48 protein-coding genes and 1 riboswitch (1 of these 49 running past the window's edge) are annotated in these 57671 nt (G+C 57.6%); of the genes, 31 read left to right on the forward strand and 17 right to left on the reverse strand.

Annotation, left to right across the window (positions count from 1 at the left end; translation table 11 throughout):
• The 3 genes from U9R25_17560 to U9R25_17570 form a co-directional block, all read left to right on the forward strand.
• A partial coding sequence (locus U9R25_17560; protein ID MEA3337705.1) for a hypothetical protein occupies positions 1-217 on the forward strand: 217 nt, incomplete at its 5' end.
• A 215-nt stretch (positions 218-432) separates the two neighbouring features.
• Entirely contained in the window at positions 433-1173 is a 741-nt protein-coding gene (locus tag U9R25_17565) for a ThuA domain-containing protein (protein MEA3337706.1), read from the forward strand.
• Positions 1174-1359: 186 nt separating this feature from the next.
• The gene (locus U9R25_17570) at positions 1360-2385 is read left to right on the forward strand and encodes a zinc-binding alcohol dehydrogenase (GenBank protein MEA3337707.1); all 1026 of its coding nucleotides are present in this window, start codon (positions 1360-1362) and stop codon (positions 2383-2385) included.
• A 290-nt stretch (positions 2386-2675) separates the two neighbouring features.
• Here the strand turns inward: U9R25_17570 and U9R25_17575 are convergent, their stop codons facing one another.
• Positions 2676-3602 carry a class I SAM-dependent methyltransferase gene (locus U9R25_17575; protein MEA3337708.1) on the reverse strand — a complete coding sequence of 309 codons (927 nt, stop codon included), beginning with the start codon at positions 3600-3602 and terminating at the stop codon, positions 2676-2678.
• 239 nt (positions 3603-3841) lie between these two features.
• On the opposite strand from U9R25_17575, the gene U9R25_17580 reads away from it, so the two are divergent.
• From U9R25_17580 to recJ, 7 genes are all read left to right on the forward strand, one after another.
• Positions 3842-4795 (forward strand): MoxR family ATPase, encoded by a 954-nt coding sequence (locus tag U9R25_17580; protein MEA3337709.1) that lies wholly within the window; start codon positions 3842-3844, stop codon positions 4793-4795.
• Positions 4796-4797: 2 nt separating this feature from the next.
• Positions 4798-6063, forward strand: coding sequence for a DUF58 domain-containing protein (locus U9R25_17585; protein MEA3337710.1), 1266 nt, complete (start codon positions 4798-4800; stop codon positions 6061-6063).
• Positions 6060-7736, forward strand: a complete 1677-nt coding sequence (locus U9R25_17590; GenBank protein ID MEA3337711.1) for a DUF4129 domain-containing protein — start codon at positions 6060-6062, stop codon at positions 7734-7736. Before U9R25_17585 ends, U9R25_17590 begins: the two co-directional genes overlap by 4 nt.
• Positions 7736-9853 (forward strand): hypothetical protein, encoded by a 2118-nt coding sequence (locus tag U9R25_17595; protein ID MEA3337712.1) that lies wholly within the window; start codon positions 7736-7738, stop codon positions 9851-9853. The genes U9R25_17590 and U9R25_17595 overlap by 1 nt, the downstream gene beginning before the upstream one ends.
• A gap of 102 nt (positions 9854-9955) precedes the next feature.
• Positions 9956-12193 carry an ATP-dependent helicase gene (locus tag U9R25_17600; GenBank protein ID MEA3337713.1) on the forward strand — a complete coding sequence of 746 codons (2238 nt, stop codon included), beginning with the start codon at positions 9956-9958 and terminating at the stop codon, positions 12191-12193.
• The gene (locus tag U9R25_17605; GenBank protein ID MEA3337714.1) at positions 12177-13052 is read left to right on the forward strand and encodes a PD-(D/E)XK nuclease family protein; all 876 of its coding nucleotides are present in this window, start codon (positions 12177-12179) and stop codon (positions 13050-13052) included. Before U9R25_17600 ends, U9R25_17605 begins: the two co-directional genes overlap by 17 nt.
• 24 nt (positions 13053-13076) lie before the next feature.
• The gene (gene recJ, locus U9R25_17610) at positions 13077-15371 is read left to right on the forward strand and encodes a single-stranded-DNA-specific exonuclease RecJ (protein MEA3337715.1); all 2295 of its coding nucleotides are present in this window, start codon (positions 13077-13079) and stop codon (positions 15369-15371) included.
• Between the two features lie 93 nt (positions 15372-15464).
• On the opposite strand, the gene U9R25_17615 is transcribed toward recJ, so the two are convergent.
• Positions 15465-16388, reverse strand: a complete 924-nt coding sequence (locus tag U9R25_17615; protein ID MEA3337716.1) for a hypothetical protein — start codon at positions 16386-16388, stop codon at positions 15465-15467.
• A gap of 170 nt (positions 16389-16558) precedes the next feature.
• Here U9R25_17615 and obgE point away from each other — a divergent pair, with 170 nt between their 5' ends.
• The 11 genes from obgE (at position 16559) to U9R25_17670 (ending at position 30023) form a co-directional block, all read left to right on the forward strand.
• Positions 16559-17845: a GTPase ObgE gene (gene obgE / locus U9R25_17620; GenBank protein ID MEA3337717.1), complete on the forward strand. Its 1287-nt coding sequence runs from the start codon at positions 16559-16561 to the stop codon at positions 17843-17845.
• A gap of 32 nt (positions 17846-17877) precedes the next feature.
• Entirely contained in the window at positions 17878-18531 is a 654-nt protein-coding gene (gene nadD, locus U9R25_17625) for a nicotinate-nucleotide adenylyltransferase (GenBank protein ID MEA3337718.1), read from the forward strand.
• 64 nt (positions 18532-18595) lie between these two features.
• Entirely contained in the window at positions 18596-19168 is a 573-nt protein-coding gene (locus U9R25_17630) for a cob(I)yrinic acid a,c-diamide adenosyltransferase (protein MEA3337719.1), read from the forward strand.
• A complete protein-coding gene (locus U9R25_17635; GenBank protein MEA3337720.1) occupies positions 19165-20016 on the forward strand; it encodes a deoxyribonuclease IV in 852 nt (283 codons plus the stop codon). Before U9R25_17630 ends, U9R25_17635 begins: the two co-directional genes overlap by 4 nt.
• A gap of 79 nt (positions 20017-20095) precedes the next feature.
• Positions 20096-21502: a dihydrolipoyl dehydrogenase gene (gene lpdA / locus U9R25_17640; GenBank protein MEA3337721.1), complete on the forward strand. Its 1407-nt coding sequence runs from the start codon at positions 20096-20098 to the stop codon at positions 21500-21502.
• 4 nt (positions 21503-21506) lie between these two features.
• Positions 21507-22427, forward strand: coding sequence for a lipoyl synthase (gene lipA, locus U9R25_17645; GenBank protein ID MEA3337722.1), 921 nt, complete (start codon positions 21507-21509; stop codon positions 22425-22427).
• 152 nt (positions 22428-22579) lie between these two features.
• Entirely contained in the window at positions 22580-22924 is a 345-nt protein-coding gene (gene trxA / locus U9R25_17650) for a thioredoxin (protein MEA3337723.1), read from the forward strand.
• Between the two features lie 158 nt (positions 22925-23082).
• Entirely contained in the window at positions 23083-23406 is a 324-nt protein-coding gene (gene trxA, locus U9R25_17655; GenBank protein ID MEA3337724.1) for a thioredoxin, read from the forward strand.
• Between the two features lie 382 nt (positions 23407-23788).
• Positions 23789-25558 carry a formate--tetrahydrofolate ligase gene (locus U9R25_17660; GenBank protein ID MEA3337725.1) on the forward strand — a complete coding sequence of 590 codons (1770 nt, stop codon included), beginning with the start codon at positions 23789-23791 and terminating at the stop codon, positions 25556-25558.
• A gap of 409 nt (positions 25559-25967) precedes the next feature.
• Positions 25968-28055 (forward strand): LysM peptidoglycan-binding domain-containing protein, encoded by a 2088-nt coding sequence (locus U9R25_17665; protein MEA3337726.1) that lies wholly within the window; start codon positions 25968-25970, stop codon positions 28053-28055.
• Positions 28056-28307: 252 nt separating this feature from the next.
• Positions 28308-30023 (forward strand): SpaA isopeptide-forming pilin-related protein, encoded by a 1716-nt coding sequence (locus U9R25_17670; GenBank protein ID MEA3337727.1) that lies wholly within the window; start codon positions 28308-28310, stop codon positions 30021-30023.
• A 247-nt stretch (positions 30024-30270) separates the two neighbouring features.
• On the opposite strand, the gene U9R25_17675 is transcribed toward U9R25_17670, so the two are convergent.
• The 7 genes from U9R25_17675 to U9R25_17705 form a co-directional block, all read right to left on the reverse strand.
• Positions 30271-30705, reverse strand: coding sequence for a thioredoxin domain-containing protein (locus U9R25_17675; GenBank protein ID MEA3337728.1), 435 nt, complete (start codon positions 30703-30705; stop codon positions 30271-30273).
• Positions 30706-30723: 18 nt separating this feature from the next.
• Positions 30724-31137, reverse strand: a complete 414-nt coding sequence (locus U9R25_17680) for a hypothetical protein (GenBank protein ID MEA3337729.1) — start codon at positions 31135-31137, stop codon at positions 30724-30726.
• A 137-nt stretch (positions 31138-31274) separates the two neighbouring features.
• The gene (locus U9R25_17685) at positions 31275-32417 is read right to left on the reverse strand and encodes an acyl-CoA dehydrogenase family protein (protein ID MEA3337730.1); all 1143 of its coding nucleotides are present in this window, start codon (positions 32415-32417) and stop codon (positions 31275-31277) included.
• Positions 32418-32553: 136 nt separating this feature from the next.
• The gene (locus U9R25_17690; GenBank protein ID MEA3337731.1) at positions 32554-33393 is read right to left on the reverse strand and encodes an aminotransferase class IV; all 840 of its coding nucleotides are present in this window, start codon (positions 33391-33393) and stop codon (positions 32554-32556) included.
• Between the two features lie 7 nt (positions 33394-33400).
• Positions 33401-34135 (reverse strand): hypothetical protein, encoded by a 735-nt coding sequence (locus tag U9R25_17695; GenBank protein ID MEA3337732.1) that lies wholly within the window; start codon positions 34133-34135, stop codon positions 33401-33403.
• Between the two features lie 113 nt (positions 34136-34248).
• On the reverse strand, positions 34249-35490 hold the full coding sequence (locus tag U9R25_17700; GenBank protein ID MEA3337733.1) for a hypothetical protein: 1242 nt from the start codon (positions 35488-35490) through the stop codon (positions 34249-34251).
• Positions 35491-35511: 21 nt separating this feature from the next.
• A complete protein-coding gene (locus tag U9R25_17705) occupies positions 35512-36624 on the reverse strand; it encodes an alanine--glyoxylate aminotransferase family protein (GenBank protein ID MEA3337734.1) in 1113 nt (370 codons plus the stop codon).
• 313 nt (positions 36625-36937) lie between these two features.
• Here U9R25_17705 and U9R25_17710 point away from each other — a divergent pair, with 313 nt between their 5' ends.
• From U9R25_17710 to U9R25_17755, 10 genes are all read left to right on the forward strand, one after another.
• A complete protein-coding gene (locus tag U9R25_17710; protein MEA3337735.1) occupies positions 36938-38299 on the forward strand; it encodes an 8-oxoguanine deaminase in 1362 nt (453 codons plus the stop codon).
• A gap of 22 nt (positions 38300-38321) precedes the next feature.
• A complete protein-coding gene (locus U9R25_17715; GenBank protein ID MEA3337736.1) occupies positions 38322-39086 on the forward strand; it encodes an NAD-dependent deacylase in 765 nt (254 codons plus the stop codon).
• Positions 39083-40744 carry an amidohydrolase family protein gene (locus U9R25_17720; GenBank protein MEA3337737.1) on the forward strand — a complete coding sequence of 554 codons (1662 nt, stop codon included), beginning with the start codon at positions 39083-39085 and terminating at the stop codon, positions 40742-40744. The genes U9R25_17715 and U9R25_17720 overlap by 4 nt, the downstream gene beginning before the upstream one ends.
• Before the next feature lie 94 nt (positions 40745-40838).
• Complete coding sequence (locus tag U9R25_17725; protein ID MEA3337738.1) at positions 40839-41606, forward strand: MerR family transcriptional regulator; 768 nt, start codon at positions 40839-40841, stop codon at positions 41604-41606.
• Positions 41607-41943: 337 nt separating this feature from the next.
• Positions 41944-42903, forward strand: coding sequence for an amidohydrolase family protein (locus U9R25_17730; protein MEA3337739.1), 960 nt, complete (start codon positions 41944-41946; stop codon positions 42901-42903).
• A gap of 173 nt (positions 42904-43076) precedes the next feature.
• The gene (locus U9R25_17735) at positions 43077-44444 is read left to right on the forward strand and encodes an extracellular solute-binding protein (protein MEA3337740.1); all 1368 of its coding nucleotides are present in this window, start codon (positions 43077-43079) and stop codon (positions 44442-44444) included.
• 552 nt (positions 44445-44996) lie between these two features.
• A complete protein-coding gene (locus U9R25_17740) occupies positions 44997-45905 on the forward strand; it encodes a sugar ABC transporter permease (GenBank protein MEA3337741.1) in 909 nt (302 codons plus the stop codon).
• 3 nt (positions 45906-45908) lie between these two features.
• On the forward strand, positions 45909-46796 hold the full coding sequence (locus U9R25_17745; GenBank protein MEA3337742.1) for a carbohydrate ABC transporter permease: 888 nt from the start codon (positions 45909-45911) through the stop codon (positions 46794-46796).
• A gap of 3 nt (positions 46797-46799) precedes the next feature.
• Entirely contained in the window at positions 46800-48281 is a 1482-nt protein-coding gene (argH, locus tag U9R25_17750; GenBank protein ID MEA3337743.1) for an argininosuccinate lyase, read from the forward strand.
• A 6-nt stretch (positions 48282-48287) separates the two neighbouring features.
• Complete coding sequence (locus U9R25_17755) at positions 48288-49460, forward strand: FAD-dependent oxidoreductase (protein MEA3337744.1); 1173 nt, start codon at positions 48288-48290, stop codon at positions 49458-49460.
• A 180-nt stretch (positions 49461-49640) separates the two neighbouring features.
• Here the strand turns inward: U9R25_17755 and U9R25_17760 are convergent, their stop codons facing one another.
• The 8 genes from U9R25_17760 to U9R25_17795 all read right to left on the reverse strand — a co-directional run.
• Positions 49641-50732, reverse strand: a complete 1092-nt coding sequence (locus tag U9R25_17760; GenBank protein MEA3337745.1) for an ABC transporter ATP-binding protein — start codon at positions 50730-50732, stop codon at positions 49641-49643.
• Positions 50732-52417 (reverse strand): iron ABC transporter permease, encoded by a 1686-nt coding sequence (locus U9R25_17765; protein ID MEA3337746.1) that lies wholly within the window; start codon positions 52415-52417, stop codon positions 50732-50734. The genes U9R25_17760 and U9R25_17765 overlap by 1 nt, the downstream gene beginning before the upstream one ends.
• A 71-nt stretch (positions 52418-52488) precedes the next feature.
• A complete protein-coding gene (locus U9R25_17770; GenBank protein ID MEA3337747.1) occupies positions 52489-53577 on the reverse strand; it encodes a thiamine ABC transporter substrate-binding protein in 1089 nt (362 codons plus the stop codon).
• Positions 53578-53600: 23 nt separating this feature from the next.
• Positions 53601-54260 carry a thiamine diphosphokinase gene (locus U9R25_17775; protein ID MEA3337748.1) on the reverse strand — a complete coding sequence of 220 codons (660 nt, stop codon included), beginning with the start codon at positions 54258-54260 and terminating at the stop codon, positions 53601-53603.
• An 84-nt stretch (positions 54261-54344) separates the two neighbouring features.
• A riboswitch (TPP riboswitch) is annotated at positions 54345-54457 on the reverse strand.
• A gap of 67 nt (positions 54458-54524) precedes the next feature.
• Complete coding sequence (locus U9R25_17780) at positions 54525-54929, reverse strand: hypothetical protein (protein ID MEA3337749.1); 405 nt, start codon at positions 54927-54929, stop codon at positions 54525-54527.
• A 592-nt stretch (positions 54930-55521) separates the two neighbouring features.
• A complete protein-coding gene (locus U9R25_17785; protein ID MEA3337750.1) occupies positions 55522-56421 on the reverse strand; it encodes a helix-turn-helix domain-containing protein in 900 nt (299 codons plus the stop codon).
• A gap of 305 nt (positions 56422-56726) precedes the next feature.
• The gene (locus U9R25_17790) at positions 56727-57533 is read right to left on the reverse strand and encodes a glucose 1-dehydrogenase (GenBank protein ID MEA3337751.1); all 807 of its coding nucleotides are present in this window, start codon (positions 57531-57533) and stop codon (positions 56727-56729) included.
• A 21-nt stretch (positions 57534-57554) separates the two neighbouring features.
• On the reverse strand, positions 57555-57671 hold the 3' portion of the coding sequence (locus tag U9R25_17795) for a zinc-binding dehydrogenase (protein MEA3337752.1). Its footprint extends 921 nt past the window's final position; the window shows 117 of its 1038 coding nt (coding positions 922-1038); its start codon lies off the right edge, out of view; the stop codon is at positions 57555-57557.

A 57671-nucleotide genomic window follows, 5' to 3' on the forward strand; every position in this document is an offset into this window, starting at 1 on the left:
GCTGGTTTCGTTGATCAGGCGGTTTGTCTGTTTTTGGGTGTCTGGTGTGCTCAAGATAGGCTCCATGGAAACGGGAAGTGGGGATTTTGAGTACGAACTTCATCAAAATATATCGTATTATAGCATAGGAAAGGTATTTGGTGGCGTTGCCCTCTGGTATGAACAATCGACTATTCACCGATTCACAATTGACAGTCAGCTGAATCCTGCCTTGTGAGAAAACGGTCAATTGTGGCACGAGAACTTGCCCTCTGTTGCATGCTGTGGCAAACTGACTCTTGCGGAAATTTCTTTCGGACTATCTGTATTGACCACCGGTGAACGCAGAGAGGCACTGGTTTGCGTTCCATTTCGAGCCCGCCAGAGAAAACGCAAACTCAGTGGCGGGAAAGGCTTTCCGAAAACCATCCCCATTCATCAAGGAGTGCTGCGATGACCATCAATCTGACCATTTGGAACGAGTTTCTTCACGAAAACGAGGCCCCGGCCGCTGGCAACATCTATCCAGATGGCATTCACGAGGCAATTGCGGCTCATATGCGCCAACAGTCCACTATCAGCGTTCGTACGGCGACCCTTGAGGAAGCAGAACATGGCCTTCCTGACGCTGTTCTAAACGACACCGATGTTCTGATCTGGTGGGGCCATCGAGCGCACGACCGAGTAGCGGACGAGGTCGTCGACCGGGTCCACCAGCGGGTGCTGCAAGGGATGGGCTTGATCGTGCTGCATTCCGGTCATTATTCCAAGATATTCAAACGCCTTATGGGCACCAGTTGCGGCCTGTGCTGGCGAGAGATCGGTGAGAAGGAACGGCTCTGGGTGGTCAATTCCTATCATCCCATCACCGCAGGTCTCAATCGTTACATCGAATTGCCCCAGACTGAGATGTATGGCGAGGAGTTCGATATTCCCGAGCCCGATGAACTGATCTTTATCAGCTGGTTCGAGGGTGGCGAAGTCTTTCGCAGTGGCGCTACCTGGCACCGCGGCCGGGGGCGCGTCTTCTACTTCCGGCCCGGCCATGAGACCTTTCCGATCTATTACGATGAGTCTGTGTTACAGGTGTTGACCAATGCCGTGCACTGGGCCAGGTTCCAGGGCACCACCCGGACCAGGGGGGTCGGTGAAGCACCGAATATGCGCGAGCCGATCGAGCCACTGGCGCGGTAATGGACCGGTCAAAAAAGATCGGCGGAAATCTGCGGTGAAATCAGAAACAATCACAACCGCAGACCTGTCCTGAGCGATGTCCCGAGCTTGTCGAGGGGCGCAGCCGAAGGGTACTCGCTGATCAGACATCAGAGAAGAACGGCGACCATCTGCACAGTTTTGAGGAAAGGACGGGAGCGAGGCAACATGCGCGGCAAAGAGTTAGTTTTTCCCGAACCATTTCGGGCAGAGTGGCAGGATGTGCCGGTTGGGGAGCCAGGTCCTGGCCAGGTGCTGATCCATACCCGTAAGACTTTGATCAGTACCGGCACCGAGCTGACAGCCTATACGGGTGATTTCCCCGCCGACTCTGGCTGGTCCAGGTATATCTCCTATCCCTGGCGACTGGCTGGCTATTCCAACGTCGGTAACATCGTTGCCTTGGGTCCCGATGTTCAGGATCTGGCCATTGGGGATCGGGTGGCCAACTGGGGCCATCATGCCGAATACAACATACAATCCCTGGCGGGGCGCTATAGTGGCGTGCAAATCGTGCCTGAAGATGTGAGCGATGACCAGGCGGCCTTTTGGCAACTGGGAAAGACGGTGATGAACGGTGTGCGTCTGGCGCGCATTGCCCTCGGCGAGGCGGTAGTGACCGTGGGGGCCGGTATTCTGGGACAGCTTGCCATCCAATACATCCATTTGAGCGGTGCTTTCCCCCTCATCGCCGTCGATCTGTCGGAACGACGCCTCGAGTTGGCGGCCGACAGTGGCGCAACGTATACCTTGCCTGGTGACCGGCAGGATCTAATCGACGAACTCCGCCGAATAACCCACGGTCGCATGGCTGATGTCGTCTTTGAAATTACCGGCAATCAGCAGGTGATCCCCATAGCCTTGCGCATGGCCCGGCCCCAGGGGCGGATTATTATCCTGGGATCACCCAGAGGGCCGGTTGAGATCGATTTCCATAACGAGGTGCATTCGTTGGGACTGCAGGTCATCGGCGCCCATGTGTCAACGCATCCCGATACCGCGACGCCCTGCAATCCCTGGACAGCGCAGAGAAATGGGGAACTCTTTTTTGACCTGGTACAGGCAGGTCGCCTTCAGGTGGATGGTCTGATCTCCCACCGTTTTTCGTGGCAGGAGGCACCCTCCGCCTATACGATGTTGGCCGAGGATCGAACCCAAGCGATGGGTGTGGTGCTGGAGGGATGGCAGGATTGATCTAAGGTTATGTAAACTTTTTTGCCGTGGTCGGTGGAGGCGGGATCGAGCGCTGTCATCCCGGCGCCGGTTTGCAGTGATTCCCTCCCTCGTCGACGCCCCACCGAAACCTTAAAAGCGAACATGTGTTCTTGAATTAAACAATCCTGAACCTTAAAAAGGCTTAGCTGAGAATGTCATCATGTCACAGGGTCCCGGAGCGAAGCGGAGTGGATGAATTCCGCATCTTGACATCTCGACATATTGACATCAGAATGTCACGAAGTCCTGTAGCGGAGTGCAATTGACAATCAGCAGGGCTCTTTGAAGTCGTACAGGCCATCGTGAACTGCCCAGCGGGCATGGCAGCCCGTGCAGTCCAGCGATTGGTCTCCTTCCGCCAGGGCGCCATGGCATTGGGGACAGACGAAGAGTGTTTCCGGCAGCGTGGCTGGTGATTGTCCGGGTACAGCGCACTGCACGAACACCGAAGGAGTCAGCTTCCATCGGGCGCCGATTTCCTGCACGGCTCCGTCGGCAGCCGCCAGATAACGGGCTGGCACCAGTTTTTTCAGCGCGGGCAGGCGAAAATGGGAGACCGCCAACTCCTTTTCGACCAAAAAACCGGCGTTTTGCAGTTGCTGGGTCATCCACGAGGGGTGAAAATCGAAGTTGAGGTGCACAAATTCAAAGGGTTGCTGATCAAAGGGATTCCAGCTTTGCCGGCGCGCCAGGTAGCGGGCAATTGATTTCAAGTGGCGCTTGCTGGCGAATTCGGCGACGAAGTGTCCACCGGGAGCAATGGTGTGGCGAATTTGGGCCAGGGCGGCGGGGACATCGGCCAGATGATGCATGACCCGTATCATGACCGCTGCGTCCACACTTGCGGGTCGCAGCGGCAGGCTATAAAGGTTGGCAGCAACGTAGATGTAACGTTGGCCGATTCCGAGCCTGGACTGCGCTTCCCGAAGCAAGGAACGGGAATAGTCGAGCAAAATCACCTGGTCGAAGGCGCTATAGAGGTCCACCATGCGACCGAAGCCGGCGCCGAATTCAATCAAACGCCTGCCCGAGGCGGGTAAAAGCTTGCGCAGAGCGATTCTCTCGGCCAGATCCTCGTACTGGCGCTCCTCGCCCCCCCAGAAGCGCTCCTGGTAGTCGGAACCCTCGTAATCCATCACCGCCGCTTCGTTTCGCGGCTCATCTTGTGCGTATTTGTTCTGGTTGAGTGAATTCATGTTTCACGTGAAACACGTTTATGGTAAATTGATAATGTCCAAACTGATCGCCCACGGCGACGCAATGGCCGATGGCTTGTACCGCCATCGCCAGGTCGGGAGAGATTATACCATCGAATGGGTTTAGCTCACAACGATTCTTTTCACTGCCTTGCCAACAGCCCAGTGGGTGGGGTAGAATAGCAGGGGCCCTCTTTTCACAGGTGTTGCCCATTATCCTGCTCTGTGAGATCCTTTCTATGGAATCAATCCAGTCCTTTGCCCGCAAGGTTAGCGAAAACGTTGAACGAGTCATCGTGGGAAAGCAGGATGTCATCGAGTTGTTATTGGTGGCACTGTTCTGTGATGGTCACGTCTTGTTGGAGGATGTGCCCGGTGTGGGAAAAACCATGCTGGCCCGTGCGCTGGCTGCAAGTCTGGGAATCACCTTCAAACGCTTGCAGTGCACGCCTGACCTGTTGCCCAACGACGTCACTGGTGTTTCGGTTTTCAACCAGCAGACCCGTCAGTTTGAATTCATGGAGGGCCCGACATTCGCCAATGTTCTTTTGGCGGACGAGATCAACAGGGCCACACCCCGAACCCAATCGGCCCTCCTCGAGGCCATGGGAGAGCGCCAGGTGACTGTGGATGGTGTGACACGGCCACTGGCGCGCCCCTTTTTGGTGCTTGCTACCCAGAATCCGGTGGAATACGAGGGCACATTTCCGCTGCCGGAGGCGCAGCTCGACCGTTTTTTGCTTAAATTGAGCCTGGGTTATCTGGATGCGGCCGGCGAAAACGAGCTGTTGCTTCACCTTCGACGCCATCATCCCATCGAAACCGTGGGGGCAGTGGTGGATGGCGGGGAAATCCCTGAGTTGGCTGAACAGGTGTGGGACGTTCATGTCGATGACACGGTACGTGACTATATCGTGCGCCTGGTACAGGCGACCAGGGGACATCCGGACCTGCTGCTGGGTGCCAGTCCGCGGGGATCCCTGGCGCTTTATAAGACCGGCCAGGCTCTGGCGGCGTTGCAGAATCGTAACTACGTGCTGCCCGACGACGTTAAGCGGCTGGCGCCGCTTACTCTGGCCCATCGCTGTATTGTGCATCCGGAAAGTGCGCTGCGCGGTCGCACCGCGGAGGGGGTTATCGGGGAACTTCTTGATAAGGTCGCGCTCAACCTTGGCGATGATGCGGGTGGGTAGCTGTGAGCGCGCTGCCATTCCTGATTCTGTTGCTACTTGTCCTGGCTGTTTTGATGCGCCTGGATTTTGTCTATTATCTCATCTATGTGTGTGGGGGTATCTGGCTTCTCTCGCGATGGGCCACGCCTCGCAGCCTGTCGGCATTGCGCGTGGGTCGCAAGTTTGTGGACCATGCCTTTCTGGGAGAAACCATTCCGGTGAGCCTGGAATTGGTCAATTCAACCTGGCTGCCCATGCCCTGGGTACGTGTCAACGAGACTCTGCCACTGGACCTGTCGGCATCCCGGCAGATCCGCAGGGTGTTCACCTTGCGACCGCGCGAGCACACCAGCATTCATTATGACCTTCATTGCTCTCGCCGGGGCTTTTACCCGATTGGACCAATGCAATTGACCAGCGGGGATTTGTTTGGCTTTTCAGATGTCAGGGCGCGGGATGAAGGCCAGCAGTTTCTGACCGTCTATCCCCGCATTATTCCATTGGCGAATCTGGCAGTGCCCTCCCGGCTGCCATTCGGCACCCTTTCCAGCACCCGCCGGATGTTCGAGGATCCGGCGCGCCCGCGCGGTGTGCGGGAATACCAATCGGGGGATTCCCTTCGACGCATCAACTGGAAGGCCAGCGCCCATGCTGAGAATCTGCTGGTGAAACAGTTTTCACCGGCCATTTCTCTGGAGAGTATGGTGTTCCTGAACCTTAACGCCGCCGAATACAGCCGGCAACGCCGCTATGGCGCAAGCGAGTGGGCGATCGTCGTGGCCGCATCGGTGGCGAGCTATCTTGAGCGAGCCAGGCAATCGGTGGGCCTGGCAACCAATGGCAGCGATCCGCTGATAACGCTTGGCATGCAAACCGTTGCCAACAGCCTGGACCTGGCAGAATCGGTCAGCCCCGCGGCCATCCCCGCCAGGCCAGGGCGGCAACACTTGATGAAAGTATTGGAGATCCTGGCCAGGGTTGAGGTTATGGAAAGTAAGCAACCCTTCGCTGTCTGGGCCCAGCGAGCCGCCATTCCCTTGTCCTGGGGTACCACCGTTATCGCCATCACCCCAAACGCCGATGAGGCTGCCTGCCGGGGATTGCACGCTCTGGTTCGGGCTGGTCTGAACGTGGTCATGTTAGCTGTTGAACCCTACGGGCAATTTGGCCTGATTCGTGAGCGGGCTCGCCGCCTGGGTTTCGTGGCCTGTCGGGTGGCAACAGAGCAGGATTTGGAGACCCTCCAGGTAATCGGTGGGCCATCCTCTTTCCGGAGGATGGGGCGATGACCACTGACGCTGTGGAAATCCAGCCCGGCGAGAAAATGGAACCCGGTATCCAGGATCCCAACTGGCAAAGCCTGATCGTCAGACCACTGCTTATCGCTGTTATGACAACTTGCCTGGTGGCGGGACCTGTGGCAGTCGCCCAGGTGGTCTCGTCGGACTATCGTTATCAAGTGGTTATGCCACTGGCCCTGCTGGCTTCCCTGATTGGAGTTTACATAACACACTGGTTGGTCCTGCCCGATCAACGTCTGACTCAAAAAACTGCCTTCCGCGGAGCGGAGTTGCTCATTCTTCTGGTGGCCCTGCGTTTGATCACATGGATAATCGGCGGGGATTTTCCCGATTTGCAGGATGTGCGAGGCTGGATTCTTCAGCCATTAAGCTTCTTCGATATGTTTTTTGTCGTTTCTGCATTGCTGGTGGCATTCGCTTGGCATCGAGCCACGGTGATTGCCACCATCTTTCAGAGGTTAGGGTTAAATGAGTCGGAGGTGGCCTGGTTGCAGGAGAAACGTTCAGGAGGGGGTTGGCGTCGGGCCTTTCCGTTGGAGCGGGCCCGTACCTCGCGTCCCGAGTTAGTGGAGAGTTTTGTCAATCAGTGGTTGGCCGGCGGCATGATCCTTGTGATCTGTATTGGCCTGACCCAGGTGAGGACGGGAGGCAGATTGGGTTTTCACTTGCTGAATCAGGGAATTTCTCCCCAATTGGTATTGGCCGCCGTCGCCTATTTCCTCATTGGTTTGGTGCTGGCAAGTCATGCGCGATTGGCGATGCTACGGGCCCAATGGCTTTTTGACGGGGTGGATACGACTGAATCCCTGCCTGCGCGCTGGCAACGTTACAGTATGTTTATCATTCTGGCTGTTGGGCTGGTGGCGGCTTTTCTTCCTCTTGGGTCGACCTGGCGGGCCGGTCATATACTCAACCTAATCGTGGCTGCGATCACTCAGATCGTGATGTTGGTTGTTTTTCTCTTCTTTGCCCTGTTCGCTGCGCTGCTGGCGCTGTTCGGCGTCGCGATGGAGACCCCGGAGATCGCCAAGAATCCTCCCGCTCTTATGCCAGACGATCTTGCCGAACCCCAGATCGTCGAGGGACTACCCGCCTGGCTGGGAGGAGCGGGTTTTTGGCTGGTGGCCGTGATCCTCGTGCTCGTGGCGCTCTGGTTCATCCTGGGAAAACAGGGAATCAACTTGACCCGGGAGAGTCTGGGGCGGGCATGGGACCGGCTGATGGCGAGGATCAAGGACTGGTGGTTCGGTGTGCGCCATTTGGTAAACAGTATTCAAATTGGACCTCGCAAGGGGGACGAGGGAATAGAGGGTGCGACAGCAGGGAGAAGGCCGTGGCGCTTTATCCGGGTCGGAGGACTGCCCGCTCGTGAAAAGATTCGCTATTTTTACCTCAGTACCGTCAGGCGAGCGGGAGAACGAGGGGTGAGCAGACAGCCCAGCCAGACTCCCCTTGAATTCATTCAAGATATGGAAGCTGCCTGGCCTGATGCGGAAATCGACCTTGATTCCCTGACGGAGGCTTTTGTGGCTGCTCGCTATGATGCAACACCGATCACCCCTGGGGAGGCCAGGGAAGTTCAAACAGTTTGGCAGCGCATCAAGAAGGCCCTGCGAGCTGGAACGGTGGAGGCACTCAAGGAATCGGAGGGTGGTGAGTAATGGCGCTAACTCTTTCCCCCGGGCAAAGAGACCTGGTGACCCTTGCGGCAGCGAATAAGGTGCTTCTTCAGGGGCCGGCCGGTACCGGCAAGACTACCGCAGGCGTCCACCGGCTGATTGACCTGCTCAGGTCGGGTGAAACAAGCAGTTCTGTTCTGGTTATGGTGCCTCAGCGAACGCTGGCCGTGCCCTATTCCGATGCGTTACGCAGCCCGGTCGGGCGCCCGGGCGGGATTCCCACCATCGTTACCGCTGGTGGCCTGGCCCGGCGTATGGTCGAGTTATTCTGGCCACTGGTCGCCGAGCAGGCCGGGTTTTCTCAGCCGGATCAACCGCCCACGTTTCTGACCCTGGAAACAGCCCAGTATTTCATGGCTCGATTGGTACGGCCTCTGTTGGCGGAAGGATACTTCGAGTCTATTTCGATCCAGCCCAACCGCCTTTATAGCCAGGTTATCGACAATCTCAACAAGGCAGCGGTAGTTGGTTTCCCTTATTCTGAGATCGGGCAACGATTGAGATCGGCCTGGATGGGTGAACCCGGGCAAGCGCGCGTCTACGCCGATGCTCAACAGTGCGCGAACCTTTTCCGGGAGTACTGTCTGGCCCACAACCTGTTGGATTTCTCCTTGCAGGTGGAGGTGTTTCGGCAATACCTGTGGCCCAATCAGGTGTGTCGCGATCATTTGAAGAGCACCTTTCGCCATATCATTGCCGACAATATTGAGGAGGATACGCCCTTCGCGCACGATTTACTGCGTGACTGGCTGCCCGATCTCAAGTCCGCCCTTTTGATCTATGACGAGGATGGCGGGTATCGCCAGTTTCTGGGTGCCGATCCTCAGCATGCCTACACCTTAAAAGACCTGTGTGATCGCCGCGAGCGATTTGATCAATCCTGGGTCACATCGACACCTCTGCAAGCCCTGGGTGATCAGTTAAGCTATACCTTAAGCCGCTCACAGGATCTGCCGCCAGACGCCGTGGCCCCCGAAACGATTCGGGACACCCTGGTCTATGATTCCCAGCTTCATCGATACTATCCCGAGATGCTGGATTGGGTCGCCGAGCAGATTGCAGGCCTGGTAGCCAGTGGCGTTTCGCCTGGCGAAATCGTCGTCATTATGCCTTTTCTGTCTGATGCCCTGCGCTACTCGCTGATGAACCGCCTGGGACGCTTCGGCGTTCCGGCTCGCTCCCATCGGCCGTCGCGTGCTCTGCGGGATGAGCCTGCGGCCCAGTGCCTGTTGACTCTTGCGGCCCTGGCCCATCCCCACTGGGGATTTTGCCCCAGCAAGTATGATGTGGCCTACGCGCTGGTGCAGGCCATCGACGAGCTGGATTTGGTGCGGGCTCAACTATTGGCTGACATCGTTTACCGGCCCCGGGGCGGCAGACCAGCATTATCCTCCTTTGAGCAGATCAATCCGGAGATGCACGAGCGGATCACCTATCTTCTTGGAGGGCGCTATGATGCACTGCGGGTCTGGTTGACCGACTATCAACAAGGGGAAGAGGTGCCGTTGGATCATTTTCTGAGCCGTCTGTTCGGTGAGTTGCTGTCGCAGCCAGGATATGGGTTTCATCGGGATTACGACGCAGCCCGGGTTGCCGCCAACCTGGTGGAATCGGTGCAGAAGTTCCGTCGCTCGATCGGCGATGAGGTAGGCCAGGGTCTGGGCCAGGAGTACCTGGAGATGGTCCGGGATGGTGTATTGGCGGCTCAGTATATCCGAAACTGGCAAGAGGCTGACGACGACAGTGTACTCCTGGCCCCTGCACACACATTTCTGATGAGCAACCGGCCCGTAGACTACCAGTTCTGGCTCGATCTGGGCAGTGGCGGTTGGCACGAGCGTCTCTATCAGCCATTGACCCAACCCTACGTGCTCAGCCGGCATTGGAACCCCTCGCGGACCTGGACGGACGCCGACGAGTTCGAGACCGGTCAGGAACGATTGAATCGCCTGGTTTTGGGCCTGATTGGGCGCTGCCGAAAACAGATCTACCTGGGTTTCAGCGAGCTGGGCGAGCGGGGCTTCGAGCATCGCGGTCCCCTGCTAGGGGCCATCAACCAGGTGCTGTACCGCCTGTCTCGGCAGGAGCAAGTCGAATGAGGTGTGCACCAGGGTGGCCGCCCTGCTTTTCGGCCCCCATCCAAGACATCGATGTTTGGAATTGTTCAAATAAATGACCTGGGTCATATTTAATCTAAGATCATGTTCAAACCTCGCGTAAAACAACAGGAAGTTCTCGACTACACCGGCGGAAAAATGGGCGTGGCCGCCGTGCCCGGTAGCGGCAAGACGGAAACGCTGGCTCGTCTGGCTGCCAAGATCATCACCAGTGGCTGGTTGGACAGCTATCAGGAGGTGTTGGTTGTCACGCTGGTCAACTCGGCTGTCGACAACTTCTACCGCAGGGTGAGTGGCCTGGTAAAGCAGCGCGGTATGTTGCCCCATGTAGGGTACCGGGTCCGGACTCTTCACGGGCTCTCCCATGAAATCGTGCGGGAGCGCCCTGCTCTGCTCGGCCTTGATTCTGAATTTTCCATTCTTGATGAGCGGGTGGCTACAGAGATTCGACAGGATGCCGCGAAAGCGTGGCTGCGCAGCCATCCGGACGCCTTGGACGGCTATTTAAGCCTGGATGTTGACGAGAACAAGCGGGATTGGATCCGGCGTACTCCCTTGCCGGCACTTATCGATGAAACCGCCCTGGCCTTCATACGCCTTGCCAAGGATCGAGAGGTTTCGCCTGAGGACCTGCGGGAGCGCCTTGATGACCTGGTGATACCACTGCCACTGGCTGAGATGGGCTGGGCCATTTATGCCGATTACCAGCGTGCCCTGGCCTATCGAGGCTCAGTTGACTTTGACGACCTGATTCGGTTGGCACTGAAAGCGCTTAATCTGGATGAGGGCATGTTGGCACGACTTCGGGACCGCTGGCCCTATGTGCTGGAGGATGAAGCACAGGACAGCAGCCGCTTGCAGGAGGAGATTCTCCGGCTTCTGGTTGGCGAGCAAGGCAACTGGGTGCGGGTAGGTGATCCCAATCAGGCCATCTATGAAACCTTTACCACCGCCAGCCCCGAGTATCTGCGCCGATTTCTGGCGGAACCGGGCGTCCAGTCCAAGGAGCTGCCAGACTCGGGACGTTCTGCCGGGAGCATCATCGATCTCGCCAACTATCTGGTTGACTGGACCAGGGAAAGCCACTCTGAACCTGCGGTACGCGATGCCCTGACCTTGCCCTACATTCTGCCGACCGCCCCGGGGGACTCCCAGCCCAATCCGCCAGACGCTCCGGGAGAGATTCACTTGATGGCGCGCAAGTACAGCCCGGCGGCGGAAATCAAAGCTGTGGCGGATTCCCTGGCCCGTTGGGTACCCGAGCACGCCGCTGAAACGGTAGCGGTGCTTGTTCCCCGAAACACCCGAGGCTTCGAACTGGTCGACCTGCTTCGGCAGCGGGGAATCGAGGTCGTCGACAGCCTGTTGCGCAGCACCGCCTCTACCCGGGAGGCGGCCGGTTCCCTGTCACACCTGTTGCGCTATCTGGCTGAGCCAGTATCCTCGGTTAAACTGGCTACCGCATTTAAGGTTTGGCGGCGGGATGACAAAGAAGATCAAGAAGCATGGGCCCATGTCAATGAGACCGCCCGGATACTGCGAAAGTGTCCGAGGGTCGAGGACTATCTCTGGCCGCGGGCGGGCCGGGACTGGCTGGCCAGCCTTGATCTGGATGGCGACCGGCACGATCAACTGCTTGTTTTCAGAGAGTTGGTCCAGCGCTGGCAAGGCTTGATCCTGCTGCCGGTCGATCAGGTGATTCTTTCCCTGGCCCAGGACCTCTTTAGCGAACAGACCGATCTGGCCATTGCCCACAAGCTGGCCCTCCTCCTGCGCCAGGCCAGCATGGACCATCCCGAGTGGCGGCTTCCTGAATTGGCAGAGGAATTGGCAGTCATTGCCCGCAACGAACGCCGGTTTATCGGTTTTAGCGACGATGATATAGGCTTCGATCCCGACCGGCACAAGGGAAAGGTCGTGGTGTCGACCATGCACAAGGCCAAAGGGCTGGAGTGGGACCGGGTCTATCTGATGTCGGTAAATAGCTACGATTTCCCGTCGGCGCAGCCCTACGATCAATATATCGCCGAAAAGTGGTTCGTTCGCGACCAGCTGAATCTGAGCGCGGAAGCCCTTGCCCAGCTGAATATGCTCACCGCCAACGGTGATACACGCGTCTATCGTGAGGGCTCGGCGACCCAGGATGCCCGGCTTGAATATGTCCGCGAACGCTTGCGTTTGTTCTATGTGGGCGTCACCAGGGCCAAAAGATCCCTGATAATCACCTGGAATTCGGGGCGAAAGGGTGATTTAACCCAGGCCTTGCCCTTCGTTGCGCTGCAAACACATTGGGAGGACCAGCTTCGTGACTCTGCCTCATGATTTCCAGTTCAACCAGGGCAATCTGCAGGATTTTGTAGATTGCCAGCGGCGATTTCAACTGCGACACCTGGAGCGATTGGCCTGGCCCGCCATGGAAGCCGAGCCTGCCAGGGACAATGAACGGCGTCTGCAGCAAGGTGCGCTCTTTCATCGCCTGGTCCACCAGTATTTCCTGGGCATATCTGCCGACCGATTATCGCGCATGGATCTCGACGATGAGGTGGCCGCCTGGTGGGGTAATTTCCTGGCCCACGGTCCGGCTCTCTCCGGTGTACAGCATCCGGAGATAACGCTCTCGGCGCCTCTTGCCGATGCCGCTGGCGGCATCGGTTATGTCGAAGCTGCCGAGAGACATCTGATCGCAAAATATGACCTGGTTGTGCGGGCTGAAGATGGCCGGTTCTCTATCTTCGATTGGAAAACCTCTCATCGACCTCCGTCCCGATCCTGGCTCCAGCAACGACTACAGTCCCGCGTCTATCCCTACCTGCTGGTGCGGGCAGGCGCCGCCCTTAACGAAGGGCAGCCGATTGCCCCCGATCAGATTGAAATGGTTTACTGGTTCGCAAAGAGACCGGACCATCCAGAGCGTTTCCGATACAGTCAGCAGAAATTCAACGAGGATCAGGCTTACATCCATCGTCTGGTGGAACAAATCGCTACTGCTAGCCTGAACGATCAGCCGTTCCCCCTTGTGGTTGGCGACAAAGCATGTCGCTTCTGTATCTACCGCTCCCATTGTGACCGGGGTCAGGTGGCGGCAGACCTGGCCGATTTCGATATGGATGATCCCGATGGCCCATCCGACAGCCTCGATTTAAGTTTTGATTTCGAAAACATCGCCGAAATCGACTATTGAGTTTCCCAATGTCGCTTTTGCCCAATGAAAACCTGGATTGAGCCCCAGTCAAGCCCCCTACCCGAAACATTGCCCGCCCTGACGGGCGGAAGTTTCCTGGTGGCGCAGATTCTGGCCCGACGGGGCTTCAGCGATCCCCATGCTGCCCGCGCTTTTATCGATCCCGGCTATTACGAACCGGCCCCTGCTGCCGACCTGCCAGATATGGATCGGGCAGTTGAGCGGTTGGAGCGGGCGCTGGCCAATCAGGAGAAGATCTGCGTCTGGGGCGATTTCGATGTGGATGGTCAGACGGCCACATCGTTATTGGTCTCTTTGCTCCGTAGCCTGGGTGCGGACCCTGCCTATCATATCCCCCTTCGGTCGCAGGGACATGGCGTGCATACAGATCAACTGGCACAGCTGATCGATGAGGGCATAGATGTCCTGTTGACCTGCGACACTGGAGTGGCAGCCCACGACGCGATTGCCTATGCCAACCAGCATGGCGTCGATGTGGTGGTCACCGATCACCACGACCTGCCTCAGACACTGCCCGACGCCTACGCGATTGTCAACCCCAAACGCTTGTCGGCCGGACACCCGCTGGCCAGCCTTCCCGGCGTGGGAGTGGCCTACAAACTGGCTGAGGCGCTGTTGGATCGTTTTGGCCACCCTGGCGAGGCAGAACAATTTCTCGACCTGGTTGCTCTTGGGATCGTTGCCGATGTGGCGTTACAGGTGGATGACACCCGTTTCCTGCTTCAGCAAGGCTTAGAAAGCCTGCGAGGCACCCGGCGAATCGGCTTGCAGGTGCTGATGGAGAAAGCAGACCTCAACCCGGCAGGCCTCTCCGAGCAGCATATCGGCTTCGCGATCGGGCCACGCTTGAATGCACTGGGCCGGCTGGATGATGCCAATCTGGCAGTTGACTTTCTGCTCACGGAGGATCAAGGGAAAGCGACCCTGTTGGCCACGCGGTTGGAGGGTCTGAACGCGCGGCGTAAGTTCCTGACGGATCAGGTTTTCGAGGGCGCGCAGGCTCAAATCGAGCAGGATCCTGAATTACTGGAACAGCCTGTGCTTGTGCTGGAAGATGCAGATTGGCCTGCCAGCATCATTGGTATCGTGGCCAGCCGCCTGGTGGAGCGCTACAATCGGCCAACCATTCTGATTGCCAATCCGGAGGAGGAGCTGGCCCGCGGTTCGGCCCGTTCCATTAAAGGCTTCGACATCAGTCGGGCCATCGCCGGCCAGAGCGAGTTGCTTCACAGCTATGGGGGCCACCCCATGGCCGCGGGTATGTCTCTGGATCGCGGGAATATCGACGCGTTTCGGCGCCGCATCAACCAGAAGGCAACAGAGATTCTGGGTGACCAGCCGGTAGAAGCAACCTTGCAGATCGACGCTTACCTGCCTTTGGCTGACATTTCCCTGGAACTGGTGGACGATTTGGCCCACCTGGCTCCCTTTGGAGCAGGCAATCCCCCTGTCGTTTTGGCCTCCCGCGATCTCAGGTTGCTGTCGCAGGCGCCAATTGGCCGAAACAAGGAACATCTTCAGCTCACCGTGACAGATGATCAGGGAAACGTTCAGCGGGTACTCTGGTGGCAGGGTGCAGGGCGGCCCCAACCAGAGGGCGTGTTCGACCTTGCCTGTCTGGCCCGGTCGAACAGTTACCGGGGCCAGCGCCAACTTCAGATCGAGTGGCTCGACTTTCGACCGGTGGCAGCAGCTACCCTTGAGCCGCAACCGGTTTCGGATGTGACGGTCATGGATCACCGCCACCACTCGCATCCCGAAGCCCTGCTACAGAAAATGAGCGAGGCTGGTTCATTTCAGGTCTGGGCCGAGGGTGAAGCGAGGAGAATGATCGGGGGTACGGGTCGCTTCGAGCTGGTGCCGGGCAAGGACCTGGCCATCTGGACGATTCCACCGGGCCGGCAAGTGTTGCTGGATGTCCTGGAGCGTATTCAACCGGATAGTGTCGCCATCTTCGGAATCGACCCCGGTCTGGATGAACCGGTTGTTTTCCTCAAACGGCTGGCTGGTTTGGTACATCGCACTCTAAATGTCGAACATGGACAGGCCGATCTACCACGCATGGCGAGCGCCATGGCACATCGCATTGAGACGGTTCAGGTAGGGCTTGGCTGGTTAGAAGCCAGGGGTGATGTGCAAATCAAGCAGAAATCTCCTGAAGGCATGTTGCTCGAAAAGGGCGAAGGCCAGCCGAGCGAAGACGCCAAAAAAATCTACCATGAGTTACAGGAGATTCTGGCGGAAGCAGCTGCCTACCGGGAATTCTTTGTCACAGCCAGAGCAGACAACTTGTTGTAGTGTAAACATAATAACCCGCATCGCTTGCTGCCTCCCGGTACGCCTGCTGGCGTGGCGTGGGTTCCGGCGCAGGTGTTAACAATTGACCATTAGCTAGTTGCCGGTCCAATCGGGTTGGGCATAGGTGGAATCGTCGTCGACCAGCTGCCGGATCGTTCGGTCCTCGACGTTCATGATGTACAGCAGCTGTGAACCATCCCTGTCAGAGACGAAGACGATGTGTTTGCCATCGGGCGACCAGGCCGGATCAATGTCGGAGGAACTGGTCTCAGTTATCTGGACCGCCTCTCCCCCATCTGGCTGGATGAGCCAGATGTCTTTTGAACCCTCGTTCTCCACCATCATGGCAATCTGATCCCCCTTGGGCGACCAGGCCGGAGTCCAGTGCCGGCCATCCACGCCTTCGCTCAGGACAGTTGGCGCTGCCGTCTCATCGGGCTCCTGAGCCAGGATTCGGGCCGCATCGCCGATATTCATGTAGGCCAGCTGTTCCCCATCGGGCGCCCATGTGGGATAAAGGGCCTGGTCTTCCGGATAACCGGTGAGTCGCTGCGGGTCACTGCCGTCCGGATTCATCAACCACAGCTCGAAACCTGCCTCGACTTGCTGCCGGCCACCCTGGCGCAGCACCTCATAGCCCGCCGTCGAGGCAAAGGCGATCCTTGAGCCATCGGGGGACCATACAGGTGCCAGGCTGACGTAGGAGGGATCGGTGATAGCATGTTGATTGCTGCCATCTGCATCCATCACAAAGATCACAGGGGCGCCCTGTCGTTCAGACGCGAAGGCAATCCTGGTACCGTCGGGCGACCACGAGGGCACGCCGTCCCAGCCGGGGTCGTCGGTAAGTCGGGTCATGCCACTACCATCGATATTCATCACGTAGATATCGCTGTTGCCATCCTCTTCACGCTCGAAGACAAGCCGGCCTGACGGCTCCGACCTACCGGAAGTGCTGCAGCCGGTGAGAATGATGGCGGAAACCAGCACCAAAATGAAACCTATTTTCTGTACCATGTGTTTTTCCTTTGATTGAGTTTCTCTGAGTATTGCACGAGGCCATGGGTTTTCTCTGTTAGCCCTGTTACATGGACCTCAGGTCGATTATACCTTACATTGGTCAAGTGCCAGAAGTGAAGACCCTGCTTGATTCCGGTGGTTGTCGGCCTTGTGTTATAATGCCCTCAATGGGCAGAGAAACAGGTCTTTTTTTTGATCAGACAACGATCAATGTAAAAGCGGGCGACGGTGGCAATGGCATCGTCGCCTTTCGGCGCGAGAAATTTGTTCCCCGAGGAGGGCCTGCCGGTGGCAATGGGGGCAAGGGCGGCGACGTCATCCTGCACGCCGACAGCAGCCTGAATACCCTGCTGCCATTCAAGTACAAGGTTCACTTCCGGGCAGAGCGGGGTGGTCATGGTGGCGGAAGCAACAAGCAGGGGAAAAGAGGCAAGAATGAAGTTGTCCGCGTGCCGGCCGGTACTGCCGTGTTTCTCCGCGACAGCGATGACCAGATCGCCGACCTGGTGCAGGATGGCCAGGAGGTGATTGTAGCCCGTGGTGGACGTGGCGGGCGGGGAAATACTTCCTTCAAGAGTGCCACCAACCAGGCGCCTCGACTGGCGGAGAAGGGCGAACCGGGTGAAGAGCACTGGTTACGCCTGGAACTTAAGTTGATTGCCGATGTTGGAATCATAGGCGTGCCCAACGCGGGCAAGTCTACCCTCCTGTCTGTTGTCAGTCGTGCCAAACCAAAGATCGCCGATTATCCCTTTACCACCCTGGTACCCAACCTCGGCGTGGCGGTTGTGGACCACCGGGATTTCGTTCTGGCCGATATTCCCGGTTTGATCGAAGGTGCTCACGCCGGCAGCGGTCTGGGGCATCAATTCCTTCGCCATGTCGAGCGCACGCGCATGTTGATTCACATGATCAACGGTCTTAGCCCTGATCCTCTTGGGGATTTTGAGGCAATCAATACCGAATTGCAGTTATTCAATCCCCTCATGGCGAGCAAACCCCAGATCGTTGTATTCAACAAGATGGATTTATCAGAGGTGCGTGAGTTGTGGCCGTTGGTCAAAGAGGAATTTGAGAACATGGGCGTTGTTAACCCGATGGCAATCTCTGCCGTAGCAGGTGAAAACGTTCAAATGCTGTTGCGCAGAACGCTGGCAATGCTCGATGAGCTTCCAGATGAGCAGCGCGCGCCCGTGGAAATAGCAGTTTATCGTCCAGAGATAGATGAAAACATCTTCGAAATCGAAAAACTTGAGGACCATTGGCGAGTGAGGGGCAAACGCATCGAGCGGGCAGCCACCATGACCAATTGGGATTACTATGAGGCTCAACTGCGTTTTCAGCGAATCCTGGAGGCCATGGGAGTCAGCGCTGCTCTGGAAGAAGCCGGTGTCGAGGACGGTAACACCGTAATGATCGGCGACACAGAGCTGGTCTGGGGAGATCAGGGCTGAAATCAGTCTCGTCTTGCAAGGAAGGCAGTGCCATGCGTTTGGGAATATTAGGTGGGACGTTCGATCCCATTCACCTCGGCCATCTGATACTGGCGGAAGAAGCCTGGTACCAGTTGGGTTTGGAGAAGGTTCTGTTGGTACCCGCAGGCGATCCGCCCCATAAGCGTGGCCGCCGGCTGTCGGCCGTTGACCATCGGGTGAATATGATCGAGCTGGCCATTGCTGACAATCCTCACTTCGAGCTGTCACGGGTCGATGTCGATCGCCCTGGCCCGCATTTCACCGGGGATATGGTGCGATTGCATCTGGAGTTGTACGGCGCAGGCACCGATCTCTATTTTCTCATGGGCCTGGATTCGCTGGCCGATCTTCCCAACTGGCATGAGCCCAAGAAGTTGGTAGAACTCTGCAACCTGGTGGCCCTCAGCAGGCCCGATACAGGCTTTGATTGGGATGTCCTCGAGGACAAGTTGCCTGATGTGCGCTGGCGGGTGATTTTCCTGCCCATGCCGGAGCTTCAGATATCCAGCAAAATGCTGCAGCAACGGGTGCGCCAGGGCAGGCCCCTTCGCTACCAGGTGTTACCGCAGGTGGAGGCATATATCCACGAGCACTGCCTTTACCGCTGGGATTTCCAGGGCAATGACATTCCCGGCGCGGTGCTGGGCTCAGACGAAGGCGCATAACGGTGATCCCTGCTCCGCCTGGTTTGGCTGTGGACATAGACGAGAGTGGTTGAAGGAGAAGGCTATGGCGTCCGATAACCCCTTCTTTACCCGCTCCGGTGATGAGGGCTATACAGGCATTCTCGGCCACGAGCGCGTTGCCAAATATGATCTTCAGCCTGAGGCCTGCGGCACGCTGGACGAGGTATCCGCTGTGCTTGGCGTGGCGCGGGCTGCCGCAAACAGCCAGCTTGACGTTGATATTATTGTTACAGTTCAACGGGATCTCTACGACGCCATGGCCGATCTGGCAATGACGCCGGAGGCAGCGGCGAAAGCTGGATGCAGGCTTGAGCAGTCCCGGGTCAACTGGCTGGAAAGCATGATCGAAGAGCTTGGCAAAGAGGTTGAGCTTCCACCGGCATTTGTCGTGCCCGGTGATAGCTATGCAGGGGCTATGCTCGATGTAGCCCGAACGGTGACTCGACGGGCTGAACGCCTGGTGGCAAAGCTCTACCACCAGGCGCTGCTCTGTAACCCGGCTGTTCTGCAGTACCTCAACAGATTGTCATCACTCCTGTTTGTGGTGGCTCGATTTGAAGATATAGCTGCCGGGGTGACCCAGTTTACCCTGGCGAAACCGGAGGAAGACAGATGAGTCCCAAATTGGGCGCCCATGTTTCGGCTGCTGGTGGCGTAAGCAAGGCATTTCCCAGAGCCGAATCCATCGGCTGCGATACCTTCCAGATATTCACCCGCAATCAGAATCGCTGGGTAAGCAAAGCACTGGACCCGGCCGAGATTGAACGCTGGCATCAGGCTGCTGCTGACAGCGGCCTGATGCCAGTGGTGGCTCACGCTTCCTATTTGATCAATCTTGGATCGCCCGACGATGAATTGTGGGAGAAGTCAATCGAAGCGTTCGTGGATGAGTTACGTCGTGCTGAGGCATTGGGATTACTGGGTGTTGTGCTTCATCCGGGTGCCCACATGAAAGAGGGCGAGCAGGCTGGTATCGCTCGGGTGGTTGCTGGCCTGGACCGCTGTCACGAGGAAACGCCTGGCTACAAGACTCTCACGCTATTGGAGATCACCGCCGGGCAAGGAACGACCCTGGGCTATCGATTCGAGCATTTGGCCGCCATGCGTGGTCAAGTGGCGGAGCCAGCGAGAGTTGGTGTCTGCTTCGATACCTGTCACGCCTTTGCCGCGGGTTATGACTTCCGCTCGATAGAGGATTATGGGGCAATGATGGATGAGTTCGACCAGGTTATCGGCCTGGAGCAGATAAAATGCTTCCATTTCAACGACAGCAAGAGGGAATTCGCCAGCCGCCGGGACCGCCACGAGCATATCGGTCAGGGCTTCATCGGCCTCAGCGGGTTTGCCCATATTCTCAATGACCCTCGCTTTTCCCAGGTGCCGATGATTCTGGAGACTCCCAAGAGCAAGGATATGCACGAGGATGTGGAGAATCTGGCCCAACTACGAGAGTTGTTGACCTGACTCGTGGAGATTGATAACTCTTGACCGGCGCACTCTGTACAACGTGGCCAAAGCACTTTCACAAAGGAGATGGGTGTTTATGAGCGAACAATACGATGTTTTGATCATTGGTGGTGGACCAGGCGGCTACGTAGCTGCCATCCGCTCTGCTCAACTGGGTATGAAGACCGCGCTGGTCGAAAGAGAATCGCTTGGCGGCGTGTGTCTGAACTGGGGTTGCATTCCCAGTAAGGCCTTGCTGCGCAATGCAGAATTGGTGAACGTCTTTCAGCACCAGAGTCGAGACCTGGGATTCAGTTTCGACAACTTCAGTGCTGACTTCCAAAAGGCCTTCAAGCGAAGCCGGCAGGTGTCCAAGCGGTTGGTCAAGGGCGTGGGCTTCCTGATGCGCAAGAATGAGATCGATCTCTTTGAAGGCTCGGCCAGGCTGATCTCTGCGACGGCCGTCGAAATCCAACCGGATAATCAGGTCATCAATGCCAAAAACATCATCATAGCCACAGGTGCCCGCAACCGGACCTTTCCCGGCATGGAAGTCGACGGCGAACGGGTCATGGGGTATCGTGAGGCCATCGTGCTGGACCAATCCCCGGAAAGTTTTGTGGTTATCGGCACCGGTGCCATTGGTGTCGAGTTTGCCTACATGCACAACGCCTATGGCGCCAAGGTCACCCTGATCGAAATGCTTCCCCATATACTGCCACTCGAGGACGAAGAGCTAAGCGAAGAACTGGAGAAGGCCTATAAGAAGTTGGGGATTGATGTGCGTACCGCGACTCGGGTAGAGCGAATCGAAAACAATGAGGCTGGGGTCACAGTACACGCCAAACAGTTGGATAGTGGCGAAACACTGACCTTTGAGGCCGAAAAAGCGCTGGTGGCTGTGGGTGTGCAGCCAAATACCGATGATTTGGGGCTTGACGTTGCTGGAGTCCACACCGCAAAAGGTGGCTTTATCACGATCAATGAGACTATGCAGACCAGTGTGCCCAACATATATGCCATCGGCGATGTCACTGGAAAGCTGATGCTGGCCCACGTGGCCAGTGCGATGGGAATGGTGGCCGCCGAAACCATTGCCGGCGAGGAAACGCAGGGATTCAGTGACGACGACTACCTTTTCATGCCGCGTTGCACCTATTGCCAGCCACAGGTGGCGTCCATGGGCTTGACTGAGAAGCAGGCGCAGCAGCGTGGCCACGAAATCAGTGTGGGGCGTTTCCCATTCCAGGCCAACGGTAAGGCGCTCGGCCTGAATGAACGCGCAGGTTGGATCAAGATCATCTCCGACAAACGTTATGGTGAGATCCTGGGCGCTCATATGATTGGGCCCGAAGTGACAGAATTGCTGCCGGAGCTGGTTTTGGCCCGAACGTCAGAGTTGACGGCTCATGAAATAGCCCGCAGTGTGCATGCACACCCCACCCTCTCTGAAGCTATCATGGAAGCAGCCCACGCTGTCGAGGGCGCGCCTATTCATTCGTAGAATTATGACTATATCACCAATTGACTCGGGCAAATCGCAGACAGGACAGTTGACGCGCGGTCGCCGTCCTCCCTGGTTGCGTGTGCGTATGGCCGATAGCGACGGCTACCGGCGAATCAAACAGATGATGCGGGGCCACAGTCTGCATACTGTCTGCGAGGAAGCCATGTGCCCCAACATCGGAGAGTGTTGGGAACGGGGCACGGCAACCTTCCTTCTGATGGGCGAAACATGCACACGCTCCTGTGGCTTCTGTAAGATCAAGACAGGTCGGCCAGCTTCCCTTGATGAAGGCGAACCCTGGCGTGTAGCCGAAACGGTGCAGATGATGGGTCTCCGGCATGCCGTGTTGACCAGTGTTAATCGAGATGAACTCCCGGATGGGGGCGCACACGTCTTCGCCGAAACCCTTCGTCAGATAAGAAAGATGCAACCCGGCTGCACAGTCGAGGTGCTGATTCCCGATTTTCAGGGTAACTGGGAGGCACTTCAATTGGTCATGGATGAACGACCGGAGATCTTAAACCACAATGTCGAGACCGTGCCTCCCCTGTATCGGCGGGTGCGTCCCCAGGCCAGGTATACGCAATCATTGGAACTGTTGTGCCAGGCCCGCCAGATGGTTTCTGATGGCATAACAAAAACCGGTATCATGCTGGGCCTGGGGGAAACCAGGGAGGAAGTTTTACAGGTCATGGATGATCTGAGGGCTGCCGATGTGGATATCATGACCATCGGGCAGTATCTTCAGCCCAGCAAGTGGCATTTGCCAATTGAGCGTTACGCTTCGCCCGAAGAGTTCGAACAACTCCGTGATGAAGGCATGGCGCGTGGATTCAAGTGGGTGGAATCAGGACCACTCGTTCGGTCATCCTATCACGCGGACGGGCAGGTGGATCAACTGGCCGTTCAACCCGTCAGTTGATTCCTCCCTTGTCAAGGCATGGGGTAAGAAGTGCCACGTATGGCGCGACTGTGGATGGCAGAGGCAATCAGCACGGCATGGCAAGGGGTTCCTGTGGATACTTCAGCCACCTGGCCCCAATGTAGGGTTGATGATTTGGAGAGTGCTGCGCGATGACAAAACCGATCGTGGTGACCGACGATACTTTCGAAGCGGACGTTCTGGGCGCAGAGACGCTGGTATTGGTTGATTTCTGGGCGCCCTGGTGTGGCCCATGTCACATGATCGCGCCGGCGTTGGAACAGCTGGCCGTTGATTATGAGAATCAAGTGGTGATTGCCAAGGTCAACACCGATGAGGATTCTCGCTATGCCGAGATCTACGGAGTACGCGGGATTCCTAACATGATTCTGTTTTACCAGGGTGAACCGGTTGACAGAATTGTCGGTGCGATGCCCTATCTCCATCTCAAAGGGCGGTTGGAGAACGCACTGGCCCGAACATCTGAAACCTTTTGATGATTTCTTGCATCCAATTCACGGAAACAGATAAAAACAATAATCGAGGATAGGAGATTAGCATGACGAATCTATTGAAGCGCATATTTGGCGAAACCGAGAGCGAAATTGCAGTTGCTGAGGCTGGGGACGACAGCGGCACCAGCACAAACACCCAGGTGAAGCCAATCCACGTAACGGATGCAGATTTCGATGAGATCATTCTGCAGGCCGATGTGCCGGCTGTGGTCGATCTTTGGGCGGAATGGTGTGGTCCTTGCCACATGATTACACCGTCGGTGGAAGAAATGGCAAGTGAATATGAGGGCAAGGCGATCATTGCCAAGATGAATGTTGACGAAAACCCAGGTACCCCGCCCAAGCTCGGTATTATGGGAATTCCAACCTTGATATACTTCAAGGATGGCAAAGAAGTAGATCGGCAAGTGGGCGTTGCCGGTTATGCACAACTGGCTGGCAAGCTGGAAAACCTGCTGGACTGATTCAGGCAAAGTAGTGCCCCCAATATTGAAGAGTGCGTCTAGGTCAGGCGCACTCTTTTCGATTCCCACACTATCCTCGCTCATCTTCAATGGACCACTGATAAACGCCGGGTGATGCAGATCAAATCGAAACCGCAGATCTGTCCTGAGCAGTGATTTTGGACCGTACAGAGAGAGTGCAAACATAGAGTTTGGGGAAATCGTCGAAAAAACTTGTGAAATATGAGCTGAATCATGTACAATGGGTTGGAAGATCGATACAATGGTCAAAGATAGTCGTATTTGTTTCCGGTGGCTAATGTAGCCGGCAACCGCATCGTCCGCAGCGGAGTCGGCAACACTGTGTCCTCGGGCACTCGTGGCTTCAAAGGAGAGTCCCACTATGCCGAAAGAGAAATTCACCTACCTGGATCCGGTTCCGAGCGACATCGATATCGCTCAAGCTGCCGAGATGAAGCCCATCCTGGAGATAGCAACTCAGGTTGGACTCACTGAAGATGATCTGGACCTGTATGGCAAATACAAGGCCAAGGTCCATCTGGATGTTCTGGACAAGTTCAAGGATCGACCCCTGGGCAAGTATATCGATGTAACCGCCATTACGCCCACACCGCTGGGAGAGGGCAAGACCACCACCACTGTTGGCCTGAGTCAGGCGATGGGCGCCTATCTGGGGAAAGATGTCATTACCTGCATTCGGCAACCTTCCCAGGGACCGACCTTTGGAATCAAGGGTGGCGCGGCCGGTGGTGGCTACAGCCAGGCAGTGCCCATGGAGGACTTCAACCTCCACTTAACCGGTGACATCCATGCGGTAAGCGCTGCCAACAACCTGCTGGCAGCCGCAATCGATGCACGCATCATGCATGAACGCAACTATGGCGACCGGTTCAAGAAGGTTACAGGGTTGGATCCCCTTAACATCGACCCGTATAGCATAACCTGGAACCGTGTTATGGACGTCAACGACCGGGCGTTGCGCAATATCATCGTGGGCCTGGGCGGAAAGGCCGATGGCATTCCTCGAGAAACCGGATTTGACATCTCCGTTGCCAGCGAGGTGATGGCGATCCTGGCCCTGACCACCAGTCTTGAGGACATGCGGGAACGGTTTTCTCGCATCGTCATTGGGCAAAGCTATGCCAGGGAGCCTGTGACAGCCGAAGACTTGGGTGTGGCGGGCGCTATGACGGTCCTGATGAAGGACGCCATCATGCCCAATCTGATGCAAACCCTGGAGGGAACCCCTGCATTTGTCCATGCCGGACCTTTTGCCAATATTGCCCATGGCAACAGCAGCATCGTGTCCGATCAGATTGCTTTGAGGCTGGGCGACTATGTGGTCACCGAGTCGGGCTTTGGCGCCGACATTGGCATGGAGAAGTTCATGAACATCAAGTGCCGCTACTCGGGCCTGACTCCCGATACCGTGGTTCTTGTGGCAACGATCCGTGCGCTCAAGATGCATGGCGGTGGCCCCAAAGTGGTTGCCGGGCGCGACCTGGACAAGGCTTACACCGAGGAAAACCTGTCCCTGCTCGAAGCAGGCTTCGCCAATCTGGCCAAAAATATCGAGATCGCGCGGCTCTTCGGTGTACCTGTCGTGGTAGCGATCAATCAGTTCCAGTATGATACCCCGGCAGAGATCGAACTGGTACAGCAACTGTCGGCGGAAACAGGCGCCTATGCCGCGGTACCAACCAATCACTGGGCCAAGGGCGGCTATGGATCCATCGAATTGGCTGAGGCCGTCATCGATGCCTGTGAGCAGCCAAAGGACTTCAAGTTCCTCTACCCGCTGGATCTATCGATCAAGGAGAAGATCGAAACGATTGCGGCCCAGGTCTATGGCGCCGACGGTGTCGAATATACGCCTGAAGCCAACAGACAGATTCGCGCCTATGAAAAGGCCGGGTTTGGCAATCTGCCCATGTGCATGGCAAAAACTCATTTGAGCATCAGCCATGACCCCAAGCTCAAAGGGGTCCCCACCGGTTTCACGCTGCCCATTCGCGAGGTACGAGCCAGCGTGGGCGCAGGCTTCATCTACCCGCTATGCGGTGAGATGCGCACCATGCCTGGCTTGCCTTCAAAACCGGTCTACATGAAGGTAGATTTGGATGAGGAAGGCCGGGTGGTAGGGCTCTTCTAGCGGTTAAATCGCCAAAACCAGCGCCGAGTGCGGGGCGATTCTGCCCCAATACTGGCTGAAAACCACCTCGCTTAGAGGTGGTTTTCTTTTTTCTGCAGATTTCGAGCCTGCTGGGAGCAGATCGATCAGGAAAGCGTTCATGACCGGTCGTGTGCGGGGTAAGTGGGGCCTGGCTTTACATTTTCCGAGCGATTCGGGAAAAACTCGATTTAGTTTACCTGTTATTACCCGGATGCTATACGAAAAATGGGGCGCATTTAAGGTTCAGGATGCCAAAAAAGCCTTGATTTTCGGGCCCCCGGCGTGCTAGGATATGGTCGCACACAACAATTTTGCCTGTGTGCCAGGCAGATAGGCGCCGAGACTTGACGAGGTGCCTTACCGGGTATCGTTGAAAAAGGAGACGCAAATGGCAAACCGACGAAGACGCATTGCACCCCTTGCCATCGTGCTCGTCATTCTCTTGAGCGCTGTGCCTGTGGGCTCGGGTCCCATGGCAGCCGTGGGAGACGCCCTATATAATGGTGGCTTCGAACACGGTTTCGAGGCGAACCAGGCGTGTGGAGGCATGGTGGGCGCTGGCTGGGGGTGCTTCCAGAATGGAGGCACGGCAGCCTACGGGTTCTACGATGATATGTGGGATCCCGTGGTCTATGCCGGCGAACACTCGCAGCTCATCGAGATCAACACGAAGGAGATGGGTGGCGACAATGACCGCAACGCCGGAATCTACCAAACGGCTGGCGTATGGCCAGGAACCCAGTACGAACTGTCGCTCAAGGGCATGATCCGTGCCGAGGATAACGGCGGGGACCCCTGGCGCTACCGGGTGTACGTAGGGTTTGACTACTATGGAGGCACCGACTGGCAAGCGGTCACCGACTGGCGTGAGTTGCCCTGGGACAGCTACTACGATCGCTTGAGCCCGGGTGAATTCAGCAGCTACAACACGACGGTAACACCGATAACCAAGAGGCTGACCGTATTCGTGCGGGTGCAGCGCAAGTGGGGCACCTGGTACGAGGAAACCGACGTCAACCTGGACGCCATTAGTCTCTTTGGCCCGGTAAGGGTTGAGAACTACAAACCCAAACCAGTGCATCCACCTGTGGCCAAGCCGCCAGTCTGGCATCCACCCGTAGTTGAACCACCGATCGCTCATCCGCCGGTTGCCAAGCCCCCAGTCTGGCATCCGCCCGTGAAACCGCCGGTGCATCCAGGTTGGGGAGTTCACCCGCCCAAGCCGCGGCCAGAGCCAACCATCGTGTGTGATGGCCCCAACCTGCTGATGAACGGTGGGTTTGAGTATGGCTTCCAGGCCAACGGCGTGGCCAACTACTGGATGGGCTTCAACAACGGTGGGCGAGCCAACTACGGTTACTATGATGAACAGTGGCCGCCAGTGGTGTCGGAAGGAAAGCACGGCCAGTTGATCGAGATCAATACGCTGGACGTGGGAGATCAGACCGATCCCGACCGGATGTCAGGGATCTACCAATGGTTGTGGCTGAAGCCAGGAGCGACGTACGAGTTCTCGGTGGATGCGATGATGCGGGAACGGAACGATCATTCGGACGAGGATTTCTACCGCTACATGGTGGAATGGGGCTACTCAGCCAATGGGTGGACGGATCCTGCCAACATGACCTTCCGGGAACGGGTGCCGTTGGACAACATCTACCTGCGGACGGAGCCGGGAGAGATGCAGTCCTACACCACGCGGTTCGCGGCACCGAGTGAGACGACGACGATCTGGCTGTTTGCATTGAAGAAGTGGGCAACGCTGGAGCGGGAGTTGGATGCAAATCTGGATAACGTAGCGATCAGGATCTGTCGCAAGGCCTATCCTATGTACCCAGTCCATCCGCCGAAGCCGATGCCACCTGTGGTTTACCCACCATACCCCAAACCACCGGTGAACCCGGTACCGCCAAGCAAGCCCAAGCCGCCAATAGCAAGCTGCTCCGATCCAGGTAACGTGCAATATTGGGTCCAGCCAGGAGACACCCTCTCAGGCTTGGCTCAGCAGTTCGGCACAACCGTGGCCGAAATCATGGTGAAGAATGGCCTGAGCAATCCGAATTACATCTATGTGGGTCAGGAACTGTGCATACCCACACAGCCGGTGCCGGAACCCTACGAGCCTCCAACCGCGGAAGCGCCCCAACCGCTCCCTGCACCAGTCACACAGACTGAGCAGGTCCCGTCAACAGAGATCGAGGTTATCCAGGAAGCGGAAGCATCACCGTTCGCGACCGAAGAGGCACCCGGGCCAACGGAATCGCCCCCAGCGGCGGCGCCCGCGGCAGTACCGCCAGCTCAGGAAGAGGTTGAGAGAATCGGTGTAACTGAAACCTACCAAATAAGGCGGGGTGATACACTCAGCAGGATTGCCCAGAACAACGGCACAACTGTTGAAGCCCTGGTTGCACTGAACGACATCGAGAATCCCAACTGGATCTATGCCGGGATGGTTCTCGAGGTATCCGTGAGGTAGGACACCCTGCCACTTGAACGAGGCTAACATGCCTTACTTTCCAACTTTTGCAGACAGCCAGTGGGGCTGCACCAGGAAGTCCCCACGGTTGTACCAACCGGGATTGTCGCACCCGGGAATGACGATCCCGACCCAATGGGTGTCTATTCGGACAGAGACCGTCAAGCGGAATGTCGGAACAGAGCCCACCAATTCGAACGAAATCCTGCGATTGGCCCTCGGGTCAACGGCAAACTTGACAAGGAGCTAACGATGTTTAGCAATTACAGCAAGCGAGTTCTCGTGGTGTCGCTCATGATAGCCATGGTTATGCTGCTCGCTCTGACCAGCACAACCGCGGCGAGTGCCCCCACTAATGGCACCGATCAGCCGGAAAACACGACCTGTGTCGACGGCTACATTATCAATCACCGTGAACAACCGGTGGATGGGACCAAGTTCGATCCGCCCCTGAAGGTCTACGCTTTTGGAATGTATGTGCCCCCTGGCACCAGTGTCAATGAAGCTAATCTGCCTGACCTGCCCGCCATGGCCGAGCAAGTTGAAAGCCTGGACTCCCTCATGGTACCGGCCGAAGGCGACCGCTCTGGTTCCTACATGGCCTGGGCCGAAGTAGACAGCAATGGCTACTTCAAGTTCGAAGATATGCCGGCTGGTTACACTTACCACTTCGGCTTCAACCTCCCTCAGGACTGGGACGGTATCGTACCTCAGGCGCCCCGCAATGGGACTGCCTGGACCGGTTGGACCGTGCTGCAGGATCTGGGCGAGGTCAATGGTAAGCAGAAATGCCACCGCATCGTCTTCAAGATCCGCCGTCTGTTTGACGTAACTGTTCTCAAGTGGGAAGAGTTGATGGATGGCACCGTGCAGCCTGGAGCCGGCTGGGACATCACGTTCCTGCCCCAGGGTGACCCCTTTGTTCACAAGCAGGCCGGGACGACCGACGAAAGTGGTCGTGTTACCTTCACGATAACCCCCGGAAAATGGCTTGTGAAGGAAAAGGTGAAACCCGGCTGGACGCCCATAACGCCTCCATCGGTCTACCTGCACCTGGATCAATACGCACCTCCTGGCGCCCAAGCCCCCATCATCTTCAAAAACCGCCAACCTGCCTGCAAGGGCGAAATCGAGGTTGAGAAGATTGGCTGGGGTCGCGATGCCAGTGGTCGACTGATCCCCCTGGGGCCGCTGGCCGGCTGGAAAATCGTCCTGAGCCGCTACGATGGCAACATGCATCCAATCAGCGGTTACACCGATGCCTCCGGGAAGGTCACCTTCTCCGGACTGTACCCAGGTGTCTACCAGGTCAAGGAATATGTCCAGCCTGGTTGGAAGCCCATGTCCGACAACCCCCAGACTGTCGTATTGTCTGGATGTGACACCGAATCTGTCACCTTCGAAAACGTAGAGACCACCGGTGATCTGAGCATCCGTGGCCGGAAGTTGTACAAGGCGTGGGTGCCCCCGTTCAAGGGGCAGATCGTCGGTCTCTCCGGCTGGAAGATCACGGCAACCCTGAAGGGTTCCGATCCTGAGCGCACCGTGGAAACCACGACCAATGCTCTGGGTGAATACGAGTTCTCCGCGGAAACGCTGCGGAACGCGGGGATTGCATTCCCTGGCGCCACAGTCACCGTTTGTGAGGAAAGCCGGGATAACTGGATCCACATCACGCCCAAGTGTGTCGATGTGACCTTCCCCTATCCTGTGCCACCTGACTACAAGGGTGCTACGGTGAACTTCACCAATATCCAGGATCCTCCGCTGCCCGGTACCGGTGTTGCAGCTTCCACTGCCTCTGCAGTAGCTGTAAGCAACTGCCAGGAGACCTACCTGGTCCGACCTGGTGACACGCTGTCTGGCATTGCCGCCAGCCATGGCACAACTGTACTTGCCATCGCTCAGGTCAATGGCATCAGCAACATGAACCTGATCCGTGCTGGCAGCACGGTCTGTGTCCGGTAACCAAGGAACTGCCGGTTGACGGCTTGTTCCTGGTGACTGAGCTAACAAACCGGCGCAATACTGCCACCTCCCAGGACATGATCCTCCCGAGTTGGCAGCCAGCCACGGCGTAGAACGCGCATCCTGGTGATCCCGTGGCGGAGCGGAATCGAGCAAGCTCGATTCCGCTCCTTACTTTATGCCAGACTCGTTACCCACGTCCATCCCCCAGTTGTGTCAGGATCATGATCTCGGTCTGTTTTCGCCGTTACCGGGCTGCCAGGGCCTCGTCAATCAAGGCTGCCAACTGCGCGTAGCTTTGTGCTCCCGGTATTATCAGGCCGTTGATGGAGAAGGTAGGGCGCAGGCGGATGCCCTCACCGCGACGCACACGATCAAGAGCGATGGTTTTTTCGGCGAACTGACCGGTTTCAAGGCATTGGCGGAACTGGGCAAGATCAGGCACCCCTGATCTTGCAGCGAAATCGGCATAAGTATCCATGTCGGCGCTCCACAACTGATTCTGATCAGAGTAAAAGAGATCATGAATCGCCCAGAAGGCCACTGGGTCCTGGTCACCGGCGCACTCGGCGGCCTGGTAGGTCTTTGCAGTCGGACCATGATCCAGTATGGGAGAGTAGACGTAACGGATTTTGCCTGTGTCAGCATAGTCGGCGACGATATCATGTTCAGTGGATAACACGTATCCACGGCAGGCGCCTCAGAGAAAATCCGAGTAATCAATGACAGTGACTGCTGCATCAGGATTGCCCCTGAAGTACTGTCCTTCCCCGGTCTGTCCGAAGATGCTGGTAACGGCCGGTTCTTCCGCGGGCACGGGAGTATCGGTGGCAGGCACCGCGGTGGGTGATTCGATTGGTGGCACTGGCGTGTCCGCTGGCCCTTCATCGGCCTCGGTTTCGGGTGAATCGGCCGGGACAGGGGTATCAGTTGGCGGGACAATCGCAGGCGTATCGGTGGCAAGTGCCGCAGTGGGCGCGTCGGTGGCTGTCGCTACATGTTCAGCCGCGGGCGTTGGCTCGGCACTACCACCGCACGCTGCCAGCAGCAGCGCCAGAGAAAGAAGCAAGCCAATGCTGACCATAACATTGGGGCGCAGGCGTTTTGGTTTCATGAGGTACCCTCCTGGGAATTCGTAACGATCACCATTGTAACAGGTCACCCCTCCACCCTAAGTAAGCTCGCTTTCAAAAGCGGGATCACGGTCTTGCCTTGCGCGCTTATACGATCTCCGTCAGCAACCGGGTTTTTCTATCGATAGAGCTCCCGGGCGATGATCACTCGCTGAATCTGGGAGGTGCCCTCATAGATCTGGTAAATCTTGGCGTCCCGCATCAGTTTTTCGACTGGATACTCGGCGCTGTAGCCGTAGCCACCGAAAACCTGCACCGCATCGGTGGTTGTCTTCATACACATGTCGGCGGCGAAGGCCTTGGCACAGGCCGCCACCTTGACGTTGTTCATGTCATGATCCACCAACCAGGCCGACTTGTGGACCAGTAGACGGGCGGCCTCGATGTTAATGGCCATGTCGGCCAGCATGAAGCCTATGGCTTGCTGATAGGCGATAGGCTTGCCAAAGGCCTGCCGTTCACCGGCATAGCGTACCGCCTCTTCCATGGCCCGACGCGCTACCCCAACAGCCGCAGCCGAGACGCCGGGCCGGCTGCGGTCGAAAACATTCATGGTGATCAGGAACCCCTGACCCTCCTGGCCCAATCTGTTTTCGGCCGGAACCTCCACATCTTCCAGAAAGATCTCACCGGTGCAGGCAGCATGTTGTCCCAGCTTGGGCATCGGTTTACCGGCGCTCACACCAGGCCATTCCTTTTCGACGATGAAGGCGGACATGCCTCGATGGCGGGCCTCCGGATCGGTCTTGGCGAAGATCACGTAAAAATCAGCCACGGGGGCATTGGTAATCCAGGTTTTGCTGCCATTGAGAATGTAGCCGCCCTTTTGTTTGATTGCCGTGGTTTTGATCCCGGCCACATCGGACCCGGCATCTGGCTCAGTCAGGCCATAGGCCGCCAGCTTGCCATTGTCCATGAGCCACTCACCCAGATATTTCTCTTTCTGGACTTCATTGCCTGCCAGAATGATTGGCCAGGCCGCCAGGCTGTTGAGCATCATGGCTGTCTGGATTCCGGAGCACCCCCAGGCCAGTTCCTCGTTGACAATGCACTCGCCCAGTACATCCAACCCTGGACCGCCGTATTCTTCCGGGATGTTAACGTTCATCAGGCCCAATTCCCAGCCCTTCCTGACAATCGGCCAGGGAAACTCGTGGGTCGTGTCATAGTGTTCGGCCTGGGGCAAGATTTCCTTTTGCGCAAACTGGTGGGCCAGATCGCGGAGCATCCGTTGTTCGTCGTCGAACGTGAAGTCTATCATCGCTGATGCCTCCTGTGGAGAACCGAAGGGGTTGCCTGTATGACGCGATGTGTCATCGCGGAATTATTCTAACACGAAAGTGGGCCGGGTACAAGAGGCAGGCTGATTGTCAATTGTGGATTGCTGTGCCAGGGATTTATCTCTCCCAGCCGTGCTGGGCTTCATAATCGAGGTAGCCAGCCATTAGTTGACCAGTTACGGGGCCTGGACAGGTGGGGAGCAGGACGTCGTCGATCTGGCGAAGGGGAAGGGCACGGCGGTTGGTGCTGGTGATGAAGGCCTCGTCCCAGGTGGGTACCTCATTGAGTGGCAGGGTGGTGTGCTGCACGGGAATCGCCAGGTCCTGTGCCAACTGCAAAACAATCCCTTCGGTGACTCCCGCCAGGGCGGTACCTTCCAGCGGGCGAAGCAACACGCCATCCCTCACGGCCAGAATGTTGCTGGTGCTGCCCTCCGTGATGTTGCCGTGGCGATCGACGATCAATCCCTCCTGAGCCCCCAACGAGCCGGCCTTGCGACGGGCCATGGTTTGCGCCAGGCAGTTGGTGGATTTGGCCAACGGCCAGGTGCGCTCGCCTTCACTGGATATGGCCCAGGCCCCTGCCTTGTAGAATCGTTCGGGATGGATGATTGGTGGCTTGTAATAGAGACCGCATACCGCGGGGTTGACGCCGTCACTGCCGTAGGCAACGATGCGCAGCATGCCGTCGGTGCCATGCCAGGTTGCGGCCAGCCGGCGACTCCATTCAGCGATCTCCTCCACGGGTGCTGGCAGGTCCAGACCCAGGATCTCGGCGGACTGGCCCAACCGCTCCATGTGCCAGCTGAGGTGAAAGAATCGTCCCTTTTCAAACTTGATCGTCTCATAGATGCCGAAGGAGTCCACCAATGACTGGTGAAAAACAGGGAAACCGGCCTGGTCGGCGGGCTGCATTGCACCGTTGACGATGACGCGGGAACCTGGTAATGCGTCCATGGGTGTCCTATTGAGATTGAAGTTTATCTGCCACGAGGCTGGCCAGGAATCGTCGCTCAGCGCCATCCTCGAAGCGAATCGTGATCTGGGGATCGTCGATGCCATCGACCCTTTCCACAGTACCTGCACCGAACTTGCCGTGGATAATCGGCATGCCGGGCTTAAAGTCAACTGGCGCGACAGCACCTGCGTTTCCCTTGGCCACCGGGGTTCTGGTCGCGGCGATCGATTCTGTTTCTCGATCCCGCCATAGCTCCGCATAGATGGCCAGATCCTCCGGCTGCCGTACGCGGCTGACCACTTCGTCCAGACGTGCACGGGATTCGGCCAACATTGGCATGTAGGTGAGCTTGTCTTCGTCGGGGCGATTGCCCTGGGCAAGCAAGCGAGAGATACGACTTAACGCTGAGCGCAGTTTTCGCAGTTGATCGCGAGGATAGGGCGTGTTGGGATCAAGTAGAAAGAGTTCCACATCGTTCTGACGGCACAATTCGGCGCGAATCTGGTTGCGCTGCTCGTCGTCCGTCAGTTCCCAGTCGCTCTGCCTCGGTTGGCCCCTGGCAGTCAATCCTACGAAACGAATGGCGAGCCCCACTTCGTCGTAGAGTTGATCAAGCTTGAGACGCCGACCTGTCGCCGGGTTGATCAGCCAATCGGGGCTAATATTATCCTGATGATCGAAGCTGTCCATTACGCGAGCCAGAATCTCTCGCCAGGCCATCATGTTCAATCCACTACTCACAAGTGCAACTCCATTGGTAAATGGTCGAGGCGCTTTCGTTATTGTGTTCGCCCCGACAAGGCCGCAAAAGGATAGCACGTTCGTTCTGGCAGGTCAAGTCTGCCGCGCCTGCACTAGCGATAGCGCAGCAGGGTATTCTCGTGGATAAGCTGGAACTGCTCCAGGCTGAAGGGATGCCACCCTGCCAGCAGCGCGCCGTAGAGGCTGACGACGATTCCTATCACAATGAGCCCCTTGATTCGCCACGACGTGATACGCAGGCCAGCCAGTGCCATACCCAGAATCAGAACAGGCAGAAAATCGGCTGCGTAACGATAGCCGTACTGGGCGAATCCGGTGTTGGCATAGAACAGAGCGGGCAGGAAAATCAAAGCACTGGACAGCAATGCCGTCCTGGCTGCCGGGGTCCAGGCCCGCAACCATGGCAACATGACCAGTAGCGGCGTGGTAATCAACAGACTGAGCCCTTCCGGGTTGAACAGAATATAAGGCGATTCTGGAACCAGTACCGGCAAGCTGGTAAACGCGGCGTGCAGATTGCGTTCCACGTAAATCGAATTGAACAGTCCCCAGGCTATGACTTCAGAATCGTTTTGCCATCCCAGGTACCGGTAGCCCAACTCCAGGGGATGGTCAAAGCGGGCCCAGTTGTAGACTGCTGACAGGATCAGAATGATGCCCAGCGCCAGCCCGAATTTCAGCAGTGGTTTTCCGACGCCTTCAGTGTCGTCCCCCGAATCCGCCCTGCCCTGCCAAATCTCAACCAGGGCAAAGGGCAGAGCCAGCAGGACGGCACCGCGAGCCAGAAAACCCAGGCCCAGAAACAGGCCGGCCAGTAACGGGAAGCGACCGCGATAGGCAGCCAGCAGGAAGAAACAGACGAACAGGACGGCGACGATCTGGCCGGTGAAGTAAACATTGCTCTTCACCGCCAACGGGGCGAGAACACTTCCGAACGCGAGCAGCGCCACTAACCAGAGGTTTTCTCGTATGCTGTAACCGGTATCGGTTTCGTAGCGCCTGAGGACGAGGAAAAAAAGGGGAAGAATCGTGGCTGACAACAACAGATGTAGCGGTGCGTGGTGAACCCCTCGTCCAAAGGCTGCCACAGCCGGCAGGTAAAGTAGTGCCGGCGCAGGGGGATAGGGGACATAATAGCGTTCTTGAAACGTTGCCAGATCGAGATAGGGCGCGAGTTCCGGGATGATATCCAGATGGCCATCCAGAAAAGCCTCGGCCAGGGCAACGAACTCGTTGGGCGTCTGCTTCACGAGGTTTGGCCATGCCAGGAGTCCGTAGACCAGGAGGCCAACCGCGAAGAGAAGAAGAAGCGTGACTGAGAGTCGCGAAGTCATGACCTGTCGGCATCTGGATGGTTATCCACCTATAACCTCTTTCAGCGCTGCCAGCACCAGGGTCACGTTCCTATGCTGGGAGGAGTAGCCCATCAGGCCGATGCGCCACACCTTGCCCGCCAGAGCGCCCAATCCACCCGCAATCTCGATGTCATAGTCGTTCAAAAGGGATTTGCGCACGGCGGCCTCATCGATACCGTCGGGCAGGCGCACGGTAGTGAGGGTGTGCAGGCGGTTTTCCCTGGGCACGTGCATGCTCATGCCCATTTCCTCCAGCCCGGCCCAAAGCAACTCGGCGTTGCTCTGATGGCGGGAAAAACGGGCGGCCAGTCCCTCCTCATAAACCAAACGCAGGGCCTCGCGCAGGGCATAGTTCATGTTGATCGGGGCAGTGTGGTGGTAGGCGCGCTGGGGTCCCCAGTATTTGCGCACCATGGTCAGATCCAGGTACCAATTGGCAACCTGGGAGCTCCGCTGGTTCAATACATCCTGTGCTCTCGGACTGATCGTAAGCGGTGCCAGGCCGGGCGGGGCACTGAGGGCCTTTTGGCTTCCGCTGTAAACGATGTCCAGGTCATTTGCGTCGACGCCGACTGGCACCCCGGCCAGGGATGCCACCGTATCGACCAGCAGCAGTCCGCCATGGCGATGAACAACATCAGCCATGTCGCCTAACGGTTGGCGGGCACCTGTGGAAGTCTCGCCATGGACAAGGGCAACGATCTTGGCCGGCTTTTTCGCCAGGGCTGCATCGATCTCATCGACAGTGAAAACCTCACCCCATGGCCTTTCGATCCGGGTAATTTCGGCACCATACCGGCCCGCCATGTCACAGAGGCGCTCACCGAAATAGCCGTTTACGCCGATAAGTACCTGATCGCCAGGTTCGATGAAATTGCACAGGGCGGCTTCCATGCCGGCGCTGCCCGTGCCGGAAACTGGTATGGTAAGCTCGTTTTCTGTCTCAAAGACGAAACGCAGAAGATCCTGCACTTCGTTCATGAGGTCGATAAACTGGGGATCCATATGACCCACCAGCGGATAGGAGAGGGCGCTCAGGACGCGGGGATGGACATCGCTGGGCCCTGGTCCGAGAAGGGTTCGAGGGGTGATGTTCAGGTCCGTGTAAGGCATGGGATGCTCCTGGGGGTTGAGATTTGGAATTCAGAGTGCCGGAATGTCAGAGAGTTTCAGAGTGTCAGAATGCCAGAGTAGCGGAGTGTCAGAGTAGCGGATGAGTCTGGTGACCAATAGAATCACTACCTGCCGCCGCCTTCGAGTGTAGCTGAAGACGGTACGGGTGTCAAACCATGCGTTTCCGGGATTTGCCCGGCGACTGCTCGAGCAGTATTCAGAACGTTCGCGCCATGATCTGTTGCCAGCCTGTCGGAAGTTTGGTATACTCGCCATGGGCGTCCTGCCCGATGAAACCACTGGAGAGACTTCGATGTCAACCCTTCTGTTGAAAAACGCCGATCATCTCATCACCATGGATCGGGAACGTCGCCAGATCAGCGATGGCAGTCTTCTGGTGCGTGATAATGTCATCGAGCAGGTGGGACCGGCTGGTGACCTGCCCGGACACGCCGACCGGGTGATCGATGCCCGTGGTATGGTGATCCTCCCCGGGCTGGTCAACACCCATCATCATCTCTACCAGACGCTCACCCGTTGCATCGCCCAGGACGAAGGCTTGTTTAACTGGCTCAGAACCCTCTATCCGATCTGGGAGGACCTGACACCCAAGGCGGTCTATGTTTCAGCCAAGGTGGGTCTGGCTGAACTGCTTCTAAGTGGATGTACAACTTCCAGCGATCACCTGTACCTCTATCCAAATGGCAGCCGGGTCGACGACGAGATCCGTGCTGCTCAGGAGATCGGAATCCGTTTTCATGCCACGCGGGGCTCCATGAGTCTGGGCGAAAGCAAGGGTGGTCTGCCGCCGGACAGCGTGGTCGAGGAAGAGAGTTTCATCCTTCAAGCCTGCCAGAGGGCTATCGAAACCTTCCATGATGCCGATCGCTACGCGATGATACGGATAGCTTTGGCTCCTTGTTCACCCTTTAGCGTTACCCCTGACCTGATGAGGGAAAGCGCCGCGATGGCACGGCAATTCGGCGTTCGGCTGCATACCCATCTGGCTGAGACGCTGGACGAGGAAGCCTTTTGTCTTGAAACTTTTGGTAGAAGACCTGTGGAATATGTCGAGGAGCTGGGCTGGACCGGTGATGATGTCTGGCATGCTCACTGCGTTCATATGAACAGCCAGGAGATAGCGCTCTTTGCCCGTACCGGAACCGGTGTGGCCCATTGCCCTGCCAGCAACATGCGACTTGGCAGCGGCATCGCACCGATAAGGGCATTGAGGGATGCTGGCGCCCCGGTCGGTTTAGGCGTAGATGGTTCAGCCAGTAATGACTCCAGTCATTTACTTGCCGAGGCGCGTCTGGCACTATTGTTACAGAGAGTTCAGGGGGACGCTGGTATTCTCGGTGCCCAGGAAACCCTGGAGATGGCAACCCTGGGAGGAGCGGCTGTTCTGGGCCGGGATGATATCGGCGCGTTGGCGCCAGGTATGGCGGCTGATTTTATCGGTTACGAATTGGAACGCCTGGAGTTCACCGGCGCCCGCCATGATCCCCTGGCGGCGCTGGTTTTCTGCACACCCGTCAATGTGGACCTGTCCGTGGTCAATGGACAAACCCGAGTTGACCAGGGTCAAATCGTGGGCCTGGAAATGCCGGACCTGATACAACGCCACAACGCCATCAGCCGTGCCTTGATTCGGGGAGAGCGAGTACCTGGATGAGCCAGGTTTCGAGTAGTGACCCTTGACCATTCCAACGTCAAACCTCGTTCAGCAGGCTGCCGCAATCATCGAAACTGCCCAACAGATGGTGGTGCTCACCGGAGCAGGCATCAGCAAGGAAAGTGGTATCCCCACCTTTCGTGAAGCGCAGGATGGGCTTTGGGCTCAATATGATCCCGAACGTCTGGCAACCATGCAGGGGTTTCTGTCCAATCCGAGGTTGGTGTGGGAGTGGTATCAATCCCGGCTAACGAAGGTGCGGCATTGTGAACCCAATCCAGGCCATCGAGCCATTGCCGACCTGGAACGACTCCTGCCCGGTGTTGTGGTTGTGACCCAAAACATCGACAGCCTTCATGCCAGGGCTGGCAGCAATGATGTGATCGAACTCCACGGCAACATCGGCCGCTTCAAATGCCTGCATGGACACCTGAATCTATCAATGGACGACCTGGCCGATCAGGCAACGATTCCTCCCCTTTGTCCTCACCCCAAATGCGATGCCATGGTGCGCCCAGACGTCGTATGGTTTGGAGAGATGCTGGATGACGCGGTAATCAATCGGGCGTTCGAGGAAAGCGAGGCCTGTGACGTCATGTTGATCGTCGGTACCAGTGGTGTGGTAACGCCTGCGGCCAATCTGCCCTATTATGCCAAACAATCTGGTGCAGTGATCGTCGAGGTTAACCCTGTGCCCAGCGCACTGACCCACCTGGCCGATGTTTTCCTCGCCGGCCCGGCGGGTGAAATGCTGCCAAACGTGGTAGCGAAGTTGAGCGAAAAATGAATCAATCAATCTTAATCCAACACGGCACCCTGATTACTCCTGGTGGTCCGTTGAACGCCGATATGCGTCTGGCAGATGAGCGAATCCACAGCATTGGTTTGGATCTGGAGCCAGAGCCTGGCGAAGAGGTTATCGATGCCTCCGGATGGGTAGTGTTGCCCGGCATCGTGGATCCCCATACCCACATCCAGCTCGATACTGGCATTTATCAGACGCCCGATGACTGGGATGTAGGCACCCGCACGGCAGCCTGTGGCGGAGTCACTACGGTAATCGACTTCGCTACCCAATTCCCAGGTCAAAATGTGCGGGAGGCCGTGCAGAATCGTCTCGATGAAGCCCATGACATGGCCCACATTGACTATGGGCTGCATGTGATGCTGACTGAGATTCCTGCCAACGATGCCGATCTGGAGGACTGGATGGGAGATCTGGTAGCGTTGGGAACACCGTCGGCCAAGATTTACACCACCTACCGCCCCAATTACTACCAGGATGACGATTCGTTGCTTCGGGTGTTCCAGGCAGCTGCACGGCAAGGGGTCATTGTCATGGTTCATTGCGAAAACGATGATCTGGTCACAGCTGCTACCTCGCGGCGGCTGTCTGAAGGCAAGACAGCCCTGGCATTTCATGGTGAGGCGCGACCTGCACTGGCTGAGGTCGAGGCAGTCAATCGTTGCCTGTTGCTGGCAAAAGAGGCCAACTGCCCTTTGTACGTGGTGCATTGCTCCGTCGGGCGCTCGGTTCTGTTGATCGACGCTGCCCGACAGGCCGGCCAGGTAGCGTATGCTGAGACCTGCCCCCAATATTTGCTGTTGGATGAAAGCGCCTATCGTGGAGACCATCCCGAATGGGCAATCATGCAACCGCCGCTGCGGCAGGCTGATCAACGTGAGACACTTTGGCAGTTGATTGAGGGCGGCAAAGTGAGCAGCATTGGCACCGACCACTGTGATTACACCCTTCAACAGAAGGTTGGGCTTCAACCTCTTGAGCAACCTGACGTGCAAAAAGCGCTGGTCGCACTCACAGACGATGAACGGGAAATGGTCACCCTGCGGGCTGGACTGCGCGATGGCTGGCGGCGAGAGTGGACTGAGGTGGCTCGATCGATGGGTCGATCACGCGATGCCGTACGTCGCATGGAGACCGACGCCATTCGTTGCCTTCAGGACGCCGATGGTGCTCTGGAGGCCATTCGGGTGGCAACCGAACTCAACGGTCATCCCCGGCTATCCTTTTCCGAAACCCCGGGCGGCATCCCCGGTCTGGAGACCTCTTTGCCATTGCTGGCAACCTACGGAGTGGCCGCAGGCCGGTTGTCATGGACCCAACTGGCGCGGCTGATGGCCACAAATCCTGCCAGGCTGTTTGGCTTGTTTCCCCGCAAAGGTGCCTTGATACCGGGCGCCGACGCCGATGTAGTGATATTTGACCCTGGCGTTCAGTGGACAGTCAAGGCCGGCGATCTGCATAATATCGCCGGGTATACCCCGTACGAAGAGCGGCGTCTTCAGGGGCGTGTGCGTACAACGATCAGTCGCGGCAAGATCGTTTTTCGTGGCGGTGAATTCAGGGGCGAACAGGGCTGGGGTCAGTTTGTAGAGGGACGGATTTCCGGGGGCAAGGCTGGGCTCGGGGAATCTGGCCTGTAGCAGAGGAATCACCTCAATTTAACAGAAGGTCAATTTTTGCCTCTTGACTCTAACGTTACGTCATGGTGTATGATGAGTGCACAGGAGAAAAAGCGTGACAGTCTACACCGTTCGCCGGTTGGCAAGCCTGGCAGGGATAAGCGTCCGGACGCTACACCATTACGACCATATCGGACTGCTGAAGCCGTCCGATCGTACAGCCGCTGGCTACAGGCTTTACGCCGAAGAGGATCTGCTGCGGCTGCAACAGGTCCTCTTCTTCAAAGAGCTTGATATGCCGTTGGCGGAGATTCGAGATATCCTTGACAGCCCGGGATTCGATCGGGTCGAGGCTCTCGATCATCACCGGCAACTGTTACAGCAGCGAATGGTGCGACTGAATCGCCTCCTGAATACGATCGACAAGACGATCAATAAGCTTACGGAGGATACCATGACGCTGACAGATGAAGAGCTGTACGAGGGTTTTTCCAGGGAACAGATCGAGCGTTACAAGCGTGAGGCTCAGGAACGCTATGATCCTGAACTGGTGCAGGAGTCTCAACGCCGTGTGAGCGAGATGTCGAGGGATCAGTGGAAAGCCACACAACAGGAAAGCGAAGACGTCGCCCGGGCCCTGGCGGATCTGGCCGATCAGGACCCAGCGGCACCCGAGGTACAGGCGCTTATCGTCCGCCACCATGCCTGGATCGAGGTGTTCTATCCCTGCTCAGCCGACGTCTACCGCGGCCTGGGGATGCTCTATGTGCAAAACGAGGAGTTCAGGGCATTCTACGACAAGTACCGGCCTGGATTGGCCGATTTCATGCAGGCGGCCATGACGGTCTATGCTGATGCGGTGTTGGAGGAGATGGCGGAGTGACCTACCGGGCGATATGGGCAAGCTCATCTCTCAGTAAAACCCTCTCGTCGCGATACCCGCAAGGGCATGAATGGCGGCACCAATATCTCGCCTGGCAACCGTGACCTCATTGCCGCCATTCATGTCCAAACCATGGACCCCTGCTCATCGTTGGGATCCTGTGGCACCAGGCGAACTCAAGAGGTCAAATCGATCTTGCCGAGGTGCCCGCCCTTCAGTCGCACCTTGGTGGCCTCGTAGCCGTTGACAACCCATCCCCACCATGATATAGTGCGGTCATTCGCTGCAATCTGGCAGGCGTCCCGTTTTCAGTCATCTGTTTCGCGAGGAGAAACGCTTGTTCCAAGACCTTCATGTTATCGATTTCCATTCCCATTTCCCCACCTCGCGGCCATGGTTCGCGGGCATGAGCAACTGGCAGCAGGAGTACGTCGAACGTGTTGGCGAACGACGGGCTGCCATCGCCAAAGGGTATGCCATGGACTACAACCGCGATTGGCGCCTGGCCTGGGATTTCCCATTGCCCGAAAAGCAGCACCCGGGCGATGAGGAACAGGCCGATCGTTGGGCTGCCGAGGTGGATCGCTACGGGCTACGGGCTGTGGGCTTCGTTTCCGGCGGCGGCAACGATCACCTGGCCGGGATAGTGGCCCGTCATCCCGATAAGTTCATCGGCTTCGCCCACCATAGCCCTTTCTCGGAAAACGCCGCTGCCGAGCTTGAGCGATCTGTAAAGGAACTCGGGCTGCGGGGCTACAAGCTATTGGCGCCAGCCATCCAGGAACCCATCGAAGGTGAGGCTGCCTTTCCCGTCTGGGAGAAATGCGCCGAGCTGGACATCCCCGTATTGATCCACTTTGGCGTCATGGGCAGCGGCGGCGGCATCGCCTGGCACGAGAACATCAACCCCCTGAAGCTTCACAACGTGGCCAAGCTCTTTCCAGATGTCACCTTCGTCGTGCCTCACTTCGGCTGTGCCTGGTTGCGCGAGACCCTGCAACTCTGTTGGGCCTGCGCCAACGTCTGCATTGACACCTCCGGCTCTAACCAGTGGATCCGCTGGGTGCCAGGTGAGCTCACCGTCAAGGAGTTATTCCGCAAGTACGTAGAGACGGTGGGCGCCGAGCGCATCATCTTCGGCAGCGATTCGAGTTGGTTTCCCCGGGGCTTTGCCATCCGCTATCTGCAGGATCAAATCCGTGACTGCCGCAATCTGGGACTGACCCACGAGCAGTTGCAACTCATTTTTGGCGGCAACGCCGCCAGGCTTTTTAAGATCGACCTGAACGGCTCGTAAATCGTGCCAGCGCAGCAATTTCTGTCCCGGCTTTCCCCCCTACTCGTCCTTGCCCGGCCGGGTCAGAATTGTCAACGACGGTTTTTTTCTCCAACCTCAAACTGGCAACCGGTCAGTTTCCTCAACGCAGGCACCTGCCTGCTCGTTCAATTCTCCCAAGGAGGAGTGTTACCATGCGAAAGCAAAGACTTCTAGCGTTGTTTGCCATTGTCCTGACGGCAAGCCTGGTCCTCACGGCCTGCGCTGTGCCTGCTGCGCCACCTCAGATCCAGACGGTCGAGGTCACCAGGGAAGTCGAGGTGGAAAAGATCGTCGAAGTGCCGGCCGAAGACGAGATTGTGACTATTGAGTACTGGCAGTACTTCTTCGACCCGCGCGTCGACGCCATGAACCGGCTCATCCAGCAGTTCGAGGCCGAGAATCCGGATGTGCGCGTGGTCCACAACAGCGACATCCCTTACGGTGACTACCGAGACAAGATCGCAGCGTCGGTCCCTGCCGGTGTCGGCCCCGACGTCGCCACTCTCTTCTATGGCTGGCTGCCGGTCTGGTTGGATGCTGGCTATCTGGTGCCACTGCCAGAGAGCGAGTTCCCGCCCGCGGACATTGAAGCCGACTTCAGCCCCATGGTGCAGGCAGGCAAGTTCGACGGCAAGTACTGGACTCTGCCCACGGCCGTTCGTACCCTGGCCCTGTTCTGGAACAAGGACCTGGTCGCTGCAGCCGGGCTTGACCCCGAGAAAGCACCGGAGACACTCGATGAGTTGGTCGAGATGGCCAAACAATGCACCCAACTGGACGAAAACGGTGATTTCGCGGTCCAGGGTTACACGGTGGAGATGGATGGTCAGGATCATCACTGGTTCCGTGAGGTGCTGTTGCGCCAGTATGGTGTACAGCCCCAGAGCGATGACTTCCACACCATCCAGTGGAACAGCTCGCCCGAAGGCTACGAAGCGTGGCAATTCCTGCTGGACTTCCCAACGGTCCACAAGACAGGTGACAATACCCTGTTCGACGGTGCTACTCAGGCGTTCCTCAATGGCAAGGTCTGCTACCACATTGACGGCTCCTTCCGTCTGGGCAGCATCGCCAAAAACGCGCCCGACATGAACTTCGGCGTGGCTGAGTTGCCGGTGGGCCCCAACGGCGAAAAGCATACCTTTGGCTCCTATTGGACCCATGGTCTGACCAAGAAGGCCGCCGAAGACCCGAAACAGATGGACGCGGCCATCCGCTTCCTCAAGTTCATCACCACCCCGGAGGCGGGCACGCTCTGGGTCAACAAGGTGGGTGAGCTGCCGGCCCAACTGGCGGCCCTGGAGAACGAGGAACTGCTCGCCGACCCCAACCTGGGCGCCTTTGCCCGCGGCCTGCCCTACGCCCATGCCACCTTCTTCGTCAACGAATCCAACGACCGCCAGGCGCTGATCGACGCTTACGATATGGTCGTGCTGACCGACGAGGACCCGGCAGTGGCTCTCGACACAGCGGTGGAAGCGGTGCAGGCCGAGTTCGACGAGTTCTGGGCCGAACGCTGATCTATTGAACTGAACCGCAGGACTGGCATTCCTTCCGCCCGATCTACGGACACCAAGTGCCAGTCCTCCATGCACCCAAGGCAAAGCCTGGCCATAACCAGTGATAAAAGCCGACCGAGCAAGCGGAGTCGAAACTTTAGCCGGTCTTGCTCGGTCGGCATCGTTCGGCGTGCTGCGCAACCCTTGGCAGAGGGCAAAGCACAGACCAGCCTGAGTCTGCTGTACCGGAATGCGGCTAAAGCCTCGACTCCAAGCCACTCAGGACTCAATTAGGCGTTTATGAGTCAGATTCTTGCACACTGGGCAAGAAGATTAGCCACGAACCTAACAAGGATGTACCGCAGCGCTGTCCTGCCCACTCCGGGGCACCTAACGGTGAGCGCAGTCGAAGGGCGCTGAATGAACCGCAGATGACGCAGATGATCGCAGATCAATCAAAAAAAAGAGCAGCGAGAATCTGCGCCGAAGGTCTGCGCAATCAGCGTTCCTCTGGCTTGTCCAGGTCAGGGACAGCCAGTCCTTGACAGCCATTGATAACCGCTACGAGAATCCATGCCAAAACTAACCCTTCGCCGGCGGCGTATACTGTGGGCCTATGCCTTTTTGTTGATTCCACTGGTTTTCTTTTTGTGGATTCGCATCTATCCCACGCTGTCCGCCTTCAACATCAGCTTGCGGGAGTGGAACATCCTGGCGGAGGAGAAGCCCTGGGTGGGCCTGGCCAATTATGCCAAGATATTCGAGGAACTGGGCAATTCCAGGAGCGTTACCCACAAGGCGTTTGTAAATACATTTCTCTACGTGCTGATCGGTATGCCGGCCCAACTCATAATTGCTCTGGGCGTAGCCTTGATGCTGGACCGCATCCGGCGGGCCGTGGGTTTCTTTCGGGCAGCCTATTTCATTCCCTTTGTCACCTCGGCAGTGGCGGTAGCCTGGGTCTGGCGCTGGCTCTACCAGCCCAAATTCGGTCCCATCAATGTTCTGTTGAAATCAGTGGGACTACCCGATCAGCCCTTTCTGGCCAGTCCCGACCAGGCGCTGGTTTCCATTGCAGCCGTGGTAGTGTGGCAGGGGTTGGGCTTTGCAATCATCATTTTCCTGGCCGGTCTGCAGCAGATACCTCAGACACTGTACGAGGCCGCCAGGATCGACGGCGCCAATGGCCGGCAGGAGTTTCGCTACATCACCCTGCCCATGCTGAACACTTCCATTGTCTACCTGGCGGTGTTGCAGACCATCAGCTTCCTGCGCATGTTTGCCCACGTTATCAACATGACCAGGCAGGGATCTGGCGGCCCGCTCAACAGCACGGTAACGGTGGTGCTGCACGTTTACCGCTCGGGATTCAGCAGCTACAAAATGGGCTATGCCTCAGCTCTGACCGTACTGTTGTTTCTCGTCATTCTGATCATTACCGTTGTGCAATTGCGCGTTCTGCAGCGGCGCGTTGACTACTAACCCATGACACTAGCAAGCGAAGAGACGGTGGTACAGGATCCCACGGTACTGACAACCCGGCGGGGTGAACGGCGTCCAGGCAGTTGGCTCGGTCAGGCTTTGACCTACCTGCTGCTGATCCTGGGGGCCACCATCATGATTATCCCCTTCATCTGGATGGTGGCTACCTCGCTTAAACCAGGCAGCGAGATTCTCAAATACACCTTCCTTCCTCAGGAACCGACCCTGCAGAACTACCAGGAGGTTCTCTTCGGGACCCGCTTTCCCACCTGGTACATCAATAGCATCATCGTGGCCATCATCAGCACCACCAGCGTAGTCATCTTCGATAGCCTGGCCGGCTACACCTTTGCCAAGTTCGAGTTTCCCCTCAAAAACCTCTGGTTCATTCTCATCCTGAGCACCCTGATGGTACCCACCGAGATGTTGATCATCCCCTGGTTTCAGATGGCGGTGAAATATGGATGGAACGATACCTTCTGGGGTATCGCTTTTCCCGGCGTCATCACCGCGGCCGGGCTATTCCTCATGCGCCAGTTCATGCAAGGTGTGCCCGATGAACTGATGGACGCGGCTCGCATCGACGGCATGAATGAGCTTGGCATCTTCTTGCGGATAGCCGTGCCGTTAGTCAAGCCAGCCATTGCTGCCCTGGCCATCTTCAACTTCCTGGGCAACTGGAATGCCTACATCTGGCCCCTCATCGTGGCCAGCACGCAGGCCAAATTCACCCTGCCTGTGGGTCTGGCATTTTTCTCCGGCGAGTCCGGCTCCGATTGGGAGTTGATCATGACCGGCGCTACCCTGGCCACGATACCCCTGTTGATCGTGTTCATGATCTTCCAGCGCCAGATTATCCGTGGCATTGCGCTCACGGGCTTGAAGGGATGATTCGTGTCTGACCACAGCTTTCCCCACCCGGCCTATTCCCGCCATGTGCTGCAGCCGGCTTACGCCGACGCCCAAAATCACTTATACCAACCCATGCTGGATGCCAACCGCGCCCACGCCGTCATGTTGTACGAAGCTGGTATCATCGACCTGGCCTGTACTCGGGGGCTGTTGGTCGCGCTGAACCAGGTCGAGGTCGAGGGCCTGGAGGCGCTGGCCTACCAACCAGGCGTGGAGGATCTTTTCTTTCGCATCGAGAACCGTCTGGTTGAGTTGACCGGTCCCGACATCGGCGGCAACCTGCAACTGGGTCGAAGCCGCAACGACCTCGGTCAGGCCCTGGCCCGCATGGCGTTGCGACCCATGCTCCTGGCGGTGCTACGCCGGTTGAATACGTTTCGCTCTACACTGCTCGACCTGGCTCGCCGACACGTACACACGGTCATGCCGGGCTATACCCACACCCAGCCGGCCCAACCTACCACTTTTTCTCATTATCTGGCCGGCGTGTTGAGTTCGCTGGAGCGAGACGCTCGCAGGCTGCGCGCCGCTTACGATACGCTCAATCTTTGCCCGCTGGGCGCCGCCGCCTTCACCGGCAGCGGTTTTCCGCTCAATCGGCAGCGGACGGCGGCACTGTTGGGCTTTGCTGGCCCACTGGTCAGCAGCCATGACTGCATCGGTGCCTCTGACAACTTGACCGAGACTGCCGGTGCCCTGGCAACCATGGCCGTGAACCTCTCCCGTGTTACCCACGACATGCTCTTTTGGGCAACGAAGGAGAGCGGCACCATTTACATCGACGACAGCTTTATTCAGATATCCTCCATAATGCCACAGAAACGCAACCCGGTGGTGTTGGAGCATCTGCGCGCCCGCCTGAGCAGACTGCAGGGAGACTGTCAGACAGTGTTCAACCAGTGTCAGAAGATTCCTTTTGGCGATACCCAGGACATCGAGGACGAGATATGGCCGCCCATCAGCCAGGCGCTGAGTACCGCCGATGATGTGCTGGAGTTGTACGAAGCTGTCTTCTCCACGTTGGAACTGAATAGCGATCATCTTCTAACTCGCGCTGCAAGGGGTTTCACGACGGCTACCGAACTGGCTGACACATTGGTGAGGGAGGCTGATTTACCTTTCCGCACAGCCCACGCCATCGTGGCTCGCCTGGTCGCTCGTGCCTACGCCGAAGACCTGGCGCCGGGCGATATCAACCAGGCCCTGTTGGATGAGGTCGCTGTCGATGTGATCGGGCGGCCCCTTGGATTGGATGATGATGCGGTCAGCCGCGCGCTGGATCCAGAGCATTTCGTGGCCGTGCGCCAGACGTTGGGCGGCGCCGCGCCGGAGGCAACGGCTACCCTGCTTGCCCGGCAGAATGACGCTTTGCAGGACGACCAGAGCTGGCTGGATAGAGAGTCGGCTCGCCTGACCACAGCACAGGATATCCTGCTTGCTCGATCGGCTGAACTCGTGAGGTAGAAACCAATGAAAACCACAAAAGATGTCATTGTCATTGGCGGCGGCGTGATGGGCACCAGTATCGCTTACCAGCTTGCCAGCAGGGGTATGGACGTTATTCTCCTGGAGAAGTCCTTTCTTGGGGCCGGCTCCAGCGGTCGCTCCAGCGCCATTATCCGCCAGCATTATTCCAACGAAACCACTGCCCGCATGGCCCGCCACAGCCTGGAGGTCTTCCAGAACTTCGGCGAGATCATCGGGGGCAATGTAGATTTCGAAAAAACCGGCATGCTGTTCATTACGCCGGCCGATGACCAGGCGGGAATGGAGAGCAACGTGCTCATGCAGCGCCGTGTGGGCATCGACACCAGGGTACTCAGCGGCGCCGAACTGAAGGAGTTACAGCCACAGATTGCTGGCTGGCAGGATGTGGTGGCCGCCTGGGAGCCCGAGGCAGGACACTGCGATCCAGCTGGCACAGTGAATGCTTTTGCTGCGGCGGCCAAACGCAAAGGAGCCTCTATTCGCCAGGGCGTGGAGGTTCTGGGCATCAACATGGCCGGCGGTCGAGTGCAAGGGGTCACTACCTCGGGGGGTGAAATAACAGCTCCCGTCGTGGTCAACGCGGCCGGCCCCTGGGCCAGGCCCGTGGCACAGAATGTGGGTGTGGACATTCCGGCGTACGCTTGCCGGGTACAGGTAAGCCTGTTGGGCTGGCCGGAGGGGTTTCAACCCCATCCCATCGTGGCCGACTTCGTTAACGTGATCTACTTCCGGCCAGAGACCGGCCGCCAGACCCTCATCGGTTCCATCGATCCGGCCGAGGCCAATGATCGCGTCAACCCTGATCGCTTCAACGAGGGTGTGGACTTCGGGTTTGTGCTGGACAGCGCTGAGCGCGCCGTGCAGCGTTATCCGGCTCTGGAAGCAGCTGAGAGCCGGGGCGGATTCGCTTCACTCTACACGATCACCCCTGACTGGCACCCTATCCTGGATGAGGTGCCCGCCGGCAGTGGCTGCTTTTTGGCCTGCGGCTTCAGCGGTCACGGCTTCAAACTGGCCCCGGCCATCGGTGAAATGGCAGCCGATCTTGTAACTGGCGAGGCCCGTAGCGGTTTCGACCTGGAGTTGTTCCGCCTGGACCGGTTTGCGACGAGTAAGCCAGTGCGCGGGCAGTATGAATACAGTATCATTGGGTAACTACTCAGGTGCGACGCACTTGGTCCACAGAATCAAGCCGACCTTGAATTTAAGTCCGATAGCGACACCATTGGAGCCATCTGAGCAAGTGCGTTGCACCTTATGCCTGAGCAGTTCCATCGTTGGTTAGACAAGGTCCATTGTCGCGTAACTGGCAGCGAAGTTAATCCTGGACGGCCATCAGGAAAGTTTTTCCGGCGCCAACAAAGCCAGTCCATCGGGATCCACTGACAGGCTGAGTTTACCACCTAACGGCGGCAGGTCATCAGCCATTGCGCCCGGAAGCTCAAATTCCAGCCAGGTGCCGCTGGCCTGGCCCACTGCAATCTTGACCTGGCTGCCCCGGAAGGAGACGTTCAAAAGCCGTCCGTGGATGACGTTCTCTGCCCCCGCTTCCTCCTCGCCCGGTAACAGCAGGGTGGCAGCGTCAGGCCGGACAACCAGTGTTGCCGCCTCGCCTGGAAACACAGGATGGGCACACTGGCGGCAACGCAAGGTCCCAAGAGAAGTAACCACCTCGGGCACAGGGCCATCACCCTGGATCTGGGCAGATATGAGATTGCGCATCCCCAAAAAACGCGCAACGAATTCGTTGGCCGGTTGGCGATAAACTGTCAGCGGCGGCCCCTGCTGTTCGATCCGACCGGCATTGAGAATGATGACCCGATCCGATATGGCAAAAGCCTCCTGCTGATCGTGGGTCACATACAGGGCAGTGACCCCGACCAGTTTGAGGATTCGGCGCAAGTCAAACATCAGATCTTCCCGGAGGGTTCGGTCCAGGGACCCCAGGGGTTCATCCAGCATCAACAGGGTGGGATTGGGCGCCAGGCTGCGGGCAAGGGCAACGCGCTGCTGTTGCCCCCCGGAAAGCTCATGGATCTTGCGATCGCCGTAACCACCCAGATCAACCAGGTCCAGCACCTCGTCAACCCGCCCCTGAATCTTCGCTGGATCCTGCCCTTCCATTCGCAGCCCGAAGGCCACGTTTCCAAAGACATCTTTATGGGGAAACAGCGCGAAGTCCTGGAACATGAGGCCAAACCCGCGCTCGTGAACGGCAACCGTTGCCATATCCTGGCCATCAAAAACGACCCGACCCGCGTCGAGCGTCTCCAGGCCGGCCACGATACGCAGAAGCGTGGTCTTGCCACAGCCGGACGGCCCCAAAAGGCACACGATTTCACCAGAGTCGGCGCCAAAGGAGACATCCTGCAGCACCGGCGTGTCACCAAAGGATTTGCTCACGTCAAAGACGTTCAGGTCCGCCATCAGAACTCCCCGATATCACCGATCCGAAAACGCTCGATGAACAGTAACCCCACTGCACAGACCAGCATCAACACCGTGCTCATTGCCAGGGCTCGCCCATAGTTGAGCATACCCGGCTGGCCCAAAGCCCGGTAAATGGCCACCGACATGGTAGGAAATTCAGGGCGGTAGATCAGCAGGGTTGCGCCAAATTCTCCCATGCTCACCGTGAAAGCAAAAACAGCTGCCACGAGAAGAGCCCGCCCGATAATCGGTAAATCGATCTCCCGCAACACCCTGGTCGGCGACGCGCCCAGAACGGCTGCGCCCTCTCGAAGCCGGGGATTCAGGCCCCTCAACGCAGGCAAAACGCTGCGCACTACGAAAGGCATAGCAATCAAGGTGTGTGCAATTGGCACCAGCAGCAGGGATGTGCGCAGGTCCAGCGGGGGTTCGTCCAAAGCAATGATATAGCCGAAACCCAATGTGACCGCCGAAGTCCCCAGGGGTAACAGAAACAAGGGATCGAGCCAGCCAACCAGGCGGCTATCCTTTCGATCGGGACCGGCCAGTAAGTAGGCACTGATCAGCCCAAGAGCCAGGGATATCACCACCACGACGAAAGCGATCAGCAAGGAATTTCGAATTGCCTGAATGGGGGCTACAAAAAAAATGTCCTGGGTGGGGTTTTCCGTCAATGCCTGATAGTAACGCAAGGTCGGCGGCCCATCCCCGAGAGTCACGGAACGGACTGCCAGGGCAAGCAGCGGGATCATTACCACAATCAGCAGCAGGGTGTTGACTACCCCAACAACCAGCCACTGCCGCCAGTTTGCCGGGCGCCGGGCCGTGCTGGATTGGGGTCGCATGTTGAGAGGTATCGAAGCCCGAGCCTGGATTCGGGTGTAGACGACCATCACGATAAAGGTAAATCCCAGCTGGACCAGCGACAGGACCGCTGCCAAAGGCAAGTTAAAGAAATTCACCGCCTGCCGGTAGATTTCCACCTCCAGCGTGGCATACCGGGGGCCACCCAGGATCAAAACAACCCCAAAACTGGTGAAACAGAACAGGAAGACCAGCAAAGACGCCGCCACGATCGCCGGCATCAGAAGAGGAAAGGTAATCTCCCACATCACCCGCCAGCGATTTGCCCCCAACACGGCTGCCGCCTCGCTCATTCGAGGATCCAGGTTTGCCCAGAAGCCACCAACGATGCGCACCACTACGGTAGCATTGTAGAACGCGTGAACCAACAGGATTATCCATACGGTGTACAACAGGCTAACCGGCGGTTCCGGCAGCCCGAAGGCCGTCATCAGCCATTCGTTGATAAATCCCCGCGGCCCCAGCAGCGTCGTGAAGGCCGTCGCCGCGACCACCGTTGGAATCACAAAAGGGATCGTTGTAAGGGCACGAATCAGGCTCTTTCCAGGAAAGGCGTAACGAGCAAAGACGTAGGCCGCCGGCATACCCAGCAGCAGGGTCAGTGCGGTCGAAGCCAATGCCTGCCAGGTAGTGAACCATAGCGCCCGGCCGACATAGGGACTGAAGATCATATCGAACAGTGCCCCCAGGTCCAGTTGCCCATCCGGTGCGAGGCTCATCCCCAGGATGCTGGCAAGGGGATAGAAGTAGAAGATCAGCAGAAAGGCCAGGGGAAGAAGATAGATCAGACTGCGAGCACGGGCCAGTTGAGCGCTCATGATTTTTGCACTGCCTGTTTAACCAATTGGGCGATACGCCGTCGCTGCACGAGCAAGAACTCCCATGGCAATTACCTTAACACTGTCTCAGTCCAGGCCTCGATCCACCGCTCGCGGTTGGCTTCAATCGCGCCGGCATCGATATCGACGGGCTCAACGGGCACTTCCGCGAAGCGGGTGAACAGATCAGGCAGAGCAGCCTCGCCGTTGGCAGGATAGACAAACATCTGAAGGGGGATATCCTCCTGAAAAGCCCTGCTCAACATAAAATCGACCAGTTCCTCAGCCGCTTCCCGTTGCTCTGTTCCCTTCAGGATTCCGACGAATTCGATCTGGCGAAACGTACCATCAGCGGGAGATATATTGCCGCTATCAGGCTCACTTTTGCTGCTTTCGCTATAAAAGACATCAGCCGGTGGACTGGTGGCATAACTGACCACCAGGGGCCGGTCTCCCTCTCCACCACTGCCCACGGTGAAGTGACCAAAGTAGGCCTCACTCCAGCCATCGGTAATCAATACGCCATTGGCCCGCAGGTCTCGCCAAAAGTCCAGGTAAGAATAGTCGCCATCCTCACCGAAGTGGGCAATGGTAGTCAATAGAAACGCCAACCCTGGCGAGGATGTTGCAGGGTTTTCGACCACCAGCAAGCCCTTGTATGCAGGCTTGATCAGGTCTTCCAACCTTCCAGGCACAGCCAGCCCTTGCTCGTCAAACCAGCGACGATCATAGTTCAGATTGACGTAGCCGAAGTCAACGGGCAACAGCCCAAAGGCAGGATCCAGGTACAGCTCGGAGGGCACAGAGTCCAGCGCCGGGGATCGATAGGGCTCAAAGATGCCGCAGTTGATGGCCCGACTGAGAAAGGTATTGTCGACGCCAAAGAACACATCACCAAGAGGATTGCCCTTGCTCAGACAGGCCTTGTTCAGCGCAGCACCCGCATCGCCGGCCAGCAGGAATTCGACGGTGATATTCGTTTCCTGCTCAAACTGGGTGATCACATCCTCGCTGACAGCAAAGCTGTCATGAGACATCAGAACCAGTTTTTTCCTCGCCTGTCCCGCGTCCGGATCGCTCGTCGGCGCAAATTGAGGGCCACAGGCTGCCAACAACATCGTAGCGACCAACGCAACTATCAGCAAGATTGTCTTTTTCATCTCTTTTTCTCCTCCGCGCAATATCAGCCAGTCGACGAAACATGGACGACCAGCACCATCCCCTCGGTCACACTTACCACCGCGCTCGATTCAACCAAGCGGTTGCTGATGCTCAGCGACGGCCCGAGTGGCAGTTCAGCCTGCTGCAAGGGCCAATGGACTCCCGTCAGGCTGACGCCACCAGCTTCGCCGCCATAGGGTATCAAGGAGAGCGTATCGCCCACCTCACCGTTGACGACGCTTTCACCCCTAACCAGCCAGATCGTCTGTCTGCCGTCAACGATACGTGTGGGCGTGCCGATCAGCTCCGGAAGTGCCAGCAGGCCGAGGTTTCCAAGTGTGTGGTCGATCCTGGCGCCCAGCACACCGGCGATGATGATCTCGTCAGGATCAGCGTCCAATGCCCGGCCCAAGGCGATCTCCAGGTCGGTTTGGTCCTTCTCCGGGGAATATGCCTCCATGGGCACACCGGCTGCGTTAAGCTTTTTCAACACCTCCCGGTCGATGGAATCCATATCGCCCACAATCCGCGTGATGGGCCAGTCCCACTCGATACACCGGTTGGCCCCGCCATCAGCGGCGATGACCACCTCCCCTGGCTGAGGGTCCAGGCCTGGCGGTTTTTCTGCTCGCGGGCTGCTGGCGACGACGAATGCGCGTTTGCTGGCAGTATCTTTACTCATTCTTTGCCCCAATTCCAATGCGCTCCCGCAGCTCCCTTGAATCAACAAAGGCCGCCTGCCTGTAGTCTGGCAAGTGGCCTTTTTGCGCTGGTTCGAGTGCATCCCTACGCCGGCATTACCCAGGTCAGGTTCTAAGGGTCGGTGGCAGTTCGACCACCCTCTCAGCCGGGCGCTTCCCGGCTCCCCTGGCAACGGGTTATCTATTGGGTCAAGTGTAACATCGGGGACGCCTCATGTCAAGTAGGGGTCACCCCTTTCCGCCTCCTATGGCTCTCTGTCAGTCGCTGACCCATGCCAGACCGTTTCGTCGCTGCCCCAGTGGCGAATACCATCGCTGTTGCCAATGGCCCAAACGCGTCGTCGAACTGCGATGATCGGACCATGTTCCCGATCTTTTTCGACAATGGCTGGCGGTTGGGCTTTTTTTCGTCGCTGCATCAGGCGAGGCATCAGATAACGGGCGAGCCGCAGGCCGGCGCTGGCCGCCACGACCGCAGCCCCCACAGCCAGAGGCCGCGCTACCAGGCCAACGGGCAAGACGGACACCGGGGCACTGTTGCGTACCACCAGGGGCCCCACGTCGGGATGAGCGCCACACACTGAGCAGCGAGTAGTTTCCGCTGCCACAGGTGCACCACAGCGAGTACAGGTCCGTCCGTTCTGAGCCATGAACTATCCTCCGGGGAAATGCTGCAAACACCTCAAGAAGCCACCAGCAGTCTAACCCACGATTGAGAGGCTGCTGCTGCGGGGGTGTCCGCGATTATCCAGAGTGTAGCAGAAAACAGGTGAAAACTCAAACGGAACTGTCGTGCTGGCTACCGCGCACATCCGTTCGCCTATGGAGGATGTTGGGTCGGATAGTGAGAGAGAATACGATCAGTTCGCTCGTGTCGAGCGACTCCATTATGAGCAGTTACATGGTCAAAACAATGTTCCACCCCACGAACAGAACGACGAAATGCAACAATTGCCATGCATCTGGCGTGCGAAAGCAGCATTGGAGCGCGTTGACACCCCTTGCTTTGGCTCCCAGTAGAAAACCGTGCCCCTTTGCCCTTTCGGGTCTGCGCTCAGGCCGCGCGGCGGTAGTCGTGGTGTAACCCTCCCTGCACAGGAAAAACCACGACTTTGCCTGTCTGCGGCCGCTCTGCGCCAGACGGGGCGGGTATGTTCTGGTCCAAACCTTGATGGTGTCGAGCCTGATGGTAATAGTTCAAGTATTCCTATGTGACTCCCTGCAGGTGGCGCTCCTTGAGGATCAGGACATGGTCCAGGCACTAGCGACGAAGGCTGCCGAGAAAGCGTTCGCGTTGGGAGCGCTAATTGGCGTGCGAATTTCTATGATGCCCGTCCCTGCTGCCACTGCCGAGAAATGCCCTCCGAACTTGGGGTCATTGTCACGTATCAAATACCTGGGTCCTTCGCCCCAGGGCGTGGCTTCCCGCAATTGCCGCGCCACCCAGGCATCGCTTGGGTGAGAGGTGACGGCAACATGCACGATACGGCGGCTGGCATGTTCAATGATGAGAAAGATGAAGAGGGAGCGGAACATGATGTCGAAGACCTGGGTGAAATCACAGGCCCAGATGTGGGGGGCATGGTTCATCAAAAAGGTGGCCCAGGTCTGACCTGAAGGGCTTGGCGTATCATTACGTGCCATATACTTCTGGACCGTGCGTTTGCTGACTTTGATGCCCGGTTTGAGGAGTTCGCCCCGAATGCGTTCCGCGCCCCAGGTCAGGTTGTCCGCCGCCATCTCACGGATCAGAGAAATGGTTTCTGCCGAAATCCTGGGATCTGATGAGCGTGGTTTCGACTTTCGTCGCCAAATGAAACGGAAGAGTTCACGATGCCAACGCAGAAGGGTATCAGGTTGGACAATGAGCAGCGCTTGCTTCCAGAAAGGAGTGGCGCGAGCGAGCAAGAGGAGTTTGATGCGATCGAAGTTATTGAGTTGCGGACGCTTGCTCTGGCGTTGGAGGATGATGAATTGCTGACGCAGGAGGGCGTTTTCGGCGATGAGATCGGCTTTGCCGCGCGTCAAGTCGGCGGTAGCACCACGCAGAAGGGAAAGGGTGTTGGGTTTGAGCCAGCGTTTGAAGTGAAACTGCACGGCATCGAAAAATCGACGGCGGAATCGACGGACGTTTGATAGCATGTCGCTACTGCTCCCGTTTTGGAGATGTGAAAGCGGGAGTATAGCAGTTTGTCGCCTGCAAATCAAGCGAAGGGAGTGCTCAAATCAGAACGGATATGCGAAGTAGCCACCACGCCGGTTGAAGTCGGCGGAAGAGGAAGTAGGCGTGGTATCGAGGATCTATGCTCGGAAGATCCAGGGTGGCGGCAGCCGGCGATTAGCCTGACGGCGGTAGAGCGCGAGACTGCCGAAGCGAGGGGTCGCGCTCTGGATCTGTGGCGGACTGCAACCGAGTTGCGGCAGGGAAAGCCGATTCCCTGAACTCATTACCACACGCAGTATCCGCCGTCGATGACCATGTCGTGACCACTCATGAAATCGGAGGCCTGGGATGCCAGGTAAACGACGGCCCCCTGCAAGTCGGTTACCTCGGCCATCTTGCCAGCTGGCGTCATGGCCATCCAGGTGGGCATCACCTGCTGGCCCAGCGGGGTCTCCAGCAGATCATCCACCAGCTTGGTGCGCGTGTAGCCGGGGCTAATACTGTTGACCCGCACCCCGCGCGCTGCCCACTCGCCGGCAAGGCTGCGGGTAAGGTGGATCACCGCAGCCTTGCTGGCATTGTAGGCCGCCTGGTTTTGGGGCATATTGACAATGTGGCCCGACATGGAGGCGGTGTTGATGATCTTGCCGTAGCCAGTCTCCAACATCACGCGTGCCTCGGCCTGCGCGCAGAGGAAAACTCCTGTCAAGTTCAGGTCGATAACCCGCTTCCATTCCTCAACCGCCATCTTCTCGGAGTCAGCCCATACACCGACGCCTGCATTGTTGACGCCGATCGTGAGTTTACCCCAGCGCGCCACCACGACGTCCACGGCGCCCTGGACCTGGTCGGGATCGGTGACGTCGGCGGTGACGGCCAGGGCCTCAACGCCCTTGCGAGCCAGTTCGGCCACGACCATTTCGGCGGCCGCCCGATTGATGTCCACGATGGCCACCGCCGCGCCCGCCTCGCCCAGGGCATGCGCGTAGCCACGGCCGATGCCCTGGGCACCGCCGGTCACCAGTGCGACCCGTCCGTCCAGCTGAAAGCGCTCCAGGATTGGTCGAGCTTCGAGAACCTTGTCAGCCATGGGTGTTCGTCCTTTCCCTGCTCATTCCATCACGATGCAAACCTTGCCGCTCTGTCCCCGGTCGGCCATACCGTAGGCCTCAGCCGCTCCGTCCAAAGGGAAGCAGTGGCTGACAGTGACCTCGGGTCTCAGGCGCCA

The sequence above is a fragment of the Chloroflexota bacterium genome (genome assembly GCA_034717495.1).
Classification (GTDB): domain Bacteria; phylum Chloroflexota; class Anaerolineae; order JAAEKA01; family JAAEKA01; genus JAYELL01.

What these genes read in the sequence shown, in the direction of transcription:
- U9R25_17680 (MEA3337729.1), bottom strand. Translation starts at nt 31,137, where the DNA reads ATGAAACCAAAACGCCTGCGCCCCAATGTTATGGTCAGCATTGGCTTG.
- U9R25_17760 (MEA3337745.1), bottom strand. Translation starts at nt 50,732, where the DNA reads ATGGCGGACCTGAACGTCTTTGACGTGAGCAAATCCTTTGGTGACACG.
- U9R25_17590 (MEA3337711.1), top strand. Translation starts at nt 6,060, where the DNA reads ATGACCACTGACGCTGTGGAAATCCAGCCCGGCGAGAAAATGGAACCC.
- U9R25_17635 (MEA3337720.1), top strand. Translation starts at nt 19,165, where the DNA reads ATGAGTCCCAAATTGGGCGCCCATGTTTCGGCTGCTGGTGGCGTAAGC.
- U9R25_17665 (MEA3337726.1), top strand. Translation starts at nt 25,968, where the DNA reads ATGGCAAACCGACGAAGACGCATTGCACCCCTTGCCATCGTGCTCGTC.
- U9R25_17670 (MEA3337727.1), top strand. Translation starts at nt 28,308, where the DNA reads ATGTTTAGCAATTACAGCAAGCGAGTTCTCGTGGTGTCGCTCATGATA.
- U9R25_17790 (MEA3337751.1), bottom strand. Translation starts at nt 57,533, where the DNA reads ATGGCTGACAAGGTTCTCGAAGCTCGACCAATCCTGGAGCGCTTTCAG.
- U9R25_17780 (MEA3337749.1), bottom strand. Translation starts at nt 54,929, where the DNA reads ATGGCTCAGAACGGACGGACCTGTACTCGCTGTGGTGCACCTGTGGCA.
- U9R25_17765 (MEA3337746.1), bottom strand. Translation starts at nt 52,417, where the DNA reads ATGAGCGCTCAACTGGCCCGTGCTCGCAGTCTGATCTATCTTCTTCCC.
- lpdA (MEA3337721.1), top strand. Translation starts at nt 20,096, where the DNA reads ATGAGCGAACAATACGATGTTTTGATCATTGGTGGTGGACCAGGCGGC.
- U9R25_17595 (MEA3337712.1), top strand. Translation starts at nt 7,736, where the DNA reads ATGGCGCTAACTCTTTCCCCCGGGCAAAGAGACCTGGTGACCCTTGCG.
- U9R25_17575 (MEA3337708.1), bottom strand. Translation starts at nt 3,602, where the DNA reads ATGAATTCACTCAACCAGAACAAATACGCACAAGATGAGCCGCGAAAC.
- U9R25_17745 (MEA3337742.1), top strand. Translation starts at nt 45,909, where the DNA reads ATGACACTAGCAAGCGAAGAGACGGTGGTACAGGATCCCACGGTACTG.
- U9R25_17615 (MEA3337716.1), bottom strand. Translation starts at nt 16,388, where the DNA reads ATGGTACAGAAAATAGGTTTCATTTTGGTGCTGGTTTCCGCCATCATT.
- recJ (MEA3337715.1), top strand. Translation starts at nt 13,077, where the DNA reads ATGAAAACCTGGATTGAGCCCCAGTCAAGCCCCCTACCCGAAACATTG.
- U9R25_17785 (MEA3337750.1), bottom strand. Translation starts at nt 56,421, where the DNA reads ATGCTATCAAACGTCCGTCGATTCCGCCGTCGATTTTTCGATGCCGTG.
- U9R25_17630 (MEA3337719.1), top strand. Translation starts at nt 18,596, where the DNA reads ATGGCGTCCGATAACCCCTTCTTTACCCGCTCCGGTGATGAGGGCTAT.
- U9R25_17710 (MEA3337735.1), top strand. Translation starts at nt 36,938, where the DNA reads ATGTCAACCCTTCTGTTGAAAAACGCCGATCATCTCATCACCATGGAT.
- U9R25_17770 (MEA3337747.1), bottom strand. Translation starts at nt 53,577, where the DNA reads ATGAAAAAGACAATCTTGCTGATAGTTGCGTTGGTCGCTACGATGTTG.
- U9R25_17690 (MEA3337731.1), bottom strand. Translation starts at nt 33,393, where the DNA reads ATGGACGCATTACCAGGTTCCCGCGTCATCGTCAACGGTGCAATGCAG.
- U9R25_17600 (MEA3337713.1), top strand. Translation starts at nt 9,956, where the DNA reads ATGTTCAAACCTCGCGTAAAACAACAGGAAGTTCTCGACTACACCGGC.
- U9R25_17580 (MEA3337709.1), top strand. Translation starts at nt 3,842, where the DNA reads ATGGAATCAATCCAGTCCTTTGCCCGCAAGGTTAGCGAAAACGTTGAA.
- U9R25_17700 (MEA3337733.1), bottom strand. Translation starts at nt 35,490, where the DNA reads ATGACTTCGCGACTCTCAGTCACGCTTCTTCTTCTCTTCGCGGTTGGC.
- U9R25_17565 (MEA3337706.1), top strand. Translation starts at nt 433, where the DNA reads ATGACCATCAATCTGACCATTTGGAACGAGTTTCTTCACGAAAACGAG.
- obgE (MEA3337717.1), top strand. Translation starts at nt 16,559, where the DNA reads ATGGGCAGAGAAACAGGTCTTTTTTTTGATCAGACAACGATCAATGTA.
- nadD (MEA3337718.1), top strand. Translation starts at nt 17,878, where the DNA reads ATGCGTTTGGGAATATTAGGTGGGACGTTCGATCCCATTCACCTCGGC.
- U9R25_17570 (MEA3337707.1), top strand. Translation starts at nt 1,360, where the DNA reads ATGCGCGGCAAAGAGTTAGTTTTTCCCGAACCATTTCGGGCAGAGTGG.
- U9R25_17705 (MEA3337734.1), bottom strand. Translation starts at nt 36,624, where the DNA reads ATGCCTTACACGGACCTGAACATCACCCCTCGAACCCTTCTCGGACCA.
- U9R25_17755 (MEA3337744.1), top strand. Translation starts at nt 48,288, where the DNA reads ATGAAAACCACAAAAGATGTCATTGTCATTGGCGGCGGCGTGATGGGC.
- U9R25_17660 (MEA3337725.1), top strand. Translation starts at nt 23,789, where the DNA reads ATGCCGAAAGAGAAATTCACCTACCTGGATCCGGTTCCGAGCGACATC.
- lipA (MEA3337722.1), top strand. Translation starts at nt 21,507, where the DNA reads ATGACTATATCACCAATTGACTCGGGCAAATCGCAGACAGGACAGTTG.
- U9R25_17735 (MEA3337740.1), top strand. Translation starts at nt 43,077, where the DNA reads ATGCGAAAGCAAAGACTTCTAGCGTTGTTTGCCATTGTCCTGACGGCA.
- U9R25_17685 (MEA3337730.1), bottom strand. Translation starts at nt 32,417, where the DNA reads ATGATAGACTTCACGTTCGACGACGAACAACGGATGCTCCGCGATCTG.
- U9R25_17740 (MEA3337741.1), top strand. Translation starts at nt 44,997, where the DNA reads ATGCCAAAACTAACCCTTCGCCGGCGGCGTATACTGTGGGCCTATGCC.
- U9R25_17720 (MEA3337737.1), top strand. Translation starts at nt 39,083, where the DNA reads ATGAATCAATCAATCTTAATCCAACACGGCACCCTGATTACTCCTGGT.
- U9R25_17775 (MEA3337748.1), bottom strand. Translation starts at nt 54,260, where the DNA reads ATGAGTAAAGATACTGCCAGCAAACGCGCATTCGTCGTCGCCAGCAGC.
- trxA (MEA3337723.1), top strand. Translation starts at nt 22,580, where the DNA reads ATGACAAAACCGATCGTGGTGACCGACGATACTTTCGAAGCGGACGTT.